Annotated in this window: 50 protein-coding genes and 1 pseudogene (2 of these 51 running past the window's edge); 17 read left to right on the forward strand and 34 right to left on the reverse strand. The window is 45.3% G+C overall.

What is annotated here, in order from left to right:
• Window positions 1–1,407 carry the 5' portion of a polysaccharide biosynthesis protein gene (locus HMPREF9243_RS10075; RefSeq protein WP_013669117.1) on the reverse strand. The gene continues 309 nt to the left of window position 1, outside the view, so the window shows 1,407 of its 1,716 coding nt (coding positions 1–1,407); the start codon lies at window positions 1,405–1,407; the stop codon falls past the left edge of the window.
• A 252-nt stretch (window positions 1,408–1,659) separates the two neighbouring features.
• Here HMPREF9243_RS10075 and HMPREF9243_RS09405 point away from each other — a divergent pair, with 252 nt between their 5' ends.
• Window positions 1,660–2,904, forward strand: coding sequence for a peptidoglycan bridge formation glycyltransferase FemA/FemB family protein (locus tag HMPREF9243_RS09405; RefSeq protein WP_013670024.1), 1,245 nt, complete (start codon window positions 1,660–1,662; stop codon window positions 2,902–2,904).
• 187 nt (window positions 2,905–3,091) lie between these two features.
• Here the strand turns inward: HMPREF9243_RS09405 and HMPREF9243_RS09410 are convergent, their stop codons facing one another.
• From HMPREF9243_RS09410 to rsmG, 7 genes are all read right to left on the reverse strand, one after another.
• On the reverse strand, window positions 3,092–3,826 hold the full coding sequence (locus tag HMPREF9243_RS09410) for an ABC transporter permease (protein WP_013668658.1): 735 nt from the start codon (window positions 3,824–3,826) through the stop codon (window positions 3,092–3,094).
• Complete coding sequence (locus HMPREF9243_RS09415) at window positions 3,823–4,575, reverse strand: ABC transporter permease (RefSeq protein ID WP_013669661.1); 753 nt, start codon at window positions 4,573–4,575, stop codon at window positions 3,823–3,825. The genes HMPREF9243_RS09410 and HMPREF9243_RS09415 overlap by 4 nt, the downstream gene beginning before the upstream one ends.
• Window position 4,576: 1 nt before the next feature.
• Window positions 4,577–5,485, reverse strand: coding sequence for an ABC transporter ATP-binding protein (locus tag HMPREF9243_RS09420; protein ID WP_013669663.1), 909 nt, complete (start codon window positions 5,483–5,485; stop codon window positions 4,577–4,579).
• 300 nt (window positions 5,486–5,785) lie between these two features.
• Window positions 5,786–7,006 carry a peptidase T gene (gene pepT, locus HMPREF9243_RS09425; protein WP_013668671.1) on the reverse strand — a complete coding sequence of 407 codons (1,221 nt, stop codon included), beginning with the start codon at window positions 7,004–7,006 and terminating at the stop codon, window positions 5,786–5,788.
• A 53-nt stretch (window positions 7,007–7,059) separates the two neighbouring features.
• Window positions 7,060–8,691 (reverse strand): peptide ABC transporter substrate-binding protein, encoded by a 1,632-nt coding sequence (locus HMPREF9243_RS09430; RefSeq protein WP_013669029.1) that lies wholly within the window; start codon window positions 8,689–8,691, stop codon window positions 7,060–7,062.
• A gap of 308 nt (window positions 8,692–8,999) precedes the next feature.
• Window positions 9,000–11,780, reverse strand: coding sequence for a collagen binding domain-containing protein (locus tag HMPREF9243_RS09435; RefSeq protein ID WP_013669805.1), 2,781 nt, complete (start codon window positions 11,778–11,780; stop codon window positions 9,000–9,002).
• A 341-nt stretch (window positions 11,781–12,121) separates the two neighbouring features.
• Window positions 12,122–12,841, reverse strand: a complete 720-nt coding sequence (gene rsmG, locus HMPREF9243_RS09440) for a 16S rRNA (guanine(527)-N(7))-methyltransferase RsmG (RefSeq protein ID WP_013670093.1) — start codon at window positions 12,839–12,841, stop codon at window positions 12,122–12,124.
• Between the two features lie 197 nt (window positions 12,842–13,038).
• Between rsmG and HMPREF9243_RS09445 the strand changes: the two genes are divergently transcribed.
• The 4 genes from HMPREF9243_RS09445 (at window position 13,039) to lrgB (ending at window position 16,895) form a co-directional block, all read left to right on the forward strand.
• Entirely contained in the window at window positions 13,039–14,820 is a 1,782-nt protein-coding gene (locus tag HMPREF9243_RS09445; RefSeq protein ID WP_013668523.1) for a sensor histidine kinase, read from the forward strand.
• Window positions 14,821–14,822: 2 nt separating this feature from the next.
• The gene (locus HMPREF9243_RS09450) at window positions 14,823–15,554 is read left to right on the forward strand and encodes a LytTR family DNA-binding domain-containing protein (RefSeq protein WP_013670080.1); all 732 of its coding nucleotides are present in this window, start codon (window positions 14,823–14,825) and stop codon (window positions 15,552–15,554) included.
• A gap of 155 nt (window positions 15,555–15,709) precedes the next feature.
• The gene (gene lrgA / locus HMPREF9243_RS09455) at window positions 15,710–16,159 is read left to right on the forward strand and encodes an antiholin-like murein hydrolase modulator LrgA (protein ID WP_013669073.1); all 450 of its coding nucleotides are present in this window, start codon (window positions 15,710–15,712) and stop codon (window positions 16,157–16,159) included.
• A 52-nt stretch (window positions 16,160–16,211) separates the two neighbouring features.
• A complete protein-coding gene (gene lrgB / locus HMPREF9243_RS09460; RefSeq protein WP_013669843.1) occupies window positions 16,212–16,895 on the forward strand; it encodes an antiholin-like protein LrgB in 684 nt (227 codons plus the stop codon).
• An 82-nt stretch (window positions 16,896–16,977) separates the two neighbouring features.
• Here lrgB and HMPREF9243_RS09465 read toward each other — a convergent pair whose 3' ends face one another.
• From HMPREF9243_RS09465 to HMPREF9243_RS10925, 5 genes are all read right to left on the reverse strand, one after another.
• Entirely contained in the window at window positions 16,978–18,132 is a 1,155-nt protein-coding gene (locus HMPREF9243_RS09465) for an MFS transporter (RefSeq protein ID WP_041706312.1), read from the reverse strand.
• Window positions 18,133–18,252: 120 nt separating this feature from the next.
• A complete protein-coding gene (locus tag HMPREF9243_RS10080) occupies window positions 18,253–19,263 on the reverse strand; it encodes a transglutaminase domain-containing protein (RefSeq protein ID WP_049776783.1) in 1,011 nt (336 codons plus the stop codon).
• A 38-nt stretch (window positions 19,264–19,301) separates the two neighbouring features.
• A complete protein-coding gene (locus HMPREF9243_RS09475) occupies window positions 19,302–19,508 on the reverse strand; it encodes a PspC domain-containing protein (protein ID WP_013669191.1) in 207 nt (68 codons plus the stop codon).
• Between the two features lie 324 nt (window positions 19,509–19,832).
• Complete coding sequence (locus HMPREF9243_RS10920; RefSeq protein WP_269208285.1) at window positions 19,833–20,339, reverse strand: magnesium transporter CorA family protein; 507 nt, start codon at window positions 20,337–20,339, stop codon at window positions 19,833–19,835.
• Window positions 20,340–20,362: 23 nt separating this feature from the next.
• The gene (locus tag HMPREF9243_RS10925; RefSeq protein ID WP_269208276.1) at window positions 20,363–20,749 is read right to left on the reverse strand and encodes a CorA family divalent cation transporter; all 387 of its coding nucleotides are present in this window, start codon (window positions 20,747–20,749) and stop codon (window positions 20,363–20,365) included.
• 253 nt (window positions 20,750–21,002) lie between these two features.
• On the opposite strand from HMPREF9243_RS10925, the gene HMPREF9243_RS09485 reads away from it, so the two are divergent.
• The 5 genes from HMPREF9243_RS09485 (at window position 21,003) to HMPREF9243_RS10425 (ending at window position 27,278) form a co-directional block, all read left to right on the forward strand.
• Window positions 21,003–22,514: an ABC transporter substrate-binding protein gene (locus tag HMPREF9243_RS09485; RefSeq protein ID WP_013669630.1), complete on the forward strand. Its 1,512-nt coding sequence runs from the start codon at window positions 21,003–21,005 to the stop codon at window positions 22,512–22,514.
• 44 nt (window positions 22,515–22,558) lie between these two features.
• Window positions 22,559–23,482, forward strand: coding sequence for an ABC transporter permease (locus HMPREF9243_RS09490; RefSeq protein WP_013668720.1), 924 nt, complete (start codon window positions 22,559–22,561; stop codon window positions 23,480–23,482).
• Window positions 23,472–24,251, forward strand: a complete 780-nt coding sequence (locus HMPREF9243_RS09495) for an ABC transporter permease (RefSeq protein ID WP_013669950.1) — start codon at window positions 23,472–23,474, stop codon at window positions 24,249–24,251. The genes HMPREF9243_RS09490 and HMPREF9243_RS09495 overlap by 11 nt, the downstream gene beginning before the upstream one ends.
• A gap of 7 nt (window positions 24,252–24,258) precedes the next feature.
• Entirely contained in the window at window positions 24,259–25,767 is a 1,509-nt protein-coding gene (locus HMPREF9243_RS09500; RefSeq protein WP_013669094.1) for an ABC transporter ATP-binding protein, read from the forward strand.
• A gap of 84 nt (window positions 25,768–25,851) precedes the next feature.
• Window positions 25,852–27,278, forward strand: a protein-coding gene (locus HMPREF9243_RS10425) for an IS3 family transposase (protein WP_101560582.1) whose coding sequence is annotated in 2 segments (ribosomal slippage) — window positions 25,852–26,362 and window positions 26,362–27,278 — 1,428 coding nt in all. Because the reading frame shifts where the segments join, the coding sequence is not laid out codon by codon here.
• 313 nt (window positions 27,279–27,591) lie between these two features.
• Here the strand turns inward: HMPREF9243_RS10425 and mnmG are convergent.
• The 7 genes from mnmG to HMPREF9243_RS09545 all read right to left on the reverse strand — a co-directional run bounded on the left by mnmG (window position 27,592) and on the right by HMPREF9243_RS09545 (window position 35,360).
• Window positions 27,592–29,526 carry a tRNA uridine-5-carboxymethylaminomethyl(34) synthesis enzyme MnmG gene (gene mnmG / locus HMPREF9243_RS09515; RefSeq protein ID WP_013668878.1) on the reverse strand — a complete coding sequence of 645 codons (1,935 nt, stop codon included), beginning with the start codon at window positions 29,524–29,526 and terminating at the stop codon, window positions 27,592–27,594.
• Window positions 29,527–29,753: 227 nt separating this feature from the next.
• A complete protein-coding gene (locus HMPREF9243_RS09520; RefSeq protein WP_013669580.1) occupies window positions 29,754–30,740 on the reverse strand; it encodes a helix-turn-helix domain-containing protein in 987 nt (328 codons plus the stop codon).
• Between the two features lie 423 nt (window positions 30,741–31,163).
• Entirely contained in the window at window positions 31,164–32,564 is a 1,401-nt protein-coding gene (gene mnmE / locus HMPREF9243_RS09525) for a tRNA uridine-5-carboxymethylaminomethyl(34) synthesis GTPase MnmE (protein WP_013669006.1), read from the reverse strand.
• A gap of 187 nt (window positions 32,565–32,751) precedes the next feature.
• A complete protein-coding gene (locus tag HMPREF9243_RS09530) occupies window positions 32,752–33,495 on the reverse strand; it encodes an energy-coupling factor ABC transporter ATP-binding protein (RefSeq protein ID WP_111872432.1) in 744 nt (247 codons plus the stop codon).
• Between the two features lie 78 nt (window positions 33,496–33,573).
• Window positions 33,574–34,251, reverse strand: coding sequence for a cobalt ECF transporter T component CbiQ (gene cbiQ, locus HMPREF9243_RS09535; protein ID WP_041706316.1), 678 nt, complete (start codon window positions 34,249–34,251; stop codon window positions 33,574–33,576).
• Window positions 34,252–34,340: 89 nt separating this feature from the next.
• Window positions 34,341–34,628 (reverse strand): energy-coupling factor ABC transporter substrate-binding protein, encoded by a 288-nt coding sequence (locus HMPREF9243_RS09540; protein ID WP_013669736.1) that lies wholly within the window; start codon window positions 34,626–34,628, stop codon window positions 34,341–34,343.
• A complete protein-coding gene (locus HMPREF9243_RS09545) occupies window positions 34,629–35,360 on the reverse strand; it encodes an energy-coupling factor ABC transporter permease (protein ID WP_013669558.1) in 732 nt (243 codons plus the stop codon).
• Between the two features lie 434 nt (window positions 35,361–35,794).
• Between HMPREF9243_RS09545 and HMPREF9243_RS09550 the strand changes: the two genes are divergently transcribed.
• Complete coding sequence (locus tag HMPREF9243_RS09550) at window positions 35,795–37,117, forward strand: HlyC/CorC family transporter (RefSeq protein WP_013668483.1); 1,323 nt, start codon at window positions 35,795–35,797, stop codon at window positions 37,115–37,117.
• A gap of 307 nt (window positions 37,118–37,424) precedes the next feature.
• On the opposite strand, the gene HMPREF9243_RS09555 is transcribed toward HMPREF9243_RS09550, so the two are convergent.
• Together HMPREF9243_RS09555 and HMPREF9243_RS09560 are read right to left on the reverse strand one after the other, a co-directional pair.
• Entirely contained in the window at window positions 37,425–38,795 is a 1,371-nt protein-coding gene (locus HMPREF9243_RS09555; RefSeq protein ID WP_013669627.1) for an FAD-dependent oxidoreductase, read from the reverse strand.
• Between the two features lie 237 nt (window positions 38,796–39,032).
• Window positions 39,033–40,826: a heavy metal translocating P-type ATPase gene (locus HMPREF9243_RS09560; protein ID WP_013669118.1), complete on the reverse strand. Its 1,794-nt coding sequence runs from the start codon at window positions 40,824–40,826 to the stop codon at window positions 39,033–39,035.
• 219 nt (window positions 40,827–41,045) lie between these two features.
• On the opposite strand from HMPREF9243_RS09560, the gene HMPREF9243_RS09565 reads away from it, so the two are divergent.
• The 3 genes from HMPREF9243_RS09565 to HMPREF9243_RS09575 all read left to right on the forward strand — a co-directional run bounded on the left by HMPREF9243_RS09565 (window position 41,046) and on the right by HMPREF9243_RS09575 (window position 43,611).
• Window positions 41,046–42,260: an AI-2E family transporter gene (locus HMPREF9243_RS09565; RefSeq protein WP_013669442.1), complete on the forward strand. Its 1,215-nt coding sequence runs from the start codon at window positions 41,046–41,048 to the stop codon at window positions 42,258–42,260.
• Window positions 42,261–42,418: 158 nt separating this feature from the next.
• Window positions 42,419–42,742, forward strand: coding sequence for a putative heavy metal-binding protein (locus HMPREF9243_RS09570; RefSeq protein ID WP_013670123.1), 324 nt, complete (start codon window positions 42,419–42,421; stop codon window positions 42,740–42,742).
• A gap of 194 nt (window positions 42,743–42,936) precedes the next feature.
• A complete protein-coding gene (locus HMPREF9243_RS09575) occupies window positions 42,937–43,611 on the forward strand; it encodes a PepSY domain-containing protein (RefSeq protein WP_013669124.1) in 675 nt (224 codons plus the stop codon).
• Between the two features lie 84 nt (window positions 43,612–43,695).
• Here the strand turns inward: HMPREF9243_RS09575 and HMPREF9243_RS09580 are convergent, their stop codons facing one another.
• From HMPREF9243_RS09580 to HMPREF9243_RS09600, 6 genes are all read right to left on the reverse strand, one after another.
• Window positions 43,696–46,023 carry a sigma 54-interacting transcriptional regulator gene (locus HMPREF9243_RS09580; RefSeq protein ID WP_395994322.1) on the reverse strand — a complete coding sequence of 776 codons (2,328 nt, stop codon included), beginning with the start codon at window positions 46,021–46,023 and terminating at the stop codon, window positions 43,696–43,698.
• A complete protein-coding gene (locus HMPREF9243_RS10085) occupies window positions 45,978–46,262 on the reverse strand; it encodes a helix-turn-helix domain-containing protein (RefSeq protein ID WP_049776785.1) in 285 nt (94 codons plus the stop codon). The genes HMPREF9243_RS09580 and HMPREF9243_RS10085 overlap by 46 nt, the downstream gene beginning before the upstream one ends.
• A gap of 94 nt (window positions 46,263–46,356) precedes the next feature.
• Window positions 46,357–47,205, reverse strand: coding sequence for a PTS system mannose/fructose/sorbose family transporter subunit IID (locus HMPREF9243_RS09585; RefSeq protein ID WP_013669410.1), 849 nt, complete (start codon window positions 47,203–47,205; stop codon window positions 46,357–46,359).
• On the reverse strand, window positions 47,202–48,020 hold the full coding sequence (locus HMPREF9243_RS09590; protein ID WP_013668493.1) for a PTS sugar transporter subunit IIC: 819 nt from the start codon (window positions 48,018–48,020) through the stop codon (window positions 47,202–47,204). The genes HMPREF9243_RS09585 and HMPREF9243_RS09590 overlap by 4 nt, the downstream gene beginning before the upstream one ends.
• Before the next feature lie 22 nt (window positions 48,021–48,042).
• Window positions 48,043–48,537, reverse strand: a complete 495-nt coding sequence (locus tag HMPREF9243_RS09595; RefSeq protein WP_013669426.1) for a PTS sugar transporter subunit IIB — start codon at window positions 48,535–48,537, stop codon at window positions 48,043–48,045.
• A 24-nt stretch (window positions 48,538–48,561) separates the two neighbouring features.
• Window positions 48,562–48,981 carry a PTS sugar transporter subunit IIA gene (locus HMPREF9243_RS09600; protein ID WP_013668881.1) on the reverse strand — a complete coding sequence of 140 codons (420 nt, stop codon included), beginning with the start codon at window positions 48,979–48,981 and terminating at the stop codon, window positions 48,562–48,564.
• 130 nt (window positions 48,982–49,111) lie between these two features.
• Here HMPREF9243_RS09600 and rpoN point away from each other — a divergent pair, with 130 nt between their 5' ends.
• Window positions 49,112–50,443 (forward strand): RNA polymerase factor sigma-54, encoded by a 1,332-nt coding sequence (gene rpoN, locus HMPREF9243_RS09605; RefSeq protein WP_013668961.1) that lies wholly within the window; start codon window positions 49,112–49,114, stop codon window positions 50,441–50,443.
• 128 nt (window positions 50,444–50,571) lie between these two features.
• Here rpoN and HMPREF9243_RS09610 read toward each other — a convergent pair whose 3' ends face one another.
• The 6 genes from HMPREF9243_RS09610 to rpmH all read right to left on the reverse strand — a co-directional run bounded on the left by HMPREF9243_RS09610 (window position 50,572) and on the right by rpmH (window position 55,596).
• Window positions 50,572–51,786, reverse strand: a complete 1,215-nt coding sequence (locus tag HMPREF9243_RS09610; protein ID WP_013669925.1) for an acyl-CoA dehydrogenase family protein — start codon at window positions 51,784–51,786, stop codon at window positions 50,572–50,574.
• A 100-nt stretch (window positions 51,787–51,886) separates the two neighbouring features.
• Window positions 51,887–52,804 (reverse strand): 3-hydroxyacyl-CoA dehydrogenase family protein, encoded by a 918-nt coding sequence (locus HMPREF9243_RS09615; protein ID WP_013669218.1) that lies wholly within the window; start codon window positions 52,802–52,804, stop codon window positions 51,887–51,889.
• A gap of 353 nt (window positions 52,805–53,157) precedes the next feature.
• Window positions 53,158–54,165, reverse strand: coding sequence for an RNA-binding cell elongation regulator Jag/EloR (jag, locus tag HMPREF9243_RS09620; RefSeq protein ID WP_013669971.1), 1,008 nt, complete (start codon window positions 54,163–54,165; stop codon window positions 53,158–53,160).
• A gap of 15 nt (window positions 54,166–54,180) precedes the next feature.
• A complete protein-coding gene (gene yidC, locus HMPREF9243_RS09625; RefSeq protein WP_315861759.1) occupies window positions 54,181–54,972 on the reverse strand; it encodes a membrane protein insertase YidC in 792 nt (263 codons plus the stop codon).
• Between the two features lie 51 nt (window positions 54,973–55,023).
• Window positions 55,024–55,410, reverse strand: coding sequence for a ribonuclease P protein component (rnpA, locus tag HMPREF9243_RS09630; RefSeq protein WP_013669902.1), 387 nt, complete (start codon window positions 55,408–55,410; stop codon window positions 55,024–55,026).
• A 51-nt stretch (window positions 55,411–55,461) separates the two neighbouring features.
• Entirely contained in the window at window positions 55,462–55,596 is a 135-nt protein-coding gene (gene rpmH / locus HMPREF9243_RS10430; protein ID WP_013669588.1) for a 50S ribosomal protein L34, read from the reverse strand.
• A 368-nt stretch (window positions 55,597–55,964) separates the two neighbouring features.
• On the opposite strand from rpmH, the pseudogene lpdA reads away from it, so the two are divergent.
• Both lpdA and HMPREF9243_RS09640 read left to right on the forward strand, forming a co-directional pair.
• Window positions 55,965–57,379: pseudogene (gene lpdA / locus HMPREF9243_RS09635) on the forward strand (dihydrolipoyl dehydrogenase).
• Between the two features lie 110 nt (window positions 57,380–57,489).
• A protein-coding gene (locus tag HMPREF9243_RS09640; RefSeq protein ID WP_013670122.1) for a thiamine pyrophosphate-dependent dehydrogenase E1 component subunit alpha crosses the window boundary here: on the forward strand, window positions 57,490–57,671 show its 5' end (the start). The gene runs 805 nt beyond the window's last position; 182 of the gene's 987 nt are visible here — the first part of the coding sequence; its start codon is at window positions 57,490–57,492; its stop codon lies beyond the right edge, outside the window.

Here is a 57,671-nt window from a genome sequence, read left to right on the forward strand (position 1 = left end):
GACGAAGGCCAAGATGGAGGCATACATAGCCCCCTCACTACCAAAGACCGCCAGGAGCGGAAATTGAACGATCAACTTCATCGCTACCCCAAAGACAATCCCAATCATGGCCCGTTTTTGGTCATCCATGGCTTGGAGAACCATCACTAAAACCGAGAAGAGTCCCATGGGAATCGCCATCACTGAAGAGACCTGTAAGTACCATTCACCTAGGGGGTCATAAATCCCATAGAGGAGTTGGTAAACCGGACCAGCAACCAGGGCCATCCCCAAGGAAGCCGGTAACATAACTAGACTGAAAAGATTCAAGGTATGTAAGATCACTTCCCGAGTTTTGGTGAAGCTGGCCTTGACCTTTTGTGTCAACTTGGCCCGGCGGTAGTGGGTCAATTCCCGAATATAGGTATCGGTCACCACTGGAACCGAAGTCGAAGCAATGGCGGTCGCAAAGGAGAGGATGATTTGAATCACCCGCCGCGCATTAGCGTTGAAGACCCCATATTGGTAGACTAGTTGATCATGGGGTAAGTCACTCACCTGCTGCATCATCGGCATATAGGTATTCATATCGATCAAATTGATGGCTTCAACAATTGACCCGGTGATGACAAAGGGAATGGCCACCCGGACAATCTCGAATAAGAGGCTTTTGGTAGACACCGTATTGGTATCCACATAACCTTCTGGCATCTGGTACTGGTCCTTATCACGGATATAATAGAAAACCAAAGTGATAATGGCTACCACCGCACCGATAAAGGCCGCAAAGGTGGAGTGTCCAACCGCTGCCGCCACCGAGCCATCTAAGAGTTGGCGGATCACATAAACCGCCACCAGCATATAGGCTACCCGGGCGATCTGCTCGGTCACCTGGGAGATGGCACTCTGCTTCATCTCCAGATAGGCTTGAAAGCCCCCTCTAAGAATAGATAAGAGGGGGATCACGGCCAAGGCCGGCACCAAAGAGCGGATGACTAAGACCACATCCTCTTCGCTAGCCGCAGGTAAATTCTGCGACAGGGCCGGCGCTGCCAGGTAAAGGAGGAGGGCACAGACTAGACCGGTGATGGTCATTAGAATGGTCCCACTCTTAAAGAGCCGGCGACTGGTCCCATATTCTCCCCGGGCCATGTAATTGGTCATCTGCTTAGAAATGGCGGCCGGCACGCCAGCAATGGCCACCGATAAGAAAATCAAATAATAATTGTAACCAATACTATACAAGGCATTGGCCTGGGTTCCCGTATGGGGGTCTCCAATCCAACGCATCCAAGGAATAATATAGAGGACCCCGATGATCCGTGAGACCATACTGGATATGGACATCCAGGCCGATCCTTCATTCAATTTGGCTTTTGCGCGTGCTTCCTGGTCGATGGTTTCCAGGTCTTTTTCATTTTTTGGCATCATTACTCTCCCAGAATTGTTTGACATGTTTTTTATACATCATAATCCTACTTATTGTACTCAAATTTAGCCATCAATTCAATACAACTTCCCTTGGCTCTGTCAGTCAGCCCCTTAAGCTCCATCGCTCTAGGGCAAAAATTGCCTGAGCTTTAGGCAGTTTTTTGCTATAATGGGAGCTGTTAGACAAGATTTCGCTTATGTTTAGTAAAATAAATATAAAAGCAATTACACAATTAGCAAAGGACTATTATGATTTTTAAAGAAATTTCAGCCGATCAACTTGAACACTTTCAACAAAAGCAGCCCGACCGTCACTTCTTTACCCAGGGCGCTGACTACCAACGCCTGGCCGAAAGCAACCAGACCACTTCCAAAATCCTGGCGGTCGTCGAAGGCGAGTCCCTACTGGCTTATGCCACCTTCATCTACTACCCCTACAAAAAGTTTTTCTACAAGGTGACCACCCAATTCGGTCCCATTATGGATTACACTAACCAAGACCTGGTCGATTTCTACTTCCACCACTTAAAAAATTACTTTAAGAAGAATTGGCGGGTCCTCTGTGTCCGGGTCAACCCCTTCCTCAATGAACGCTACTTCTCCGATGTCGACTTTATCGAGGATAATCCCCAAGCAAATGAGGTAGATAAGATCCTTCAGGCGGAAGGCTATATTAAAACTGACCATGACCTCTTCGATGATCCCACCCTGGCCACTCGTTGCGTCTTTTCCAAGGATTTGACCGGACTCACTAAGGATAATCTCCTGAAGCATGTCTCGCAAATTGCCCGCTACACCATCAACCGCACTATCAAGGAAGGCGTGCAAGTGCGGCCACTAAATATTTACGATGAAGCGGACTGTAAAATCCTCGATGCCATCAACCAAGAGACCTCAGAGCGGATTGGTTTTGAACTTAGAGACGCTAAATACTTCAAAAATCTCAAAAACATCCTCAAAGACGACCTCATCCTCGCCCTGGCCTATATTGATTGTGACTACTTCCTGAGCCAAACCAAAGAGACCATCGCCAAGCTCAAAGAAGAACGTCAGGACCTGGAAGACAAACTCGCCCTGGGTAAGGTCAACCCTAAAAAGACCAAGAATAAAATCCGCGAGCTCAATGAAAATATCGGTATTTGGGAAAAGAAAATTGAAAAGATCCAAAAGTTGAAGGAAGAAGAAGGCAATATCGTCAACCTGGCCTGCGCCAGCTTTATCCAATCGGCTGAGGACTTTATTTACTTCTCCAGTGGCGCCTTCAGCAAGTTTACCCGCTTTGAAGGGCCCTACGCCATCCTCTACCGTATGCTCCTAGAGGCCATTGACAAGGACTTTAGCTACTTTAATTTCTATGGGACCAGTAGCGACTTTTCTGAAGAGGGACCTGATTACGGCGTCCTCCAATTCAAGCGTAACTTCAAGGGGAATATTGAATGGTTCATGGCCAACTACGAATTAAGAAATGCCCTAGGGAAAATTGTTTCTTGGTAAGACTGACCGCTAGCTATAGTAAAAATAAGACGCTGGTGAAGCTACACATGCTCCACCAGCGCCTTTTTCTTGTGGACATTATTGACTAAAGCTTCTTTTTACTCGCTCAAAACCTTCCCTTAGAGCGGTCTAATACTTGTTGAGCTTTCATCTTATATCTATCTAAAGCCCATCAAAGGATCTACCCTTATTTTGTTTTAGCTAATTCTTGACAAGATAATTGGTAGAATAGGCCCGTAACCCCCACATTGACTAAAAGGAATAAAACCAGTTCAGCCAAGCTAAAGTCTTCAAGCGATCGACTGCGTAAGGCCACCATGACTTGAGAGTAAGGATAGAACGGCACCAAGTTTTCATTGATGAAGAGCAAGACAAAGCCACCCATAGCACCTAGGGCAGAAAGGCCCACTGACTGGCTAAAATTTCTGCTTTTAGAAAAGAGATAACTCTGAATAGAAAGAATGCTTGCCGAGGCCAACACTGACAGGGCAAGCCACTTTAAATTGACCAAGACATCCAGCGATAAAGCCAGGTCTGCAGCCAACACGCCTCCAAGATAAACTAAGAAAAGCATGACCTGGACGAGAACGACGATTCCAAGAACTGCTATCAGTTTACTAAAAAGCAGCTTCCAAATCGATACGGCATTGGCTCGAAGCATTTCGATATTTTTTCTTTCAAATTCTTGATTTAAGCTCATCGCCATAAATATAGCCAACATGGGCGCCGATAAAACCTGGCTGTAATAAAAAGTCAGCTGGCCCCACATGACTTGATATTGGGTACCTTCAGTAAAAACGGACTGGTTGGCAAAATAGATCCCCAAACCAATAAAGCTGGCTATGGCCAGAAAGACCAAGCCGATACAGAATAATTGGACTTTTCTCAATTTATACCATTCTTGTGCTAGATAGTCTCTCATGCTAAGGTCCTCTTTCTGGCAATCATAGCCCGGACGACAATCGCTATGATAGCTAGGTAAAGCAAATAAAGCAGTAAGCGTAATCCCAGACACCCATCCAAAACATAGTTGTAAGAACTACCATCAATCAGGTTAAATTTATAGGGGGCTAAGTAGCCTGCCCCTAAAAAAGGCAGGATAAAACTCCAAAGCGCTGAGGTTTTTGAGGCTAAAACCAGTCCAAAAAAGCCACCCATAAAACCTAAGGATAACAAAAGCCCTTGTTTTTCGATCACCAGCGCCAGGAATAAATAAAGAGTGATCAAGCTGAAACTGGCCAGAAATTGTCCAGTCACTTGCAGGAGACTGATTGATAGAGGAACATAGGCCCCATGGCTATAGGCATATAGAGTCACAAGCCCGGTTTGGACGATTGCAATCAGCAGGAAAAATAAGGCCGTGAGGAGCAATTTACTATCAAAAATCTTCAGTGTGCTTCTGCCATTGGCATTTTGCAGTTTAAAGGTCTGCCCCATTCTTTCATTGTTAACAATTCGACTGGTAAAAATACTAATGGCTATGGGGAGTAAGAGGCTGTTAACGGTTTGATTGTTAAACAAGACCCCTACCGCATCTAGTTGGCGGCTGGAAAACTCACTACCTAAACTAACTAGATTCCATAGCAAGGCTATTAGCATCAGGATGACTGCGATCGAAAATGACCGGGTTCGGCGACTCTTTAAAAGTTCGATTTGTAAAGCTTTCACCATCCTATACCTCCTTGGTTAACTGTAGAAAAATATCTTCCAAACTTTCCTGTTTGGACTCGATTCTAAAAAGCGGGAAACCCGTCTCAACCAAGGCTTTAGCGACCATGGCGACTTTGTCATCAGTCGTTGTCTTTATTTTCAAGAGATGGTCCGCCACTTCGAAGTCATTGGGCCCATAGTATTGACTTAACAAGCGCTCTAAGGCCTGGCATTCAAATTCTCCGCGAAACTCAATCCAATGATTGGCCTTGATTTGGTCAATTTCGCCTTCATAGACCAGTCGCCCCTGGTTAATGATGCCCACCCGATCAGCCATCTGTTCAATTTCCGATAAAATATGACTGGAAATAAAGACGGTCAAGCCCTGAGTTTTGGCTAGATTAATAATCAATTCTCTGACCTCGTGGATACCGCTAGGATCTAAGCCGTTGGTCGGTTCGTCAAGAAGTAAGATTTTGGGTTGCTTAACTAAGGCAAAGGCAAGGGCTAAGCGCTGTTTCATTCCTAAAGAATAGTCTTTGGCCAGTTTTTTCTGATTCTTCTCTTCAGCTAAACCGACTAATTCAAGGGTTTTCCAAATATTCCGCTTATCGAAACCTAGCATTTTTTGAAAGACTAGGAGATTTTCATATCCGGTTAAATTGGGATAGTAGGAAGGCTCTTCAATCATTGAGCCGATGTCATTTAAATAATCCCTATTTTCTAAAATGGATTGACCGCCGACTTCAATCTGACCCGATGAGGGTGGGATTAAGGATAGAATCATCTTCATGGTGGTGGTTTTTCCGGCCCCGTTAGGTCCCAAGAAACCATAGATTTCTCCTTTTCTCACGGTAAGACGATCCAAGTCAACCGAATGGTGGCCATTAAAGTCCTTCTTCAAATTTTTAAGTTCAATGATATTGGTCATGTCATGCCTCTTCCTATCAGTAAAACTTTTTGCAATATACTTTTTAGATCATATCTAATTATAGGTTGAAGCAAGTGGACCAGCCTTTACCTAAACTTACAAATCAAAGGGGTAAGCTTACAGTTTTGTAAGCTTAATTGATGTTTATTAACTCAAGGCCTGACTACGCTTAGCTGTGCTTATATCTAACCCCATGGCCCCAGAGAAGAGCCTTTCTTTAACTTCAAGGCAAAGAAAAAATGCCATACCATCACTGATATGACATTGTTTATCGACATGATTTTGATTTCAGTCATTGTCTTAGCCTTTAATAATGGCCACGATGACATCCTGGAGGGCTTGGAGGCCTTGGGCACTGACGAATTCGTATTGGCCGTGGAGGTTTTCCCCACCGGTAAAAATATTCGCGGTCGGGAGACCTTTGAAGTTAAAGACACAGCCATCCATGCCCCCGCGGAAGGGTTGGATATCTGGCTCAATCCCACAATCCCGGTAGGCTTTCAGGGCCCGCTCCATGACATAGGGGTGGTGGTCGAGGACTTCTTTAATATTCTTGTACTGGTCAGAAATTTCATAGCGGATCCGCGGCCGTTTGTACTGACTATTGATCTTATCCACCACTTGGGCAAAGATTTCCTTACGTTCTTGGAACTTGGCCTCGTCGTGGTCACGGATAATGAAGACTTGGTGAACTTGGCCTAAGTCCCCGTTTTGTTGAGTTAGCATAAAGTAACCCTCATAGCCATCAGTCTTTTCCGGCACTTGGTCTTTGGGTAAGTCATTGACAATTTGCGCCCCCAAGTGCAAGGGGTTGATGGCATTGCCCTTAGAAGACCCGGGATGGACACTCTTACCTTCAATCCAAACTTCCACCTGGGCCGCATTGAAGGTCTCTCCTTCAATCTTTCCGACCCGGCCAGAATCAGGAGTATAGGCAAAGTCAGCCCCAAAACCTTCCACGTCAAAGCGGTAGGCCCCTAGGAGACCGATCTCTTCATCGACCACAAAGGCAATCCTCACCTTCCCATGTTCAATTTCTGGGTGGGCCAGGAGGTATTCCATGGCCCCAATAATTCCCACCATGCCGGCCTTGTCATCGGCACCGAGCAGGGTGGTCCCATCACTAGTGATCAGAGTTTGACCGACATAGTCTTTGAGGAAGGGAAATTCCGCCACTTCCATGACAATCCCCTCAGCTTCATTTAATACCAGGTCCTGGCCGTCATAGTCTTCATGGACTTGGGGTTGGATATTCTCCGCATTAAAGTCAGCCGTGTCGACATGGGCAACAAAGCCAATCACGGGTAAATCCGCTTCTGTCGTTGCCGGCAGGGTAGCCGTCACACAGGCCCGCTGGCGGTCAAAGTCGACCTGGCTCAGGCCCAATTCTTCCATTTCTCCAGCAATGACTTCTAAGAAATCCAGCTGGCTTTGGGTGCTGGGGAAGGTCTCACTATACATATCAGACCGGGTATTGACCTTAGCATAACGGATAAAACGATCGGTTAAACTTTCAGCCATGGTATCAATCCTTTCTCTGGCTTAATGACTAGGAATCGAGCGGTCCAGTGGAACTAGTTAGCATCCACCAATTCTGCTTGACGGAAATCATACTTGGCCCCTACTGAGTGGTAAACGAAGCCCTTCAGGTTTGGATTACGTAAGTGACCTTCATAAGGATGGTAAAGCACTAAGAAGCCATAATCATCAACCATGGTATTTTGTGCTTCAATCATATCTTGCCAGCGTTGGTCCACATCGGTCGCATGGTCACCTTCCGCTAGGTCAAGGAGTTCATTAACTTTAGGATTATTGTAATCCCCAAAATTGGCTGTGGTCTTCGTATTTAAGATATCTAAGAGGTTGATAGCATCAGGTAAAATCGCTGCCCAACCCGATAAGAAGAGGTCAAAATTCTTCTTGCCTGCTTCTGCTAGGGCGGTTTGTTTTGGCATGGTGCGGATATCTACCGTAACTCCCTCGAGTTCATTTTGCCATTGGCCTTGTAAGTATTGGGCCACTAGCTTCATTTGCGGATCATCATAAGCTAAGATTTCAAAATGGAATTGGTCTTGACCTAATTCTTTCTTAGCTTCTTCCAAAGCCTGCTTGGCGGATTCAACATCATAGCGTAAGGCTTTGTCAACATTACCGGCATCATCAGCGAAGTCGTTACCGGTATTTGGATGTTTGACAAAGTCATGAGGGACAAAGTTTTCCGCTGGCACGGCACCATCGGCCAAGACTCCATTGGCTAATTGGTCGCGGTCTATCACCAAAGATAAGGCCTTTCTCAAGTTCTTATTCTTAAATTCAGGCCTCTTGGTGTAATTCATGTGGACCATATTGGTGGCCGCTTGGGGCTCAACCACAAAGTTATCGGACCCCTGTAATTGCTTGGCAGCTTCTCCGGTAATTAGAACGTCATCCACCTCGCCGTTTTCAAAGAGACTAAGGGCAGTTGGTACTTCTTTAATCACTTGGAAGTCTACCTTCTGTGGCTTGACATTATCCTTGTCCCAATAGTTCTCATTCTTGACTAATTGCCAGGTTTGATTGCTACCGTCCCAGTTTTCCACAGTGAAGGGCCCGTTATAGAGCATCTTGTCACTGGAAGTCCCGTAGGCTTCCCCGTGTTCTTCCACAAAGGCTTGGTTTTGAGGGTAGAAAGGCGCGAAAGCCACTACACTGAGGAAATAAGAAACAGGGTGATTCAATTTGACTTCAAACGTCTTATCATCGATGGCTTTGACCCCTAATTCTTCTACCGGTACTTGGCCCTTAGCTGCCGCTTCACCATTCACAATGTTAGCGAACATATAAGCGTAACGGGCCGCCTTGTCTGGGTTGACTGCGGTTTGCCAGGCGTAGACAAAGTCATGGGCGGTCACCGCTTCCCCATTGGACCACTTGGCATCCCGCAAGTGGAAGGTATAGGTCTTACCATCTTCAGAAACATCGGTCTTTTCTGCTATGGCAGGCTGGGGTTGGTTATCGGCATCCAAACGATAAAGGCCTTCCACCGTATTCCCCAAGACAGAAAAGCTTTCAATATCACCAACAATGAGGGTGTCTAAGGTCGATAATTCGGTCTTTACCCCCATTTTAATCGGGCGTTCTTCCTTAGAAGCCCCTCCCGAACAGCCTACTAAGACTAGGCTTACGACTAAGGCCAGCAATAACTGCTGGAGCTTTCTCCATTTCATGTAATTCCTCCTCAGATTAAAATTTTTCAAAATTATTCCTATTATAACAAATTGTCAAACTATTTAATCACTATAAATCCGATTTCTATTAATCGATTTTCTTGATCGCAGTTAAGTATTTAAAAAAAATGATAAGGCCTCCCTTTATCAGTCTACTCTGGTTTTTAAAAACAGAGAAAAAGTGCCTATGGCCCGTGTCAATAACACAAGCCTAAGCACTTTTAGGAGTGATTCTATGAAATACCAAGACCTATCTTGGCGATTATTCTTTTCTTACCATTTTTTAAAATTTAAGCCATGACTAAGCCTTAGCGCCGGGATTTATTATGCTTTCCTAGCCAAGCAAAGAGACAACCAACAAAGACTGCTCCGATTCCCAAAGCCAGCCAATCCTTAGTCTTATTGTCAAAGCCAGTAGGCGGTAATTCCGCTTTTTTATGAACTTGTTTTTGAGGGGCTAGGGATTTTTCAGTTGGCGTGGATGGATTTACGCCAGGCCGGGATACTTTCGCTGGAGATTCTGGTCTCTTAGGTTGGTCCGGCGGCGTTACAGGTGGCGTCTCCGGCTTCTTGGGTTCATCCGGCGGCGTCACGGGTGGCGTCTCCGGCTTCTTGGGTTTATCCGGCGGCGTCACAGGTGGCGTTTCCGGCTTCTTGGGTTTATCCGGCGGCGTCACAGGTGGCGTCTCCGGCTTCTTGGGTTCATCTGGTGGGGTCACGGGTGGCGTCTCCGGCTTCTTGGGTTCATCCGGTGGGGTCACAGGTGGCGTCTCCGGCTTCTTGGGTTTATCTGGTGGGGTTTGGGGTTCCTCTGGAGGATAGGCTTGGTTAAGAATTTGGAAGCCATCCTTCATCGCCCCTTGGTAGGTCACCTTGAACCACTTGCCAGCGACTTGGATCGCACCCTGGTCTCCGCCAACCTCTTGAATACTGTAGTCGTAATTTTTGGGATTTTCTATCGATTCATAAACTGGTAAATTCTTAAATGAACCGCTCCAGTGATTTTCTTTCGACAGCGCCAAGGTCTTGCCGGTGGCTTGACCGTCGCGGTAGAGTTCGACTTCAATCTTAGCAGCTGGCGCGGTTACGGCCTCCCCTTGGGCGTTTAACCAAGTCTTCGTCACTTTGATCTCTCGGCTTGGTGGCGTCATTAGGGTCCAGGAGGGGCTTTCTACATTAATAATTTCAACACCTTGACTGACATCGTTAGCATCCTTTTGCTTGATTTCCGTGCGATAACCATCTAAGGCTGCCTCTTCCACCCTATAATCAATGCGACTGCCGTCTGACTTGAATTTAGCCAGATTATCAAAGCTATGCTTCCAGTCGTTTTCTTGTGAAAGTTTGACTTCTTGAATCTTTTTACCATCTGCTATTAAGAAAACGCTGACCTCTTTTAAGGCCTTGCCCTTCCAAAGCTTGGTGACTGGGATAGCGATTTTTTCTTCCACTTTTTGATTGCTAATGGATTTAATGGCCAACTTGTTATTCTTGTCGAAGTCTTCCGCCCCAATGGTTATGGGACTTGGATCCAATTGATAACCCGCCGGTGCTTGGCTTTCCGTCAGGGTGTAGTCATCTCTTAGCAGGTTCTTAATTACTATTTCCCCCGCTTGATTGGTTTCGTACTCACCAATAAGGGCTCCAGTACGGTTGCGAATCAGCTTAAATTTAGCGCCTGCTAAAGCTTTATTTGAGTCGGTCTTATCTAACTTACGAATCTTAAGCTGATAAAGATAGCCTTGGGCCTTCCCACCAGCAGAAAGATAGCGATAACGACTGAGGCCTTCTTCATTTGAAATCCCATCACCGGTCAGTCGCACGTAATTGTTAATGACTTCGCCATCAAGGGCTTGGTAGCCAATGCGAGCCCGGTAGGTAATCATTAATCCTTCTTCAGCGCTTAAGTGTCCAAAGTGAATCTTGAAATTTTGACCATTTTCTCCCCAAATAATGTCCACTTGCGAAGTCACATTGACACCATGGTCAAAATCAAAATCACTCTTCTTATCGTTCCAGCGCCACTTGCCCTTATAGACACGCAAAGTGTCCTTGAGGTAGTCAACTTTTTCACTTTTCAGAGCATCTGAAATAAGCCCATTATAAATGTCTTGTCCCTTGCGATTGACAGAGATACGGTACTGGATGATATTATCCCCTTGCCAGCTTTTCCAGGAATCTTTTTGTAAGGGATAATAGTGGGGTTTTATAGCCCCTTGCCAGCGGATTTTTCCCGCCAAGATCAGCTGATTCCCGACTTGAAAATTCAAAGGAATCTTTCTGGCTTTCTTCTCCTTGACATGGTCCACCCGGGTGGAGAAAAATAAAGTACCCTGGATGCCGGAATGCTTTTCGACATAGTCCGTGTAGGATAGGGTAATGGTTTTGTATTGAGGATTAACCGAAGCTCTAGCAACGACTGCTCCAGTAGAATCCTTGACCCCAAAACGACTAGGGGTTTCTTTAAAGACCAGGCCTTGAGGCAGCTGGATCGTGGTGATATCACCAGATTTAATGGTGTTATCCGGTAGCTCAAAGTCCATATTGACCTTAACCGTCATCCATTGGCGGACGCTATCCAAGTTCTGACCATTGCCCTTAGTTACTCTTACCCTTTTAATGATATTGTCATGGTGCTTAGACAGGCTTCTTTCTGCCACATCCACAGCCTGGTCCAGCAAGTCTTCTCCTGACTTTTCAGCCCTGACTTCTGGGTCAGCTGGCTCTTCCACCGGCTTTGAAGCTTGGTCTTTATCCCCACTAGCCTGGGTGGCCTTAGGAGAATGGCTTTCTGCTCCAGTCGCTTTGATTGAACTTGTATTTTCCTTTAGAGTCGCTGGCTTTTGGTCGCCTCCTTCTTTCTTTTGACCAGCAACTTGACTCGTCGTGTCCTTCTCGCTAATTGAATTTACTTCTTTGTGAGTTTCAGGACTTGGAGTGACCTTGTCCTGACTATTTACCTCATTTATTGCCATAACTTCCTGATTAGCAATGGGAGGTCCCAGCTCCTTAGCCTCTACTCGGGTCGGCATGAAACTGAAAATTAACATTGCTATTGCCAATAATAAAGCAGTAAATCCCTTCTTCATTTTTCAACCCTCCTTAATCCATTTTTAAAGCAATCAAAAGGTCTTAAGCAAAAAGATAAGGGTTAATAAAACCAGGATATTACTAACCATTCTTGCCCAAGCTTTCCCGCTTTTGACTTAGGAAAAGGCATCATGATTCCAATCATTTCTGTTTTTTCACATTTATTTTAGCACGTTAACTAAATAAAAACTATTTAAAATTGAAAACGTTTTAAATAAGTTTATTTATTATTAATTATTGTTCGTAAACACAAAAAATCTGCTAAGACTTAAGTCATTCAATAAGTCTTAGCAGGTAGATAAGAAAGCTTCTATTAAAATTTGCTCTGGACACTTTTCTTCTATTGGATGGGTTTCTTATTGGGCAAACCGGCCTTACGGGGGTATTTATTAGGAGTTTCTTTACGCTTTTCAATGACTAGGAGATGGCGTTCGCCGGCTTGACCAGGGAGTTCTAAGGCCAAGTCTTGGCTAAACTTGCCCCCTAAAGTCGCAATGGCCTTCTTAGCATCAGCGATTTCTTCATCCGCCTTGGCTGCCTTCATGGCCACAAAAAGTCCGCCTTTTTTCACTAGGGGCAGGCAATACTCGCTTAAAACGCTCAAACGTGCGACTGCCCGGGCGGTGGCTAGGTCAAATTGCCCGCGGAAGGCCTTATTTTGACCAAAATCTTCCGCCCGGTCATGGTAGGCTGAAACGCCTGCTAGTCCCAGTTCTTCCGTCACAGTTTCAATAAATTTGATCCGCTTGTTCAAGCTGTCAACAATGCTGACCTGTAATTGAGGGAAGGCAATCTTGAGCGGGATGCTAGGAAAACCTGCTCCCGATCCCACGTCAACCAGCTTTTTACCCGTCAAATCGGTCTCCAAGCTAAAGGCCAGGGTCAGGGAATCATAAAAGTGTTTCAAATACACTTCATCGCGGTCGGTAATGGCGGTGAGGTTAATCTTTTCATTCCAGGAAACTAGCAGTTGGTAGTAGCTCTCAAATTGTTGCATTTGTAAATCGGTCAGGTCAATCCCCTGCTCAACCAGGGCTGCCTTAAATTCTTCTGGGTTCATGTCAAATCCTCCTTTGACTTTATCCCATTCATTATAGCATAGGCAAGCTCGGTCTAGAAATCATCGCCAACGAGTCATTTTTGTTCTTCAAACTAAGATAACTTACCCTCCTAAAAGAAAAAACTTGCGCTCAGCCTCTCCTCATCTGCTAAGCTATATGAGTAAAGTAAAATTGCACGTGGAAAGGAGCCCTTAACATGGGACTGACTTATCTGGGTGAACTTTTTATCCTAATGATGGAAAGGGTCGGTTTGATTGTTCTCTTAGCCGTCCTCTTAGTTCACTTCTCGTATTTCAAGAAATTACTGGTACAAAGAAATTCGCCCAAGCGGATGTTGTCTTTGATTATTTTGTTTGGCTTTTTTGCCATTCTCTCCAACTTAGTCGGGATTCAAATTACTTCAGAAGGCCTCAAGTATTCGGGCTTACTAACCCAGATCTCCCCCAATACCTCTATTGCCAACACCCGGTCCCTAGCCATTGGCGTGTCAGGATTTGTCGGTGGCCCCTGGGTGGGGAGTGCGGTTGGTCTGATCGCTGGGGTTCATCGTTTCTTCCAAGGGAATGGGTCCAACGCCTTTTATATGCTGTCTTCGCCCCTGATTGGTTTTCTGGCCGGTTACGCGGGCAAGAAATCTTCCTCCAGTAATGCCTACGCCCCCTTTATCAAGCCCATCAAAGGGTCCCTGGTGGCAGTGGGCTTAGAATGCATTCAACTCCTCTTTATCGGGATCTTCTCCCGGGAAGGTTGGCCCCTGGTCCAATTAATCGCCCTACCCATGATTCTCTTAAATAGTGTCGGAACCTTTATCTTCCTCTCAACCATTGTTAATACCCTGATCCAGGAAGAACAGGCCCGGGCTGTCCAAACCCACGACGTCCTCGCCCTGACCATGCAGACCCTCCCCTACTTGCGGTCGGGTCTGGAAGGACTCAAAGGCGAAAAAGCCCAAGAACTGGCGACCATGATCAAGGCCTCCACCAAGGTTTCAGCCGTCTCTTTGACCAACCAAAGTAAGATCTTAGCCCATGTCGGGGCCGGGATCGACCATCACTTTCCCAGCCACGATGTGATTACTGAACTCTCCCGGGAGGTTATTGAGTCGGGGCAGATGCGGATTGCCCACAGTAAGAGCGAAATTGGCTGTACCCACCCTGATTGTCCCCTAGAAGCGGCCATTGTGGTGCCCTTGAAGTCTAACCAGCAAGTCCTCGGTTCCATGAAGCTCTACTTCACTAACCCCAGCCAGCTCTCCTATGTGGAAGAACAACTCGCCCGGGGCCTAGGGGCAATTTTTTCCATGCAGCTGGAACTTGGGGAAGCCCAACTACAAAGTAAGTTGCTCCAAGATGCTGAGATTAAGTCCTTACAAGCCCAAGTCAACCCCCACTTTTTCTTTAATACCATTAATACAATCCTGGCGGTTATGCGCTTTGACCATGACCGGGCTCGGCAGTTACTGCTCCAATTGACCACTTATTTCCGCCACAACTTGCAAGCCAGCCGGCAAACCAAGATCCCAGCGGAAAAGGAATTGGAACACCTCTATGCCTACCTGTCCTTGAATGACGCCCGTTTCCCTGACCGCTACCACATTGAACTCGACATGCCCGAGGCCCTTAACCAATACCTCCTGCCGCCCCTCTGTATCCAAGTCCTGGTGGAAAATGCTATCCGCCACGCCTTTCCCGATAAGAAGGACAATAACACTGTGGTGATTGAGATCAAGAAGCTGGACGACCAGCTGGAAATTGTAGTTGCAGATAATGGTGTAGGAATTGAGGAAGGCCAACTCCAACGCCTGGGTAAGGAAAGTGTTGAATCCAAGGAAGGAACTGGGACAGCTTTAGAAAACCTAGCAAGGCGGATTGAGAACCTTTATGGCGACAAGGGCAGCTTTCAAGCCGCCAACCGCCCAACTGGTGGCGCTCGCTTTACCCTGACATTTCCCTTAGAATTAGCTAACAAGGAGGACTAAAGATGAAAGTTTTGATTGTTGATGACGAACAAATGGCGCGCCAAGAGCTGGCTTACTTGGTCAAGGAACACGACCAGGTTAGCCAGGTGAAAACCGCCGACAGCATTGACCAAGCCATCACCATGATGTTGGATGAGAAACCTGATATTCTCTTTCTAGACATCCACCTCGAGGGCGAAACCGGCTTTGACCTGGCAAAGAAACTCAAGGCCGTCCACAACCCACCCTATCTCATCTTTGCCACCGCCTATGACCAATACGCCCTAGAGGCCTTTGAAGCCAATGCCAATGACTATATCTTAAAACCCTTTGAAGAGTCTAAGATCCATGCGGCAATCGACAAATACTACCAAAGCCTGGAGCGGGCCAGTGGCCAAGTCGACCAAGACCAAGAAAGTAAGCGCCATGAGGCTATCCCTATCCAAAGTAATGACCGGGTCTACCTCCTTCGTCCAGAAGAAATCTTCCTGGTTTCGGTCCAAGGTCACACCCTCAGTATCGAAAGCTATGACAAGACCTATGAAATGGCGGGGAGTTTGAGTGCCATTGAGAAGAAATTACCCAAGGACCTCTTTTTAAGAACCCACCGCTCCTACCTAATTAATATCGACCAGATCCAAGAAATCCAACCCTGGTTCAACCAGACCTACCAAGTCACCTTGAGAAACGGCAGTAAGGTGCCTGTTTCTAGGTCCTATCTCAAAGATTTCAAAGACCGCCTGCCCATCGAATAAATGAGGCCCTGTATTTAATGTCCAGGGCCATGTAAGTTATGTTCCAATCCTAGCATCTTATGAATAAAACCGCTTCCATCCTTGTTATTAGGCTAAACTATGATTGTCAGATAAATGAAGAGTTAAAAAATAACAAACAAAGGGAGCGATTCATAATGGAAAAGAAACAAACAGAAAAACAAGAGGTTAAACAAGCGAACTTTCTAACTCAAGCGGGGATCTTCGCAGTGATTATGCTGATTTCAGGCTATCTCTCTAAACTATCCCCCATCCCCATGCCAGCTTCAGTGATTGGTCTAATCTTACTTTTCGCCAGTCTCTGCTTAGGCATTGTCAAACTGGAACAAGTGGAAAGCTTATCACAAAAATTGATTTCGATTCTTTCCTTCCTCTTCGTCCCCTCCGGAATTTCCTTAATGAATTCTCTTGGGATCATGGCCACATCCGGCGTACAAATTGTTTTCTTGGTCATCTTCTGGACCATCATGGCTATGGTATTCATCGGTTACATCGGTGAAGGCATTGAATGGGTACGTAAGAAAGTATCCAGCTCACAAGAAAGCAGCGAAAGTTCTTACTCATACAGTAACAATGTCAGCCACTAGGGCGCAGTTGTTCGATCAGTAAGCAGTCAAGAGAAGAAGGAGCGTTCATCACATGTCAGCTTATTTAGGAATTGTTATTTCATTTGTTGCCTTTGGGATTGGGACTTGGTTATACAACCGTTTTAACCATTTCTTCCTCTTCACCCCACTCTTTGTCGCTATGATTTTAGGAATCGGTTTCTTAGTCGTCACCGGAATTCCTTATGAAGCTTATCAACCCGGTGGAAAGGTGATCATGTTCTTCCTTGAACCAGCCACCATCGCCTTTGCCATCCCACTCTATAAGCAAAGAAAACTACTCGTTAAATATTGGAAACAAATCGCTATCATGCTTGTCGGCGGCATGGCCCTTTCCTTGGTATCTCTGGGTATCATGGCTAAGTTAATCCATATGGATAACTCTATTATTGCCGCCCTCTTACCTCAACCAGCCACCACCGCTATCGCCCTACCGATCGCAGAATCCTTAGGCGGTATCTCCTCCATCACTGCAGCAGCCGTGATCTTTAACGCCGTGATCGTTTCTGCAGTCGGTAAAGGCCTACTCGAATGGCTCCATATCGAAGATCCTGTTGCCCGTGGTCTCGCCTTAGGGACAGCCGGACACACCATCGGAGCAGCCGTTGGTTTAGAAATGGGTGAAACCGAAGGCGCGATGGCTTCCGTTGCCATGGTCGTAGTCAGTGTCTTGACCGTCTTCGTTGTCCCCATGATCGCACCACTCTTTGGTATCTAATCCCTACTTTAAAATACGCACCCTTCAAAAAATCACTCTAGAATGTGCTCTAGAGTGATTTTTTCATGTCTACAATGAGTCGTTATTCATAATATTGTCTAAAGACCGTCACCACCAGGGCAGCTCCCAAGAAGAGGATCATAGCCACAAGCAGGTTAGCACCTAGACCTAAACCTTGGTAGAAGGAAGCCCCCATGACACTGGCCCCCATAATGGAGAGGTCAAAGACCGTGGTTTGAATCGACATGGCCACGTCATGGCCCTTGTCCACTTGGCGAATCACCGAATTCTGTAAGAGCGAGGAAATCGGGCCAAAGCTCATCCCCCAAAGCACCATCGCCCCTAAGCCTAAAAGCGGATGGCCAGAAAGAGCCAGGAAGACAAACATGGCAAGCGCTCCCGCTAAGAGGGCCCCTTGCATTAAATGCTTCAAGTGACTGTCAATAAAGCGGGCGACAATCCAAACCGCTAGGAGGGCACCGACCCCAAAGAAGATTTGAGAACTTTGCAGGGCTAGCCCCAAGCGTTCACTAATCAATTGAATATAGACATAGACACTATATTCAGCCATCACCATCAAGAAGACTACTAAGATAGCTACTCGGAAACCCGGTTTCTTCAAGACATCAGTCGGTTTGACCCGGCTGTCACTTGCTTGTCCCGGAATCGAGGGAAGAAGCCGCCAAGCCAATAAGCCTAAGACAAGAAAGGCTAGTGCAGTAGCTAAAAAGGCGATCCGCCAGCCAGCGATTTGACCTAAACGCGTCCACAGGGGCAATCCAAGCGAAATCCCAATCGGTGACCCCGCCAGAGCAATGGTCCCGGCCTTACCGCGGTTTTCACTGGACACCATGTCCATAGCATAAGGGCCCAACATGGACCAAAATGTCCCGGCACTGGCCCCACCGATCAAACGTCCCATAAAGGCCAAGGGGAAGTTAGGGGCCAAGAAAACCAGGAAGTTCGACAAGGCAAAGCCGCAGGTTAACACGAGTAAGAGGGGCCGGCGGTTGAACTTGGTCACCACCTGGGTCATCGGAATCGCTAAGAGCCCAGCGGGTAAGGCATAGCCTCCCACCAAGTAAGACACCGTCCCATAATCAACTCCCAGGTCATCCCCCATTTGCACTAAGAGGCCGGAAGGTAATAATTCCGAAATAATAGCTAATAAAACTAGGCCCAGCATCACCATCAAGGGCAGCCAGGGCAAGCCTTGCTGTTCTGTATCTGTTTTCATCAATTCACAACCTTTCTCAATCTTTTCCAATAAAAAATCCTGCCGCCCGCATGCAGGATCTTAACAAAAAAGTAGGGCAAGAGCGTGCAAGAAAAGCCCTCTCTCGTCCCTAATAATCGCCTAACGTATCTTATCGTCAGCAAAGTGGGTGTCAGACAAGTCCACTAAGAAGTAATCGTAACGTTTAAACTCGGCTTGGGGATTATTGAGGTCCACGGGATCATCCCAAGTCGTATCGACCCCCAGCCACTGACCATTGACTTGGACCAAGTTCCAGGCGTGGTCGATGGGCTGGTTCTTATCGGCGTATTGATAGGCAATGCCGGTCCGGGCCAGTGACTTGACCCCACTCTCTTCACACATAATCTGGAAGAGACCAGCATAAGCCTGGCAAACCCCAGTGCCTTGGGAGAGGATGCAGGCCGGGGAATAAATCGAGACGCCTTGGACATCATTGCCCTCACCTAGGTGGTAGTGGGCCTTGTCAATAATGGCATCATGGATGAGACGAACCTTTTCATGGTCGCTCTTGCCCTGGATCTGACTGGCAAAGTTGCGGGCATAGTCACGGATAGCCTGGTCAGCAGCGGCGTCATGGTGGAAGCGGAAGGTCAATAAGACCTTCAACTTACTGGGACTGGCCTGGTAGGAATAGGCATTGGCATAGTCCAGGACAATCCCGTAATAAGTCCCATACAAGTCTTGGCGCAAACGCTCAAAGATGGCTGAGCCACTGGCTTGGGGAGCGGTCACGTCAACCACAAATTGATAGGTCCCCTGCTCTAATTGCCTTTGGACAATTGGCAGGAGGTCGGCATAATTAGCTTCCTTAACCTGGCCAGCCAGGGGGGCCTCTTTAAATTGCTGGATGACTTCCTGCTTAGACGGCGCTTGAGGCCGGCCCTTCTGCTGAGAAGTCTTCCCTGGCTGGTCCTTACTAGGAGCTGCCTGACTCTCTTCTTGAGAAGCCGATTCGACCGGCTTAGTTTCACTTTCTTCTATGACTTGATTAGTCACTTCTTCTTGATCAACCAGCTGGTCTTCTACCCAGTTGAGGGCTTGGTTATGGTCACAGCCCCACAAAAAAAGCAGCATGCTGAAAAACAGTCCGAAAACTTGTCTCTTTTTCATACATACCACCCCATTATAACTTAGTAAAACTGTAAGGCTTATTCTTGTGAGTCAGGCTCTTCAGGAATGATCAAGGCCATCAATAAGTACAGCCAAAAACCGACTGACCCTCCTAAGAAAAGGGCAACGAAGATGATGCGGAAGATAACGGGATCCACATTGAAATACTCTCCCAAACCACCACATACCCCTAAAAAGGTACGATCATACTTTTTACGATATAAACGTTTTCCATTAAAATCCATCCTTCTAGCTCCTTTCACTGGCTATTCCTGCCTTTTAGATACCTTTATTATACCCTAAACGTCAGCAATTCTCATGTCTAAACGCCAGTTGAGCCTAGCTTTTAAACTTTTTAATGAGTAAGCACTCAATTAAGGAGCTTTCCCTATTCTACCGTAAAAAGGCTTCAGATTCACGGTGCTTTTCCTTCCAGTGGTTCAGAGCTCTTTTGACTTTTGTCACACTCTCTTTCTCCCTTTAGCTCCAGTTGCTATAGCTGTTCGAAGCGTCAGCGAGTTACAGATATAGTATGCGTAGCGTTTCACTTTTTATCGTCAGCTCGCACTCTAATGCTTATCAAAGAACCGTTTTAAGATTCGGGACAGGATCCACCAGCCTAAGGCGGAGATGATTAGGGCGAAGACCCAGGAAAAGCGGCTTTGGACAAAGGGCAGATCCATATTCATCCCGTAAAAACCGGTCACAATGGTGGGCACGGTTAAAAGGATGGAGAGGACGGTCAAGATCCGCATGGTCTCATTCAAGTTATTGTTCAAGACGTTGTTATAGGTGTCGGAGAGGCGGTCGAGAATTTGCCAGGACAGCTCCGTCATTTCCACGAGCTGCTTGGCTTCAATGACGGCGTCGTCCAGCTCCTCAATATCAATCCCATCCAAGCGTTTAAAGAGCGAGGGTGAGCGGAATTGTTCCAAGAGAATTTCATTTTGCCGGGCCCCGGTACGGAAATAGGCAATCCCCGTTTCTAAGTCTGACAGGTTGAAGAGGTTCTTGCGAGTGGTTCGGGTCCGTAATTCCTTGGTTAAGAGGTTGCGCTCCCGGTCCATCTCCTCCACCAAAGGGAAGTATTCCTTAACAATTAAAAAAGACTAGAGAAAAGAAACTTATAGAGCCCTTCATCCGAGTGGCGGTGGATATAATGCTTCATCAACTGAATAACATAATCATTATCCTCATGGGCAAAGGTTAAGAGGACATTGTTCCGAATGATGAGGGTCATCGGCAGGGTTTCATAATGATAGTTAACCTTCTTCTTATTAGCAATATTAAAAATAATCAGCAAGGTATCGGTATCATCATCGTACTCCAAGCGGGCCCGTTCATTCTTGTCGCTGGCATAGGCCAACATTTCTTCACTGATCCCGTAAGTATTCCCAATCTCGAGGAGGTCGTCTAAATCATCCACCGGTAAATTAATCCAGGTAAAGCGTTCGTCTGCTGGTCCATATTCCTTCACTTTAGCCATATTCTCACTTCTTTCCGCACTTTTTATATTCACTGCCTTACTATTGTAGCATTGACCCCAGTCGAAAGCTTCTATTATCGCTAATTCAAGAATCTTTCATTCTTTTTAAAGTGCTTTCATATTCCCTTGTTTTCTCCCGCTACATATAGTAAAATCGAAAAGGGAATTCCCTATATTTAGTTGGCTTACGTCTTGACAATGGAGATCATTAGGGAAAATAGCCCTCCATAACAATTATAGAAAGGGATAAGATATGAAGCGCCAATTTTTTAGATGCATAATCCTTTGTTCCAGTTTTCTGACCCTCTTCCTTAGCGGTTGCCAAGGCAGCTCGTCTGAGCAAAGTCAGGGTCAAAATAATACCGACACCTACCACGTCGGCCAAAGCCTAGTCGCCGGGGACCTCGATCCCTTGAATTCGAGTTGGTCCCTAGCCAGTCACGGAGTAGCTGAATATGTCTACCAACAAGATCCAGACGGTAATCTATTCTCCCGTTATATTGACCAGTTAGACCATGTGGATGCGAATACCTGGCAAGCTAGCAGTAAAAACGAAGCCAAGTTCGCTGATGGGAGCCTGGTGGATGCCCCAGCCCTGGCTGAATGCCTTAACGAAATCCAAGAAAAGAACCCCTTGTCCAATGCTACAGCCGGTAAGATCACTTTTACCGCTGACGATGATAGCCATCTCACCATCAAAACCGAACGCCCTACCCAAGTCATGGACTCAGTCTTAGGGGAATGGACCAATGTGGTTTATAAGCGCGACGGCGACCAAGTCATTTACTCTGGTCCTTACCAAGTGAAAAACCTGCAGTCCGAAGAAAAAGTGGAAATGGAACCCAACCCCCATTACCCAGACAGCGACCAAAGAAAAAATGTAACCATCACGGCATTTAACGATGAAGCGGCCATGAAGTCAGCTTTCCAATCCGAAGAGATGGATTTAATCGCTCCCATTTCTCCTAATTTAAAGGAACAATTAGACAAATCTGGTCACAAGACCCAGTCCTATGACGCTGGTTACCAATATTTCGCCTTGGTCAACATCCAAAAGCCACTCCTCCAAGAGGCTAAAATGCGCCAAGCCCTTGATTTAGCCCTCAACCGCGATGACTACCTCAAGGCCCTCAAAGGCGGACGGCTACCAAGCGGACTATTTGCGGACATCTATTCCTTCAATGCAGATGTCCCTCTCGAACAAGACACCGCTAAGGCAGAGGCCCTATTGGATGAATTAGGTTGGAAGAAAAATGACCAAGGCCAACGGGAAAAAGATGGCCAAGCCTTAGAACTTAAGGTGGCCACCCTTTCCTTCCGTGAAGACCTGGTAACCATTGGACAAATGTTGACTTCTCAACTCGAGCCTTTAGGTATCCAAGTCAAGGTAGAAGCTTTAGATAATGCGGAAGACATTAAGACCGGGTCGCCTTACGACCTCTTAATCTACAGCCAACACACCGCCCCTTCTGGAGAACCGAGTTACTTCCTCAATCAATTCTTTAGAAGCGACGGGTCCAACAACCGCTTCGATTATAGCAACCCAGAAGTGGACCAAGAACTCGACCAACTTGGTCAAGAATCCGACCCCGCTAAACGCGATGCGATTGCTCAATCCATCCAAGAAAAAATTATTAACGACCGTCCTATCCTTCGCCTAGTCGATCCTGAATGGCATGCTGGCATTGGTGCCGATCTCGGCGATTACCAGCTCTATTGCGGGGACTATTATATCGTTAATCCAAGTTTAGGGGTCAATAAGTAAGCAGACAATTACCAAGACGTAAGCCTTCAATAGAGGAGGACAGTATGAAATTAAAAACGCTCTATCAAGCACTCGGCTTCCTCTTTATCATGAGTCTCTTTGCCTTCTTCATCTCCCGACTTATTCCAGGCGACCCAGCAAGCTTGTACTTAGAATCTAAGCAGCTGGCCCAAAGCCCGGAAAATATCGCCTTAATCAATGAAGAATTTGGCTTAGACCGTTCACTCATGGTTCAGTATTTCCAGTGGATTAGTCACTTTATTCAAGGCGACTGGGGGACTTCCTTCTACTCCAGCCAGCCCATCCGTCAAGAAATCTTTAACCGCCTGCCGGCCTCCTTAATGGTCGGCTTAGGCGGGGTTTTATTAGCGATGCTAGGAAGCTTCTACTTAGGCTTCCTAGCATCGCTTCCTGGTTATGGCTTCTGGGATAAAGTAAGCCGAGCACTATCCCTAATCTCCCAGGCCATTCCCAGCTTTATTTTAATTATTATTTTTATCCAAATCACTAGTGTCCGCCTGCGCTGGTTTAAGTTCTATACTGAGGAGAGCCCCTTGGCCATTGTCTTTGCCGTCATAGTGGTCGCTTTCTACCAAATCGGGCCACTCTCACGCATTGTCTGCCGCCATTTCGAAGCCACTCAAAAGGAAAGCTATCTTAAAGCCCTCCTATTGCGGGGACTGCCTTTAAAGCAGGCCTTGGGTAAATACGCTTGGCAAGATGCCCTCTACGGACTCTTAGCCAGTTCGCTGGCACAAATGTCTTGGGTCATTGGCGGGACCGCTATTGTCGAATACTCCTTTGGCATTGCCGGCATCTCCAATTACCTGGTCACCAGTATGCAAAGGCGGGACTACTTAGTCATCCAAGCCTATATTATGGTGGTAGGCATTTGGATGCTTATCATCCGTTTAATCTTTCGCTGGTTGATGAATCGATTAAGAAAGGAGACTTCCTATGTCGCTTAAGCAGAAAATTGTCAGTGCCGTCCTGCTCCTAGCCATAGGACTATTCTTAGTCATCCCCTCACCCGATTATTTTCAAACCGATATGACCAATGTCCTAGCCCCCGTCTCTACCGACCACTGGCTAGGAACGGACCATCTCGGCCGCGATGTCTTAGCCCTCATGCAGGCAGGCACCATCCGTACCCTCATCGTTGTTGTAGTGGGCGGCTCCTTATCTTTAGTTTTAGGATCGACTCTAGGTATCCTGGCTGGTTACTACGGTGGCAGCTTAAAGAAGGCCATTCTCCTCGTCGCCCAATCACTTTTGATTTTACCCAGCTTTATCATGGCCCTAATCATTACTGCCCTCATCGGCCTCAGCCCACTCAGCGCCGGCCTTGTTCTTGGCATCGGAGCCATGGGAAATTATATCTTCCAAGTCGCTGCCCTGAGTGAAGAGTTAAAGGCCAGTGAATTTATCCTTAGTCTCAGAAAACTCGGTCTCTCTGATTTTCGCCTGATTAAGGACCATCTCGGTAAAAACTTACAGCCTTATATTCTTACCAATTTAGCTAACCGCCTGAGTGGCATGGTCTTATCCTACGCGGGACTTGCCTTTATCGGACTAGGCACGGACCTGGTCCAACCTGACTGGGGCACCTTACTCTACGACTACCGTCTCTATGTCTTTGAACGACCACTACTGGTATTAGCACCAACCTTAGCCATCTTTATTTTAGCGGTCCTCTTTCAAGCCCTCTTTGACCGTCAAGCCCTCTTGGAAAGGTGAGTAGATCATGAAACAAAGTCCACTATTAACCATCAACCAACTAAGTGTCGCTATCCAGGGCCAAAGCTATGTCAAGGACCTCTCCCTAAAAATCTACCCCGGACAACGCTTAGGCCTAGTGGGGCCTTCCGGTGCCGGTAAAAGCCTCACTGCCAAGGCAATCATGCACTTTATTCACCAAGGTGACCTTGAGATCCGTGGGGAAATTATTTATCAAGGGCTAGGGAACTTACTCGACTTACCCACAAAGGAAGCCCAAAAAATCCTGCCCCAAGAAATTGCCGTCATCCAGCAAGAGGCCTTGGATAGTCTCAATCCTCACTATACCATTGCCGCTCAGTTAGAGCTAATCATGGAGCAATTTCAAGCCGAAGTGCCCAAAGCAGACTATCCTAAAGTATTTCAACAGGTGCTAGAACAAGTGAATTTAAGCCAGACCGACCAGGTTTTAGCCGCCAAACCTGCCCAACTTTCTGGGGGAATGAAACAACGAGTGGTCATCGCCATGGCTCTCTTACAAAAGCCTAAATTAATCTTAGCCGACGAACCTACCACCGCCCTAGACCAGGCTAACCAAGTCAGCTTTGTTCGCTTGATCAAGGCCCTCAGTGAAAAGGAAGAAATCGCTGTCCTTTTTATCAGTCATAACTTAGAACTGGTCAGCCAACTCTGCTCGGATATTGTCATTATTGACCAGGGAAGAACGATTGAAAGTAATACCACCAAGGCTCTCTTTAACCACCCTAAAGCACCGACCACCAAGCGGCTGGTGCAAAGTGCGGACTACCGCAAGCAAGCCAGCCAAAATTTCCAAAGCCAGCTGCCTCAAGCTGCTCAACCGCTCTTACGGACTGAGCATTTAAGCCTGACTTATCCCGGGGCCCACAACCCGGTCCTCCAAGACGTCAATCTTGAACTCTATCCGGGAGAATTTGTCGGTTTAGTCGGCCCCTCAGGTTCGGGAAAATCTAGCCTAGCTAAATTAGTCACTGGGCTCTATCCGCCCAGCCAAGGTACAATCTACTTGAATGGTAAGGCCCTCGCCCCAGAGCAGCTCAGTGATTTTCAAGCCATTCAGATGATCTTTCAAAATCCCTACCAAGCCTTTGACCCCACTTATAAAATGCTTGTGAACCTTAGGGAACTGGAGAAGATTCCTTGGGTCAAAGCCCGTTATGCCTCACAAGCAGCTTTCTACGAGCGGATCAACCACCTGGCCCAGCACCTACATATCAGCGAGGACCTTATGGATAAATACCCCCGCCAACTCTCCGGCGGTCAGAGTCAACGTTTCGCCATTCTGCGCATTCTCTTGACCCAATGTCCTGTTATTGTGGCTGATGAAATCTTTTCCGCCTTAGATTATGACATTGCCTTAGAATTGGTTCAATTACTGAAAGACTTACGAGACAAGCAAAGTTTTACCTTACTCTTTATCTCCCACGACCTGGCCATGGTAAAAATCCTCTGCCAGCGTATTTATCAGATTGAAGACGGCAAAGTCATTGCCCAATAAAAAATACTCCTCCCAGGCGCTTAAAGTCCGCTGTAGTGACCCCCAAAAGTTGGACTAAGAATTCAACTTTTGGGGGTTATTTTTATGTCTAAATATTCATTAGAATTTAAACTGAATTTAGTAGGAGACTATATTGCGAAAAAAGGAAGTTATCGAACCTTAGCTAATAAAGCAGGAATAGATCCTTCTATTTTACGAAGGTGGGTTAATAACTATTATGAATTTGGTGTAGATGGTTTAAAGAAAAGGCGGACTCAACAGGTTTATACTGTTGAATTCAAATTAAATGCGATAGAATTGTATGAAAGTACGGAAATGAGTTATCGCGAATTGGCCAATTCATTAAACATGAATAATCCAAGTCTAATCGCTAATTGGCGAAGAGCTTATCATGAAAGAGGACTTGATGGCCTTTCCGCGAGGAAAGGAAGGCCACCTAAAGTGTCTAAAAAGAAATCACAAATCAATCAAATAAAGGATAGCAGCGAAACCAATCAGTTAAGTGAAGCAAAAATAAAGGAACTTGAACAACGGATTACGGATTTAGAAATTGAGAACAAATTTTTAAAAGGATTGAGGAGACGTGTGGCTCAAAGAGTCAAGCGAGAAAAGAAGAAATAGTGACCGAAATCACACGTCTCCATGATGAAAAATATGCTTTAAAAGATATTCTTAGCGTTTTAAAGTTTCCTAAATCGACCTACTTTTATTGGAAAAATAAAGATGAGGAAATTGATAAGGATGCCGATTTAAAAGAGGAAATGAAAGACATCAGAGAAACCCATAAGGATTATGGTTATCGAAGAATGCGAGCTGAACTGCTTTCCCGTGGTTATAAGGTCAGTAAAAACAAAGTTCAACGCCTAATGAAAATTATGGGGATACAGGTCACTAGCTATACTAGAAAGACAAGAAAATATAATTCCTACAAAGGAACGATTGGAGAGATAGCGCCAAATCGTATCAACCGGCGGTTTGATTCGACCATTCCTTATCAAAAAATAACAACAGACACAACAGAATTTAAATACTACTATGCCGATGATTCTGGGAATTATCAAACTGGAAAACTCTATTTAGATCCTTACATGGATCTATTTAATCGAGAAATTATTTCTTTTAAGATAACACATCAGCCTAATGGACAAAGCATGTTGGAGGGGCTACAAGCTGCCATTGAAGCAAGTAAATTATGTCCATACAGAAGAACCTTTCATTCTGATCAGGGCTGGGCCTATCAAATGAAAAGTTACACCCGGCTCTTGAAGGATCACCGAATTTTTCAAAGTATGTCTCGTAAAGGAAATTGCTTAGATAATTCGCCAATGGAGAATTTCTTTAGTCTACTAAAACAAGAAGTCTACTATGGTCGGACTTATCATTCCTTTGAAGAATTAGCACAAGCGATTGAAGATTTTATAATCTATTACAATGGTGAAAGAATCAAAGAAAAATTAGATTTTAGGAGTCCTATAGAATTTCGTCTTCATCACGCTTCTTTCGCCGCTTAATGATTACACATAAACTTTAAACTTATCAAGAGCCGCTACGCTCTTCCTCTTGACAAGTTTAAATTTCTGAGTAAATGTGTCGGCAAGAAATAAGCAAGAACTGTAAGCAACAAAAAAGAGCTGGCCAAAGGCCAACTCACTATATATAAAGTCCAACTTATTGGGGTCACCATACGCCTTGGGAGGAGTATTTTTATGTCCTTTTAGAAAATTTCAGTGTCTCTTAATCTCTTTTTGCGCTTGTCGCACTCTCTTTAAACCTGCTCCAGTCACAGGACGAACGTCCACTTCGCTAAAGGTCGACGCATTCTTTTCAAGAATTCTTTCTCCCTTTAGTTCCAGTGGTTTCGTCCTTTTTTGTGACTGTCGCACTCTCTAGGTAGACGGCTAGGATAGAGACGTCAGCGGGATTGACTCCAGATACTCGACTGGCTTGGGCCAGGGTCCTGGGTTCAATGGTTGATAAGCGGTCCTTTGCTTCAGTAGCAAGGCCTTCGATTTGACTGTAGTCAATATCTTCAGGTATCAACTTACCTTCCATTTTACGTAGGCGCTTGACTTGTTTTTGCGCCTTTTCAATATAACCAGCATACTTAATGGCAACAGCCACTTCTTCATAGACTTTATGGCCCAGGTCTTTATCGCCAGGGGCAAATTTTAAGATATCGTCAATCGAAAGTTCTGGTCGACGTAAGAGTTCAGAGGCCAAAATCCCGTCTTTCAAGCGGGAAGATCCTTTCGATTCGAGATAGGCTTGGAGGTCATCGCTTGGTTTCAAGCGTGTATGTTCCAAGCGGTCCAATTCCTCATTGACCGCAGCTTGGTGGGCCTTAAAGGCTTGGTAGCGGTCTTCAGTGACCAGGCCGATTTCATAGCCTTTCTCCGTCAGGCGCCAGTCAGCATTGTCGTGGCGGAGCAGGAGCCGGTATTCAGCCCGAGAAGTCAGTAGACGGTAAGGCTCGGTCGTCCCCTTGGTGACCAAGTCATCCACTAAGACACCAATGTAAGCTTCATCCCGACCGAGGATAAAGGCTTCCTTGCCTTGGATTTTTAACACGGCATTGATGCCCGCATAGAGTCCTTGACCGGCAGCTTCTTCATAACCCGAGGTCCCATTGGTCTGACCTGCGGTATAGAGGTTTTCAATGGCCTTGGTTTCAAAGGTAGCCTTCAATTGACTAGGCCGGACCACATCATACTCAATGGCATAACCATCACGGATGATTTGGGCCTTTTCCATCCCGGTAATGGAATGAACCATTTCGATTTGGACATCCTCTGGTAGGGAGGTAGACAAGCCTTGCAGGTAGATTTCCTCATTATCCCGGCCTTCTGGTTCCAAGAAAAGTTGATGCTTAGGCTTATCAGCGAAGCGGACAATCTTGTCTTCAATAGAAGGACAGTAGCGCGCCCCGACTCCTTCTACAATCCCAGTAAACATAGGCGCCCGGTCCAAATTAGCCCGAATCAATTCATGGGTTTTGGCATTGGTAAAGGTGAGATGGCAGGGCACTTGTTCAGAAACGGGAATATAATTCTCGTCAGGAGTCATAAAGGAAAAATGGTTAGGTTCTGCGCTACCGGGTTGGATTTCCATCTTAGAGAAGTCGACGGTCTTCTTATCCACCCGAGGCGGGGTTCCTGTCTTAAAGCGGGTAATATCGAAACCATATTTTTCGGCTAAATTTTTGGTTAAATTGAGAGCGGGTTGGGAGTTATTAGGCCCGGCGGAATACTTTAATTCACCGATAATAATTTCGCCCCGAGCACTGGTCCCCATAGTCAAAATGGTAGCTTTAGACCGGTAGAGAGCCCCGGTTTGAGTAATGACACCCCGGCAGACCCCATCTTCTACCACCAGGTCATCAACAATTCCTTGGCGGAGGGTCAAGCCTTCCTGTCTTTCCACCGTCCGGCGCATTTCCCGGGCATAAGCTTCCTTATCGGCTTGGGCCCGCAAAGCGCGAACAGCCGGCCCCTTCCCGGTATTGAGCATCCGCATTTGGATATAGGTCTTATCAATATTCTTACCCATTTCGCCACCCAAGGCGTCAATCTCTCTCACCACGACCCCCTTGGCGGGTCCACCAATCGAGGGGTTACATGGCATAAAGGCCACCATATTAATATCAATAGTGACCAGTAAGGTTTCCATTCCCATCCGGGCACTGGCTAGGGCCGCTTCACAACCTGCATGTCCAGCACCAACCACAATGACATCAAAGCTTCCCGCTTCAAAAGTCTTCATTCATCCTCTTCCTTCCTAAATCAAGTCGTTCTTGCTTCTCTTATGCTAGTGGTATCCATTTCCTTTAACCAGGCAGTCGTCACTCGATAAGCACTAAAAAAGTGTCCACTCCGCCCCTTAAATCGAGACGGAAAGACACTTTGACTGTCTAGCTATTTAATTTCCTGACAGATTATAACAGGAAAAGCAAGGTTTGTAAAATAGGGAAATTAGGAATTAAGGCTTATTTAATCTTTCAAAACTACTTTCAGCAGATTTTCTAGGACTGCACTGAGGAGTCCCGCGACTGGGAAGATGATCCAGGACCGACCCCAGTCATGGGTCCAAAAACTATAGCCCAGGTAGATGGCCAGGACCAAGGGCCAGTAAATTTCCATATAACGATCAATTTGATCGTCCAGCTCCCGGTCGCCACGTTCGCCTAGCAAGTCTTCATCTTGTAAGAGGTAGCGGAAAGTGTTTCTGCGGCTGATTACCTTGACGAGTTGATAGACGCCCAAAGCAACAAGGACAAGGGTCAAAGTGAAGCCCAGAGCCAGAGAGGTATTTTCTTCACTAATCGACCCCCATAGGAGCGGGATCCCCGACAAGATACAAAAGGAGATCCCTAAAACTAAGCCCCGCTGGTAGGAGGCTTGGTAGCGTTTGAGCCCTTCACTGGCCAAGCCACTGACCCCATAAGCTGGGGTAAATTGTCCCTCACAAATGAATTGGTAGGCTTTTAAGTCTTGGCTATTCTTTACAAACAGGGCGACGGCAATGGCTACAATAGCCAAGGTCAAGGAGATCCCGAGAATCGATATTTGACCCTGGACATGAAACCAACCCTGGCCTTCACTTAATATCCCCAAAACCGTGATCGGGACCCCAGCTAGGATACAGAGGAAAGCACCCAAAGCTAACCTATGGGCCCCTTTCAAGCGAGCAGCGATAAAAGCATTGGCTTCTTCAATCGATAGTTTGGGGAGGCCAGCCTCTAAGGGACCCTCATCACCCGCACTATAGTCTACTTGGTCTAATTCATCTTTAATCAGATAATCGGTGGTCACTCCAAAAATTCGGGCAAGGTCTAATATTTTCTCTAAATCGGGAATAGCTTCGGCCCGCTCCCATTTAGAAATCGATTGCCGGGAAACATTTAATTGTTGGGCCAGTTCTTCTTGGGACCAGCCTGCCTGTTTCCTCAAATGTAAAATCTTGTCGGCTAAAATCATGCCAACCACTTCCTTTCAATGAAAGTTCATTATTTTTTTATTGAAAGCGGTCGACGCCTACCCCTTTCTTTGTCTTAATTATAGGTGATTTATCTAAGGGCAGCTAGCACCAGTCCAGATCATTGGCGCAACTGGGGGTTGCAAAGCTGTCAAATCAAGCTTTTGAACTTGGATGAGAGTGAAAATGTTAAATGAAAAATTTTCTCTTTTGAATGTACTTATTCAAAAGCATGACGGCAGTTGGAGATAGCTTCAGCCATTAAAAAAGCCCCTTTTTTAAATACGAATTCTCTAATCAAAACGTGTTCCAAGCGCAGAGCAAGCGTCCTCTTCACAAAAAGGCGACGAATTCTCTACGCAAATTCTTTCGCCTTTTTGCTCCAGAGGTCTTGGTCTTTGGTGCGCTTGTCACACTCTCATAGACTATTTCCCTAAACAGAATTGACTAAAGAGTTTAGTAATCAATTCATCAGGGGCATTTTCTCCGGTAATTTCGCCGAGAAATTCAAAGGCCCGGTTAAAGTCGATTTGGATTAAATCAACGGGCGTGCCCAGACTAATGGCTTCCTTGGCTTCAGCAATGGCTTGGCTGGCTTTTTGGAGGAGGTCAATGTGGCGGGTGTTGGATACATAAGTAGCATCCCGGTCGCCGGTTTGGCCCGAGAAGAAGAGCTGAGAAATTCTTTCTTCCAAGTCATCCACCCCTTGGTCTTGAGTAATCGAGGTTTTGATGATCTCTTCCTTATCAGCATAGTCGGCCAGGTCGTCAAGGCTTAAAGCCGGGTCGAGATCAGTCTTATTCAAGAGAATAATCCGATTGGAGTCCTTAGTCATGGTTAAGAGTTCCCGGTCCATCGCCTGTAAGGGTTCACTTTGGTTGAGGATTAAGAGCACCAGGTCAGCTTCTTCCATGGCCTTACGACTCCGTTCTACCCCAATCTTTTCGACGACATCTTCGGTATCGCGAATCCCAGCCGTATCGACTAATTTCAGTGGCACGCCCCGTAAGTTGACATATTCTTCAATCGTATCGCGGGTAGTCCCTTCAATATCGGTCACAATGGCCTTGTCTTCACGTAAGAGATGGTTCAAGAGGCTGGATTTCCCCACATTGGGCCGGCCAATAATAGCCGTTTCAATCCCATCACGAAGAATCTTGCCTTGCTTAGCCGTCGTGAGTAACCTTTGTAATTCGGCTTGGATAGTATCAGCGGTTTGGTCTAAAAGTTCCAGAGTCATCTCTTCTTCTTCGTATTCCGGATAGTCAATGTTGACCTCCACTTGGACCATGGCGTCCGAAATCCGATTCCGTAGAGTAGAGATTTTAGTGGATAATTTCCCATCTAATTGTTTCATGGCTTGGTCCATGGACCGGTCCGTTTTCGACCGGATCATGTCTTGGACCGCTTCGGCTTGGGTCAAGTCAATTCGGCCATTGAGAAAGGCCCGCTTGGTAAATTCCCCCGGCTCCGCCATCCGCGCCCCTTCCCTCAGAACCAATTGCAAGATTCGGTCAGTGGCCACCATACCCCCGTGGCAGTTAATTTCGACAATGTCTTCGCGGGTATAGGTCTTAGGCGCGCGCAAAACAGTGACCATGACCTCATCCAATTCTTGTTCGCTTTGCGGATCAACAATGTGGCCATAATGAATAGTATGGGAATCCTGGTTGGCCAGTTGCTTGGTCCCCATTTGGTAGACGGTATCGGCAATGGCTAGAGCTTGGTCGCCTGACAAGCGCACAATCCCAATCGCGCCTTCCCCCGGTGCCGTTGAAATCGCAGCAATGGTATCAGCAATGGTATCAAAACCTTCAGTAAACATAAAATTACCCCTCTTCACAAGTCCTTAAACTCAATAAAAAAGTGCCTTTTCTGCCCAGTTTATCCTGCAGAAACGACACTTTGACTGTCTTAATGATTTATTTTCTTAGTAACTACACCAGCATTATAAGGGCTAGGGGCCTAAATGTAAACTGTTAGCATCCAATTTCTGAGTCCAATAACCAGCTTTACTCGTCGAGGAGTCGGACTTGCCAGGGGAGTTCTAGGCCAATACTTTCCATAAAGGCCTGGGACTTAAAGACCGCCTCACTATCCCCTTGGGCCACAATGCCCTTATCAGCGATGGCCAAATATTGGTCACAGAGCTGGTAGAGAAAGGCCATGTCATGGCTTGAGATCAAGAAACGATGGCCCTGTTTGACCAAGTCTTGGATGATTTTAGTCAGGTCTTTCACCCCAGCCGGGTCTAGCCCCACAGTGGGTTCATCCAAGAGGATCATAGCGGGCTGGATCACTAAAATTCCCGCCAAAGCCACCCGCTTCTTTTGCCCATAGGAAAGAGTTTGAATCGGGCGGCTAGCCAAGTGATCGATCGCCAGGGCCTTGAGGGCACTCGCCACCCGGTCTTTTATTTCAGCCGGGTCGCGCTTTAAATTATGGAGGGCAAAGGCCACATCGTCTTGAACCGTGGGGTAAAAGAGCTGTTGGTTGGGGTCTTGAAAGACCATATTGACCGCTTGGCGAAGTTGGTAGAGGGCCTTCTTCTTATAGGAGAGGGGTTGGCCTTGGAAGAGCACCATCCCTTTCTCCACCGGAATCAGACCAGTTAAAATCCGCATCAGGGTGGTCTTTCCGGTCCCATTGGCCCCCATCAGACCGATCACCTGGCCCTTGGAAAAATCATAAGAAATATCTTCAAATACGGTATGCCCTTGGTAGGCAAAAGATAGGTGTTTGACACTTAACATCATTTCATCCTCACTTATTATTTTGTAAGCCTACAAATCCTTATACCCTAGCCATTTCTAGCCCCATTTTTGTACATTAAACTAATCCAGGTAAAATTCATCCTGGTAGAGTTTCAAATCTAAGGTGTCAGTCATTTCCGTAAAGCGATACAATGACCGCTCGAAAACTACCTTAGCCAGTAAGGCCAGGGAATGAATAGACACTCTAGGGTGGGAGTAGCCATAGCGCAAGTTTTGGGCCTGGTAGACCACCACCACATCGTCTAAGAGGACAAAGATAAAACGGTACATCAAGAGGACCAATTCAATCACCACATAAGGGATGTGGGCTTGCTTCATCAATTGTAAGATCTGCTTTAGTGGCGTAGTCAGGGTAAATAAAAAAGTCACCGTGATCGCTGTCAAAGCCCTAATAATTAGGGTCAAGGTATAGGAAAACTGACCACTTAACAGCCCCAGGTAATAATCTCCCAGTGATAAGGACCAGGAAAAAAGAGCGGGCTCTTGGCTAACAGACACCAACAAGGCCAGGCTAGAAAAGGCCAAAAACAGAACCGGACCAATATATAAATTCAGGTAGGTCCTTAGCCTAATAGGCACCAGATAGAGGGTAAGAGTCATGATCAGGAGGGTATAGACCACTTCTAAGCTATTCCACCCCGAAAAGGCCACTAGAATCCCCAAGAGCCAAAAAGCAAACTTAAACTTGCCGGACTTCTTAGCCCACTTGGATTGATAGGTATAACGATCAATCCCCATAACATCACACCTTTTCACTAATCATTTGCTTTTTAAAAGAAGCTGAGCACAGAACCTCAGCTTCTTTATTGAGAATACACTTAACTGGTTTATCTCTTACCTTGGTCTAGGCCTTTATTCTTGCCTAAATAGTATCCAACGATCCCACAAATAATCCCGGTCCCAATGCTTCCTTGTAAGGTAAAGAGTAAACTTTCAATTTCACCGGAAGCAGGTTCAAAGATGGGTTCAAACCAAGGAGTATAGGATTCGTCTAATTCCCCAATCAATTCTTCAGCCCCACCATCGGAACCTTCGTATTCACCATCAATGGTAAACAAGGGGATAAACATAATTAATAGGGCTAATAAGATGAGTAATAAATTTTTCTTTTTCATCTATTTCTTCACCTCTTTCAAGACGGTGTCGTTAATCATATTCACCATTACCACGGAAAGTAGCCCTTCAACAATAGCTAGAGGAATTTGGGTAATCATAAAGACGCCCATAAATTTCATAGCTGCTGCAAAGACCCCTAAGGCAGGATCAGGGTGAGCCAAAGCCAATTGGAAGGAGGTGGTCATATAGGTGGCCAAGTCAGCTAAGGCTGCACAGAGGAAAATATTGACACTACTTGGAAGGTTGATTTTTTCGCCTAAACGGTAAACGGCGTAACCAACAAATGGTCCTACAACCGCCATCGAGAAAGCATTGGCACCCAGTGTGGTTAAACCACCGTGAGCTAGGAAGAGGGCTTGGAATAAGAGACAGATAGTCCCTAAAACGCTAATCACCCCAGGTCCAAATAAATAGGTCCCCACACCGACACCCGTAGGATGGGAGGTTGACCCAGTCACGGATGGAATTTTCAAGGAAGATAGGATAAAGATAAAGGCACCACTGAGGGCTAATAAGACCTTATTTTTACTATCTTTTTTGACGCTTTCCTTAATTTGGTAAACCCCGTAGCAGAAGAAGGGAATGAAAATCGCAAACCAAATGATTACCCATTTCAGTGGCAAGTAACCCTCCATAATGTGCATGGCGTGGGCAGGTTCAGAAAAGGCCACTAATAAAAACAAGAAAGCCGCTAGAAATAACTTTAGGGCTTGACTTTTAGATAAATGCATTAAAAATTTCTCCTTTTTGATACACTAAAATGCCTAACAATAACAACCCCCATGGGAAAAAAGGTCAGAAATAAGCGGACTAGTCGCAAAAGCCTTGACCCCCAAGTCCTTGTGAAAGCTGCTGGTCATCATCCCAGCAATAGTCACTCATGAAACTAGTCCTGAACTTATTTTCTTTACTCAATGTGGCTCGGCGAAGTCACTGCCTTACCCAAGATCTTGTAGCTACGCGAAGATTATACCCCAGATCTAGTCGGCTTGCAATGTTTTTCACAAGATTAGAAGAATTCTAAAGACAAATAAACTTTATATTCTATTAAAATAAAGCAAGCTCCTAACCGGTTCAATTTTTAGAATTTTTCTAGGCTATCAATAGGACTAGCCCAGGCTTTGTGCTATGATAGTAGTAATAAAATTTAGGAGGAATTTCATCTATGGATGACAGTTTTCTTGTCAGCATAATCATCTTTTTAGTCTGTGTAATCTTATCGGCCTACTTTTCATCATCGGAAACGGCCTTCACCTCAGCGTCTTCGATTCGTTTACAGAATGAAGCCGAATTGGGTGACGACCGCGCTAAACAAGCCCTAGACTTACAAAATCAATTTGATTCCTTATTATCGACGATTTTAATCGGTAATAACTTCGTTAATATTGCCGCTTCTTCCATTGCGACAGTGATCTTTATGGAGTTGATTCCTGAATATGGCGCCACCATTGCCACGGTCTTTACCACAGTGACCCTCTTGCTCTTCTCAGAAATCACCCCCAAACTGATCGCCAAGATTGTTCCTGAACCCTTTGCCAAGTTCTCCACCCCCTACCTACGGGCTATCATGTGGCTCTTCAAACCCCTAGTCTGGTTAGTTAACCAATGGCAAAAAATGGTCCAACACTTCTTTCCCTTGGAGGCCCAAGAAGGTATTAGTGAAGAAGAATTGCTGTCCATGGTGGATGAAGCCCGGGTCGGCGGCAGCATTGAGCACGATGAACAACGCTTAGTCAAGGCCGCCATCCGCTTCGATGACCGGGAAGTCTCCGCCATCATTACCCCGCGGATCGATGTTGAAGCCATCGATGTTTCGGACAGTGACCAAGAAATTGAAGCCATCTTTGAAAACCAACCCTATTCCCGGCTCTTAGTCTATGAAGAAGACATCGACAATGTCCTCGGTGTCCTCCACGAACGCGACTTCAACCGCTATTTGCGGGAAAAATTCAAACATCCCGAGAAGAAGATTCTCTTAAACAGTCTCCTACTGGATACCTTCTCCATCCCACAAAATATGAAACTCGCCACCCTCTTGCGGCAAATGCAAGCCAAACAAATCCATATGGCCGTTGTCCGTGATGAACACGGGGGCATGATTGGGATCGTTACCATGGAAGATGTCTTAGAGGAATTAGTGGGGGAAATCTGGGACGAAGACGATGTGGTCACCCAAGATATCGAAGTTTTGGAAGAAGGCCAACACTATATCTTCAGCGGAGGCTGCGCGATTGAAAAGAGCCAACCCCTCCTCCAACTTCCCCTCAAGGAAGCCAACCTCTACCACACTATCAACGGCTTTGCCACCCATTATCTTGGTAAGCTACCTGAACTCGGCGACCATTTTGCCGTTGGCGCCTGGGTCTTTGAAGTGGTTGAAGAGGACAAGCAAAGAGTCGGCAAGTTAGATGCCCAACGCCTCCCCGAAGATGAGATCGTCGGCCAAGCCGCTCAGTATGAAGAAAGTGACCATGACAAAGAAGAATAATTAAGAGATTTGTTAGTTTCTTCCCAGTTTGTTCACAAGTTCTTCACAATTATGGCTTAATATAAAACCGTAGTAAATAGATACATTATTTCTATCTTTCTCCTCCCATTATAGAAAGAGTAGAAGAAAAGACGCCTGAGCGCGTCTTTTTTATTACCTAAAATCAAAAAGAGCTAGTTCGTTGCCCAAGACTCAAGATAACTTCTTTATCTAGTTAGCTACTGTCAAAATAAAGCCCGCCCAAGGACTGTTGATCAATCTCTGGGCGGGTCTTATTGAAGGAGTTTTTTAAATCATTTTACTGCAATTACATAAATAACATTTTATCGGATCCGTAGGTACGTCCTAAAGCTTGCATTGCTAAGACGTTAATTGGATGCCATGGGCCATCAAATTCTGGTTGGAAGAAGAAGTCTTGGGCTTCAAGTTCTTCTAAAGTCATCTTATGATCAATGACAACTGACATAATGTTACCTAATTCGCCAACACTGCCTTTTGACATGAATTGGGCACCAAGCACAACATGAGATTCTTTGTCAAAGTTGATTTGCATGTAGACGGTGTTATTGTCGTCATTTAATTCAGTAAAGAAAGTTGGGCGTAAGCGGGCGGTGACATACTTACTGTCCACTTCACCATCATACCAGTCAGCGTTGGAATCTTTGATCCCTGAAGTAGAGAATTCATAGTCGAATAAGTGTAGGCCAGAAGTCCCTGAGACTGGACGGATGGTTGCTTCTTCACCTAAAGCATTTTTAGCTGCGACAATACCTTGGCGACGAGCGGTAGAAGCTAAAGCATAGGAAACTTTCTTACCTGTTGGGCTAAATGGTACTAGGGTAGCATCCCCAGCAGCGTAAACGTCTTTTACTGAAGTTTCATGTTTTTCATTGACTTCAATAAATCCTTTTTGGTCCATATCAACTAAACCTTCTAACCATTTGGTATTAGGTTTAATACCGATAGAAACAATCACGGTGTCAGCTTCATATGTATTCTTGTCAGTAACGACTGCACTGACTTTACCATCCTTAGTTTCGAAGGATTGAACCCCTTCACCACCATGGAAAGTTAAACCGTGAGATTCAGCATTCTTGGTTAAGATATCAGTAAATTCTTCATCTAAGTAGGTGGGTAAGATGCGGTCTTGGAAGTCAATGACTGTGGTGTCAATTCCTGCTAGGGCGTAAGCTTCAGCTGCTTCAATCCCAATGTAACCACCACCGACAACAACGACTCTCTTAGCGTCTTCCATACGGTCATGAACTTTTTGTGCCCAGTCACGACCACGGAGATAAAAGACATTTTCAGCGTCAACGCCGTCAACAGGTAGAGGGGTTGGGATGGCACCAGGGGAGAGGATTAACTTGTCATAGTCATCGGTCCGTTCACCTTCTGGGGTTTTAACGGTAACCGTCTTAGCGTCGCCATCAAAGGAAACGACTTCGGTATTGACCATAATATTTATGCCTTGTTCCTTATATGAAGCCTCATTAGCGTAATGTAAGTCATCTAAAGATTCAGATTCGCCTTCTAAGTAGGATTGAATCCCACAGGATAGGAAGGAAGCGGTTGAACCTGCTTCATATAAATTAATTTCTGCATCTGGTTGCGCCTCAAGAATCGTTTGAGCGGCTTCATAACCAGCATGCGATGTACCAACAATAGCGTATTTCATTGATATACCTCCATTTATTTTTTCTTTCATTAATTGTCAAAAATTAATAAACTAAAATTCCATAAAATCATGAGACCATGGTTAACTTCGTTTATTTATTCATTCATTGATAGATTCAATCGATCTAGGCAAGTAGAGCAGGTGAATGAAAGATAAATGCGAAAATTAGCCACATCATTCCTTTCTCAATCTTTTTCTCCTCCAAGGCTTATCCTCCCTGATCCTTTATCACAATCCTTAAACCTGCATGCGGGCACGTAGAGCATAGAAGATAGCTATGAGGTCCATAACTTCTTGGAGAATGGCTCCGAGTAGGGCGGGGATGGCACCGGTGGAGGCAATTAACATTAGGATAATTGAGGTTACGATCCCAAAGATCACTGCTTGCTTGGCGACTTTCAGGGTATGCTTGGCAACTTTAACTGCTTGGGCCACCTTGGAGAGATCATCCTTCAAGATTACCGCATCTGCCGATTCACTGGCAGCGGTTGACCCGTGGGCGCCCATAGCAATCCCAATATCTGCTACAGTCAGGGCTGGGGCATCATTAACCCCGTCCCCCACCATCATCACTGGACGGAAGTCTTCCCTTAGGTCTTTGAGCAGGTTAATCTTATCTTCCGGCAGCAAGTTGGCATGGACTTCTTCAATCCCCGCGCTGTGAGCGATCCTTTGGGCAATATTTTCATCATCACCGGTCAGCATGATAATACGGTCCAGGTCCAAGCTTTCTAATTCATGGATGGTCGCTGGAGCTTCGGGACGGATTTGGTCGTTAAAGGTAATCCGACCCGCATAAGCACCGTCAATGGACACATAGACATTGGTCTTGCCGTCAGTGATCTTCTCAGCCCCGACAAAGTCAGCTTTACCCACCTTGACTTCCTTACTGTCCACTTGGCCTTTAACCCCAGCAGCAGTCACTTCTTCTAAGTGGTTAACCGGACTAAGGTCCAGACCCTGTTTTTGAGCGGCATCCACTAAGGACCGGGCCAAAACGTGGGTAGAGGATTGTTCGGCACTAGCTGCATAGTGGAGAATATGATCCACCTCAAATCTCCCTTGGACTTGGATATCATCAACAGCTAAAGAACCCTGGGTAATGGTTCCGGTTTTATCAAAGGCCGCCGTTTTGACTTGGTCGAGTTTTTCCAAGCTGGTTCCTGATTTCATGACAATCCCATTGCGGCTGGAATTACTCATCCCCCCGACAATAGCCACCGGAGCGGCGATAATTAAGGGACAAGGTGAAGCCACCACTAGGACTTCCGCAAAACGAACTGGGTCTTTTGAGACAAACCAGGCAATAAAGGCAATGACATAGGCAATAATGGTAAAAGGTACCGCATAACGGTCAGCTAAGCGGACAAAGGGAGCGGGCTCTTCCTTAGAATTCTCCACCAGGGCCACTAAACGTTGGTACTGGCTATCCTTAGCAGCCTTCTTCACTTCGAAAGTCAGACTGGCCTCCCCATTAATAGACCCTGACATCAGTTCGTCGCCCACGCCTTTCTCTACCGGCTTGGATTCACCGGTCAAGGACGATTCATCGACAAAGGTCTCCCCTTGGACAATGACTCCGTCCACAGGCACCAATTCATTGGGACGGACCCTGACTTGGTCGCCGACTTGAATCTCTTCCACCGGGACGGAATCTACCGAACTGTCGGTATTAATCCGGTGGGCAAATTGGGGGGAATGTTCCAGTAAGGCTTCCAGTTCTCGGCTGGCTTGTTGGGTAGCATAGGCTTCCAGGGATTCTCCCCCAGTCATCATCACTAAGATCATTAAACTGGCCCAGTGTTCCCCCACAGCTAGAGTGGCTAGGATAGCGGTAATGGCCAGGATATCTACCCCATAGTAGCCATCCTTTAGGGTTTCAATCATGTCCTTAGCCAAAATGAGGGCCATGATAATCCCCCAAATCGCAATCACCCAAAAAGCCATGGTCTCCCGCCCCATCAGAAATTGTAGGCAGAGGGCGATTGCTCCAGTGACCAAGGTCACGATGAACTGTTGAAAATCAGTCATTTTTTCTTCCTCCTTGTTAATCATCTTGCTTTTGTATGCTTAGTATACACTAGTTTAGAATTTTTCTAAAGTGATAAATCTTATTTTTACAAAATATTTCCAAAGGGCCAAAAAGAGTGCCGACTTTGCTTTTTTCTTAAGACTTCTAGCCAATAATTTGTTAAAGTAAACTTATGCCAAAAAATATTCAATCTTTAACCAATAAAGGAGGTTAACTTTGTGCATTTTAACCGCAAACAATGGTTATCATTGGGACTAGGCGTCATTGCCCTCTGCCTAATTGTCCTCAACTGGTCAACCATCGTCTCCTGGCTGGGCCAAGTCTGGTCGATTGCCTATCCGATCACTTTAGGGGCCATGATGGCCTATGTGGTCAATATTTTAATGTCACTTTATGAGAAGTATCTCTGGCCCCATGCCGATAAGGACTGGCTGGCCAAAATCCGCCGCCCCATCGCCATTGTCTTGGCCCTCTTAACGATTCTGGCCATTATCGCCCTCACCTTGGGCTTGATTATTCCCCAATTGGTGGCTGTAGTGACCAACTTCATGGAGATCCTCCCCCGCCTCTTCCAAAGTCTCGATCGACTCCTAGAGCGTTACGAGGACCTCTATCCGGAAATTGTCTCCTATATGGGGAACTTGGACCTCAACTGGCAAAACATGGTCCGGCGCACCGTCAGCTTTGCCCAAGGACTCACCTCGAGTTTAATTGGGTCAACCATTGGCGCTGTCACTTCAGTCGCCAGTTGGATCGTTACCATCTTTATTGCTATCATCATTACTTTCTATATTTTGATGTCCAAAGAAAGACTGGGTCAACAATTCCATCGGCTCACCAAGGCTTATTTAAAGGACAAGCGTTATAACCAAATCCACTATGTCCTCGCCATGGCCAATGATGCCTTCTATAATTTTATCGCTGGCGAAGTCGTCGAAGCTGCTATCCTGGGCTGTATGGTTGGCTTTGGCATGTGGATCTTTGGCTTCCCTTACGCCAGCATGATCGGGGTCCTCACCGGCGTGACGGCCATTATCCCACTCTTGGGGGCCTATATCTCTGGTGGTTTAGGTTTTCTTTTGATCCTCATGCATTCCCCGGTCCAGGCCCTGCTCTTTGTGGTCTTTATCGTAGTGGTCCAACAAATTGAAGGGAACTTGATCTATCCTAAAGTGGTCGGCAATTCCCTGGGACTGCCTGGCATGTGGGTCTTGATCGCAGTTACGGTCGGTGGCGGTTTAATGGGGGTCGCTGGCATGTTAATCGGGGTGCCGATTGCTTCTGCCGGCTACCGTCTCCTTAAATTTGACGTCAACTACCGTGAAGCCAAAGCCCAAGCTCCTGACGACCAAGAAATCAAAGCTCCTAGCCAACTGGCCCGCCAGCATGACTTCAGTATCCAAGCCTTAGCCAATGAAGAGGGCTTAAACTAACCGATCAGAGAAATTTAGCTCAACTTTGATAAGAAACCGTTCCCCTAGAATAAAAATGGGGACGGTTTTTTTGCGGTTTCCTATACTATGTCGACAAGCAAAGTGATAAAATAGTGATAGATATAAAACGCTTTCATTATTTACTAAGGAGGCTTATCATGATTATTACAACAACACCAAACATCCAAGGCAAGACCATCACTAGCTACCAGGGCATTGTCTTTGGCGAAGTGGTGACAGGGGTCAACCTGCTCAAAGATATGGGCGCTGGTTTTCGTAATGTCTTTGGCGGTCGGTCCAAGGGTTACGAAGGAGAACTGACCCAAGCGCGCGAAGAAGCCCTCCAAGAAATGGCTGACCGGGCCAAAGACCTGGGCGCTGATGCTGTGGTGGGCGTCAAGATGGACTATGAAACCCTAGGCGCTAATAATGGCATACTCATGGTCACCTGCAGTGGCACCGCAGTAAGCTTAAGTGATTAAGTCAGTCGACTGTAGCAGACAATCGATAAACCATTCCCTTCGAAACAGAGAGAAACTCTAAGTTTTTCTCTGTTTTTTATTAAGGAGACTTTAAGAATCTAGAAAATGAAGCGTTTACATTTGTAGTTTATCAATATTTCACCTAAGCTTAAAGTATGTCAATCATATAAAAGCATTTTGAGGAGGACGATTCAATGAATAAAAAATTGAAAATCTCATTAGTTAGTCTAGCCAGCATCTTTACCCTAGCTGCCTGTGGCCAAGCCAATGATGGGGGAGATAAAGCCAACACTGACCCAAATGAAAGTAGCCAAGAAGTTTCTCAAGAAACCAAGGGAGAAACGGCTTCTCAAGAAGAAAACCAAGACCAGCAAGAGTCTAAGGAAGACAATAAGGACCAAGCTGAATCCAATCAATCCAGCCAAGACCAAGAAGGCATTGAAAACAAAGAATATGCCGTCTCTATCGAAGATGCCGTGAATAAATTTAACGAAGAAACCGGCGCCCAAGACGTGAAGATCGAAGAAATTGAATTTGACTACGAAGAAGAATTCAGCAAACATACCTATCAAATCCAAGGCTACAACGCGGAAAATGAATGGGACATGCACATTGACCCAGATACTGGTGAAGTCTTGAAGGTAGAAGCTGAAAAAGAAGCCAATGACGAAACGAAACAACTCGAAGTCACCAGCTTAATCACACCAAAAGAAGCCATGGAAAAGGCCCTCGCTGAACACCCAGGCGAAAAAGTCAAGAACTGGGAACTCTCTGTCGATGACAACGGTGTCATCCACTACGAAGTCGACCTCACTAACGTCGATGACGTGGATGTTAACGCAAGCAGCGGAGAAATTATAAACAAGTAATCAATAAATAAAAAATAAGAGCCTGGGACTTTTGTCCCAGGCTCTTTTTACTTGGTCTTTGCTTTTAAATGATACCGAAAATAATTAACTGGAATAGCCTTTCTCTTTTTGACTTTCCTGGTAGCTGGTTAACATGGCATAGATGCTATAAATTTCCCAATCATTAACCTCAATACGGTAGAACTGCTTCAAAGGGTAGAGTATGGTATTGAGATAGTTATAGAAAGGTTTATCGTTTAAACGTAATTGGTGAATATCAACGGAAAGCTCATAATCCACTGGTTCTAAAATAATCCGTTCAATCATCAAAGCCAAATGCATAGTCAAGGTAAAGTTAATCTTAGGCGGGAGCTCAATTTGAAAACGGTCCTCAATCTTTTCAATCACCACGGTTACTTGGGTAATAATAACTTCCGGATTTAAGAATTCCAAACGTGATGACAAACCTTCCACAGAAAAGAACTTGAGAAAGTCCTTAAATAAGACTTGAAGGTCGGTTAGAGCCACAATATCTTTAAAATAAGTACTTAGATTGTCAAAATCATTTTCTAAGAGTTCCAATAAATTCACATTTTTGACCCGTCCTTGGCAATCCAAGGGCGTGGTGGTTAGGACAAAATAAGTGGCATCAAAGTAATTTTCATTGATATCCTGCTGGTGAATTAAATGAAGGAGCTCATTATAGTTCATCACGATGGTTTTAATATTAGGCTTCAAATACTTTTTCAAAATATCAGCCATTCCCTCAGCCAGTTCTTCTCCAGAAATACTGGAAATAATAATATTCTTTTGAATATCAAAACCTTCAAAGAACTGTACCTTAGGTGAAAATTTGCCCTCGGTTTCTTCAATAAAATCGGTCATTGAACGTTTTTGGATCAAGTAATTACCAATTTCTAGCGCCAAGGCAGTGCTTAGCTGGTTAATGACAAAAAGCTCCCCGCGAATTTCCGGTTTCAACCCCTTATAGAGGGTCGTCAGTGACCCCATATCCACCAACATAATGATCCCCGACAAAGTTTGATGGTCATCCATCCACTCCTTGACCCGAGCAATAACATCATGCACTGAAGCGGAAAAAGGCATATTAATGGCATCAAAAATATAATTGTCATTTAATTGGTTGGCCACCTTTTGGATGCTGGAAGCCGTCGAATCCCCATGGGCCACTAATAGGGCATGGTAGGCAAGATTTTCATTGACTGCATCCAAGAGCAAGAGGCTTAAATACCAGACCAAGTTCTTATAAGCCTTGGGATCAAGCCCTTTACAGAGTTCCCTGGCCAAGGAATAGCTTCTCGAATAACCGGCAAGGATTTGCTTTTTAATAGAACTAGGTAAAGTAATTTCTTGCAGGTAAGATTGATAGGAACTATAAAAACGAATAAAAGTTTCGACATGACCAGCGATAATATTTTTTCCTAAAATGTCTTGGCAGGACTTCACCAAGGTCTGATAGAGAATCACCGGTTCCAAATTAGACTGTTCGATATTATTTAAGTGGTCTTGGGTAAAACCTATAAAATCCGAGCGGACACTATAAATCGACTCTTGGTCAAAGACCTTCTGTAAGGGTTTAATAATCAATTGCTCAATATCTTCTTGGCGTTTAGACGTTCCTTCTTTGGCATCTATAGTTAAGACATGGTTAATATGATCTTGGTTTGAAATCAAGAGAAAATCCGAATTTTCCTGGTATTCAAAGGCTTGGGCACATAATAATTGAATATTATTATAGAGCGAGCCGATATTTCCGGGATATTTTTGATTCACGAGAAATTCAAAGTCGCCAATGTCAATTTTAATGGGTAAGTCCAAGCGCTTGGACTCCTTGCGAAAGAGGGTTTCCACTAACTTAATCCGCTCATCATAGGGTCTTTGATGAAAATCGGGAAGTTTAATGGTTAAGGGAATCCGCCGATAAAAAGTTGGCAAGAGAACTTTCTCAGGGTCCTCAGAAGTGGCTAGGACCAAACGCACCTTGGAATAAACTTCCTCATTTTCCTCACCCAGGGGGCGGAAATAGCCCTTATCTAGAAACTGAAAGAGCTTCTCTTGGTTCTCATAAGAGAGGCGGTGAACCTCGTCTAAAAACAAGAGACCCTGGTCAGCAGTCTTTAAGAGTCCATCCCGTTTACTGTCGGCCCCAGTAAAGGCCCCCTTCACATGACCAAACAAGAGTGAAGACATTAACTCCGGGTTATTGGCATAGTCCGCACAATTAAAGACGGTAAAACGTTGGGAACAAGACTTATTCAGGGCATGGAGTTGTTTATAAATCAATTGAGCCAAAAACGACTTGCCTACCCCAGAATTTCCATTTAATAAAATCGGCAAACCAATGGGTGGGTAATTGACAGCTGCTTTTATTTTTTTATTTCTTCCTTGACCGAACCCTGACTCCCAATAAATTGGGAAAAATAATCAACCTGCTCCTGGCTTTCTGCTAGATGCTGGTCTTGAACAGCTAAAGACCAATAAACAGGGCGCGAATCGGACTTGTCTACCTTGCCGAGTTTGGCTAAATTATTGAGATAATTACTGGTTAAGGACCGACTGCGACCAATCGCCTCACTCAAAGCTTTAGTACTTAAGGGCTGGGACTGCTGTAAAAGGATATTCATTAATTCTTTTTGGATGTCTTTTTTCACAATAACTACCTCGCTCTAAAAAAGGCTACGTGTAGTCGCAGCCTCTTATCTTGTGATTTTTATCACACTATCTATTAAAAGATAAAATTCAATATTATACAACCCCTAAAAGCCCCAGAACGACTGAAAGGAGAATAATTCCTAGCATAATCCAGTTAACATTGACCCGTTTATTCCGGATTAAATAAAAGGCTAATAAGGTTACAGCCATGGGGACTAAGCCTTTAAAGAGTTGGTCTAAGTATTCTTGAATCAAAATCGGGTCACCACCACCATTAACGGCAACCGATAGCGTGGTTTTAAATTTAACATGGGAAGCCGTCATCGACCCAACCATCATCAATCCAAGCATGGAAGAAGCTTTGGTAATGACTTTCATGGCTCCAGATTCATAAACCTTGCGGATAAAGTTGGTGCCGAGCGAGTAACCAATATCTAGCATATAGTAATGAATTAGGAAGGCTGGAATATTGTACAGTAGTAGGAAAATAATAGCTCCCAAAGGGGAACCCGTCGAAGCAATGGATATCCCAATCCCTGCGGCAATCACCCGTAAAATCCCCCAGAAGAAGGAGTCCCCAATCCCTGAGATTGGTCCCATCAAGGAGGTTTTTACCGCGGTAATGGAGTTAGGGTCAAAGTCATCGGACTCAGCATTGGATCTTTCCATAGCGGCAACGATCCCAGTAATCAGGTTATTCAAGTGCATAGTGGCATTGTACCAAGTGGTATGACGTACCAAGGCATCCGCCTTTTCTTTATCGGTTTTATAGAAACGGTTAATGGCAGGTAAGAGGGTATAAATCAAACCAATGGCGTGGTATTGGTAGGCCCCGGTCCGACTCATATTAATGGTCCAAGACCGCCAAAACATCGACCGCAACATCTTTTTATCTTCAATTTCTTCAGGGCTTTGCGCCTTTTTTTGACCTAATAATTTCATGAGAAAAAGTCATCCTCCTCTGCTTGATCGCTGCTTTCAAAATGATTGCTTGGTGACGTTGCTTGTCGTAAACTTCTTAATTCGTTCAGTTCTAAGTCACGTTGAGCGCTGACTAGACAGATCACAAATCCAAGAGCCGCAACAGCAACAGCTGGTAATTTCAAGTAGGCGGTTAGAATAAAACCGAGTAGGTAGAAGACAGCTAATTTATTATTCCATAAGAGTTTCATTAAGAGGGCAAAACCTACAGCAGGTAAGAGCCCACCAGCAGCCTTCAAACCATTCATTAAGGCTTCAGGGATATTATTCACTAATTGCTCAATCGGACCACTTCCGGCAAGAACCCCGATAAAGGTGATGGAAGCTAGGATAAAGAAGTAGACCACGAAACTAAAGTAATGCAGGAAGACGATGCCTTTTTGATTATTTTCTCTGGCAAATTTATCCAGGGCGGGAGCAAAGATGTTCATAAAGACGTTCTTCAAAAACATCACTACGAAAGCGGCTAACATACCAATAGGGATGGCTAAGGTAATGGCAGCTTGTTGTTCAACATTAGAAATAATAGCAAAGGTTACGGCCAGAGCAGTCGCGGTAACCGGTTCAGCGGAAATCACCCCACCGATATTGACGTTACCCATAAAGACGGCTTCTAAGGCAGCCCCGATTAAAATACCTGTTGTCATGTCTCCCATACATAAGCCCGTCACCAAACCAACCACTAAGGGCCGTTCGATCATGGATTGACCCGTCAAGTAAGTGACTGATGAACAGAAGAAGACAATGAAAAAGGCAATTATTGCATAAGTAAGCATAATTCAATTCCTTTCTAAATTTTTATAGACTTGCTAAGGCTTCAGCGAGATCTTTCTTGGTATTACTTGGTAAGACTTGGTGGAAACTATCTACTTTCAGTTGAGAAAGATCTTTAGCTGCTTGTAATTCGGATGGGTTCAATTGCACACTGGAAAAAGGAGCAACCTTTTCAGCAGGATCCGTTTGGTCAAAACGGCCGACATTGGCCACATTCACGGCTTCAATATTCTCAACGGCTTTGGCGATTTGATAGGCATCCGACACTTTATTGACAATCACGAATAATTTTCGATCAGCGGCTCTAGGATCTTGGCAAACTTTAATGGCGTCAGCGACTGAACGAATCAACAATTTAGAGCCTTCTGGCACAGCCATCTTCAAGGTCATTTGGGTAATTTCATCATTGGCTGCAGCATCATTAGCCACAATAATTAAAGGAGTATTCAATTCCTTGGTCCACACCACAGCAACTTGGCCATGGATTAAGCGGTCATCAACACGAATTTGGGTAATCATTGTAAAAATCTCCATTCTATTGGCTTAAGCAAAGAAGTCGTCATCGGACTCCTCAGCTTCTAACTGAACTAATTTAACAGCACTTTCTTCAATTGCGGTGTGTAAGCTGGCTTCACTCACGGCTTCAGGTGAAAGTAAGACACTCAGGATAACGCCTAGGTTAGCATTACTGATCACATAGACCTGCTTGGCCTTATCACTATGTAAACACTTGGAAACGACCCGTTGGTTAACCGAACCTCCAAAAATATCTGTAAAGATAATGCCTTGGTCTTCGGCCTCAATATCGGCTAAAAATTGGTCAATTTGACTGCTATAATCTTCATCCGTGACATAAGCATCAATCACTTGGACTTGGTCTTCTAGACCAGTAAGGATCTTGATTGACGATTTAAAACCCGATGCCAAGTGTCCGTGAGAAGCAATTAATATTTTCTTGGTCATCAACTGACCTCCTTTCTCAATCTCTTACTTTATATATAGCAATTTATATGCCAAAACTTTCCTGGTATAATAATAAACAAAGATTGCTATAGTGTTTATAATCACTTATTAGTGTTTAAGGAGTTCTTTTATGGCTATCAATTATCGCACCCAGCAAAAGATCAAAGAAAAATTATCCCCCTATGTCAAAACTCAATTGGTCCATGCCAGCCGACTCTTACAAAAGAACCAAGTCGACTTAATCAGCGAATTGAACAATTACTATGAAAGCAACCCTTTTATCGAGATTAGTGAAAATCAAGAAGTCCAAGCCTCCTTTACTCATGAGACGAGCGACTATTCTTTAGCAGATACTTTGGCTGATTCCAATGCTGTATCCTTGGATGAGTACCTGATTCAGCAAGTCAGTGGGATGTCTTTATCTGCCTATGAAAAACGGCAAATTACTTATTTAATTGGTCAAATGGACCAAGACGGCTACTACTGCAAGGAAGACCAGGCCACCCGCCAACTCTTTGCTTGGAGTCAAGCTGAATTAGAAACTTATTTAAGTATCCTGCAAAGCCTAGAACCCAAAGGCATCGGCACCCGTAATTTACAAGAGTGTCTAGCTTTACAGGCCAAGGCCCTTCCTGACGGGCAATTAGTGGAGGCCTTAATCAATGATCACTTAGAAGACCTGGCCCAGGGAAACTTTGACAAAATCGCTCAGCAAGAAAGCATCCCTCTAGACCAGGTAGAAGCAGGCTTTATACAGATTCAAAGTCTGGAACCTCGGCCAGCTCGTAATTTTTCTCATGATATCCCTGCTTACACCCTGCCCGATATTATTGTGAAGGCAAAAAATGGGGAAGTAAGCTTTCAAGTTTCTAAGGACTACCTCCCCCAAATAAGCTTTAAGCAAGATTACTACCAAGCCATGACAGCCAAAAGCCCTGATGAGGAAACTCTTACCTATCTCAAAGAAAAAAAGCGAGAATTCGACTGGCTGGTCTTCTCACTCAAGAAAAGAGACCAACTGCTCCTAAAAATTAGCCAATACCTGGTCCAATACCAAACCGCCTACTTAAATCAGCAAGAAAAACAACTCCGCCCCCTGTCACAAAAAGAACTAGCTCAAACGCTAAATTACGACGAATCGACCATTTCCCGGGCCATTACGGACAAATACTTGCAATATAATCAGCGGATCTTGAGTTTCCACGACCTCCTAGCTAAAAAAGTTTCCGTCAATGGCGAAGCCCTAACCCGACAACAAGCAGAAAAATTCATTCGCCAAATCATTGATCAGGAATACCCCCACCATCCCCTCAGCGACCAAGCCATTAGTGATCATTTAGCCCTCCACAACTATTACCTCGCCCGCCGGACTGTGGCCAAGTACCGCCAAGCCATGGGCATTCCTGGGGCACGAAGGAGAAAACGACAAAAGCTCGCCCAGGAAAATAAAAATCAGACATAACAAGCTTATTAAGGTAATTTATCGACAAACAAAAAGTGCCTCCCTCACTCAACAGTGAAAGAGACACTTTTTTCGTCTTGTTATATTATTCGGCTAAGTTTTAGCCCAGCGCTTAATTATCGAAAACTTTAGATAAAGGCTTGTTGGCCAGTGTAGTAACGACCGATAATGAGGGAGTTAACCTCGTGGGTCCCTTCATAGGTGTACATTCCTTCAATATCTGCCATGAAGCGTGGGACATCGTATTCCAAGAGGATGCCGTTACCGCCACAAACTTCACGAGCTAGGGCCGCATTTTCACGAGCCCGGTAGCCGTTATGCATCTTAGCCATCGAAGAGTTCTCTTCTTTATAGATACCACGTTCTTGTTGTTGGGCTAATCTGACTGCAATCGCTAGGGTAGCTTGGGCGTTCATGGCCATGCGGGACAATTTTTCTTGGATCAATTGGAAACTGGCCACAGTCTTACCGAAGGCTTCCCGTTCCCGGGTGTACTTCAAGGCTGCTTCAAAGGCCCCGGCTGTCGCACCTGCCAGTAACCAAGCTACGTCAGACCGGGTGTTGCGAAGGATGTTCGCTGCGTCCTTCCAAGAGTTCACATTTTGCGCTCGTTGGGACTCAGGCACTTTAACGTCAGTATAAATAATTTCCGCATTAGGCATCATCCGGAAGAAGGCTTTGGGTTCGGTGTTGAAGGTTTCGACCCCCTCACTTTCCCGTTCCACAAAGAACATCTTCACTTGGCCATCGTCCACATCACGGGCAAAGAAAGCGTGCCACTTAGCTAGGGTCCCGCCACCGATCCATTTCTTATGACCATTCAGAATCCAGGTGTCGCCTTCCCGTTTAGCGGTCGCTGCCATCCCACCAGCAATATCAGACCCGTGTTCAGGTTCGGTCATGGCTAAGACACCCTTACCTTCCCAGCTGAGGACGCCTGGCATAAGTTTTTCCTGTTGTTCCTTGCTGCCCCCAATTTTGACACATTCGTGGAACAAGCCCCCATTAGAGGTATAGAAGGTCCCAATCACCGGGTCCGTTTTGGCTAGGGTATAAGCCCGGAAGCCCCGGAAGAGTTGGCTGATGGTCCCATCTTCACGCCCTTCTAATAATTTAGGGTTTTGAATAAGGTCAATATCAATAATTTTTTGCATTTCTTCCAGTGGGAAAGTTGCCTTGTCCCAGTGTTCATCGAGGACGGGATAGATATCCTCTTTCAGAACTTTTTCGACCTCTTTTAGGACTTTTCTTTCCCCATCGGTTAAATCTTCGGCATAGTTATAAAGGTCGGAATAAAACATTTTTTCAACTGCATCAATGTCTGCTCTAGACTCTTTAACCATAATCGTTCTCCTTGTCCTTTGATTCGCTCACATGCCCTCTAAGCGGCTGGGAGATATTAATTTTCCCAAGACTAGCGCTTTTGGGCCTTTGGTCATCTCACTATTTTCTTTGTAATTTTTCTTGGTTTTTAGCTTGTTCAGAAGGTAATTGCTTGCCATCTTCATCGTAGTCGTAGAAGCCCTTGCCGGCTTTCTTACCAAAGCGTCCAGCCCGCATCATATTCTTCATGGTTACTGGTGGGGTCCAGCGGGGGTCCCCATACTCTTGTTCGAAGTATTCCATGACATAGTAACCAATATCAACACCGGCATAGTCTTGAAGTTCAAGCGAGCCCATGGGGTGGTTTAAGCCATAGCGCATGGCCTTGTCAATGTCTTCTGGGGTGGCAATGCCTTCTTCTAAGACCTTGATGGCTTCAATCATTTGCGGGATCATGATCCGGTTAACGATGAAACCTGGGGAGTCTTTATGCACGGTCACGGTTTCTTTACCGATACTTTCAGCGACTTCTCTCACCACAGCAACTGTTTCATCACTGCTTTCATAGCCATAGATAATTTCTACTAACTTCATCACTTGTGGTGGGTTGAAGAAGTGCATCCCCGCGAAACGACTCGGGTCTTCTAAGGCACTGGCAATTTCAGTAATGGATAAAGAAGAAGTATTGGTCGCTAGGACAATGTCATCACGGACAATGCCTTCCACTTCTTTAAAGACTTCTTGTTTGAGCTCCATCTTTTCTAGAACGGCTTCAACCACGAAGTCCACATCTTTGAAGTCCTTGAGGTCGGTGGTTCCAATGATGCGGCTAAGAACTTCTTCCTTGCCCGCTTCATCTAATTTCCCCCGTTTCACACTTCCATCGAGGAATTTACTAATCCGATCTATCCCCCCTTGGACAAACTTGTCTTCAATATCTCTTAAGATCACCTGATAACCATTGGAAGCAAACACGTTGGCAATCCCTGCCCCCATTGAGCCGGCTCCAATCACTCCAATTGTTTTGATCTCTGACATAGAAACAACACTTCCTTTCTTTGGATTTATTATCTTCACAAGTATTGTAGCAAAAATGTAAGCGCTTTATTAGTTATATGCTTGTGCAGTTATTATTTATCTAGCCATTAAAAGCACTATAATTAAGCCAAGATGGTCAGGTAAAGTGATTTCACAAGCCCTCTCTTAGCCTTGATAAAAAATAAACATAAAGAAAAAGCCAAAAAATAAATATCTTATTTTTTGACTCATCGCTCCTCTGAAAGGCGTATTTATACAATTTTTGTACTAAACGAATGCTTACTAGCATTATTTATTAAAGAACCAAAAAAACTCCAGCGCCATCAGACACTGGAGTTCTTCTTACCATATTACTAGTCCTTATAGGATACGACCATATAACGATGGGGATCACGGCCTTGGGACTGAGTTTTAATATGACTGTATTTGGATAGGCAGCGGTGAATAATCTTCCGTTCACGCGCTGGTAAGGGACTCAAGGTGACGTCTTCACGTTCCACGGTCACTTGATCAGCGGTTCTTTCCGCCAATTTTTCCAAGGTTTGTTCGCGACGTTCCCGGTAGTCGCCCACATTCACTTCAACAGCTACACGTTTACGGACATGGGAATGGGTGAGAATCTGAGCCAGGGTTTCTAAGGAATTGATAATCTTACCATGCTTACCAATCACTAAGCCCGGTTTATCGGTATTAATATGGAAGATAATCAAATCATCCATATCTTCAACATCAATGGTCACATCCACCAGGTAGGCTTCCATGACATCGATGAGATAATGGGCCACATCTTCAACACCCCAGTCGAAAGGATAAGAAGAGTCTTCTGCTTCTTCTTCCTCATCTTCTTCATAGTCTGCGTCTTGGGACTGACTGTCAGTTGTTGAGTAGTCAGTTGCTACTGATTCGCTGGCTGGCTCACTTTGACTCGCCACTGGCTCTAATTCAGCGCTGTCACTTACATCAGATGGGCTAGCGCTTTGGCTATCGAGTGTATGCGCTACTTGGCTGTCACTGCTTAATTCACTAGTCGCTTGGCTGGCAGCACTTTGGCTATCATCGAGCGCTTCAACCACAGTCGCTTCTTCGACCACTTCAGTAGTGGCCGGCGCTGTATCAGCTACTGGATCAGTGACTGTTTCTGCTTCAACAGCGACTTCAGCCACAATCTCATCAACACTGGGTTCACCATCAGCTAGGCTGACTTGAATAATGGCCGGTTGGCTACCAAAACCAAAGAACCCTTTTTTAGGCTCTTGGAGGACTTTGACATCTTCCATCGAGATGTCACTGACTTGGAGCCCTTCTTTAGCTGCTGCAATGGCCTCTTCAACACTAGCACCTTGATAAGTTTCTAATTTCATATTCCATGCTCCTTATTACTTACGCTTTTTACCTCGTGGATTACGACGGGCTTTCTCTAAGCGCCGTTCCAAATCCTTTTCTTTAGCCTCTTCTTCATGGCGTGCCCTTTGTTTTTGATAAGGGTTATTGATCAATAGGGTTTGCCCAATAGTAAAGACATTGGCTGTTGCCATGTATAAGGCCAAAGCACTCGGTAAGTTCATCATAACAAAGAAAATAAAGACAGGCATAACGTATTGCATGGCTGTCATTGACCCAGACTTAATCCCCGAAGCGATCTGACTCAGGTGGGTAGAATACCAAATCGATACCGCAGCAATAATCGGTAAGATGAAATAAGGGTCTGGCTTACCCAATTCCATCCATAAGAAATGCCCGTTGGTTAAGGCTTCGGTCCGACTAATGGCTTGATAGAGAGCCGTCAGAATCGGGAGTTGGATTAACAGGGGTAAGCAGCCAGCAAACTGGTTGGTATCATACTTTTCTTGTAGTTTAGCGGTTTCTTCTTGGAGTTTTTGTTGGGTCTCGGCATCACGGGAAGCATACTTCTCTTGCAGGGCCCGAAGTTCAGGCTGCATCTTTTGCATCTTCTCCGTGTTCTTCATCTGTAAGCTGTAGAGCGGGGTTAAGAGGAGGCGGGCCAGGATAGTGAAGACAATAATCCCCATCCCGTAACTATTTCCAAAGACTCCTGATAACCAAATAATGATTTGTGATAGGTTGTAAAGCACATAACGATCCCAAAAGCCCGTGGAATCAGCTGTAATCGGCTCCATACCACCGGCTCTGGCACACCCACTAAGCACCAGGATTCCTACTAAGAGCAATCCCAGAGCTAGCAGGTGTTTTTATTTTGTTTAACTTTCACTTTCTGCCCTCTCTTTTCTTTCTACTGGCCTAGACGGGTCAGTGTGGAAGAGACCCTGTAAGCGCATCACGTGGATCAAGCTGGCTTTGACCTGTGCCTGGGTCATGTCCTTAGTTGGCTTACGGGCAATGATGATAAAATCGACATTGCTTTTAATATAGGGTTTTAATTCGGTCAGTGCCTGGCGGATTAACCGTTTCACCCGGTTGCGGGTCACCGCATTGCCGATCTTTTTCCCCACAGAGAGTCCAACCCGAAAATGTTTTTGCTCTTTTTCGATGGAGTAGACTACAAATTGCCGGTTCGCCTTGCTGTCTCCCTGGTGGAAAACCAAGCTAAAATCTTTTTCTGACTTGACCCGGTAGCTTTTACGCATTGTATTCCCTCCTCGACACTAAATAAAAAAAGACCACAGCGCTTTGTGGTCTTATGCTGAAAGTCGTTTTCTGCCTTTTTGACGACGACGCGCTAAAACGTGACGACCATTTTTTGTACTCATACGGTTGCGGAAGCCATGTTTCTTTTGACGACGACGTTTATTTGGTTGATAAGTTCTCTTCATGAATGACACCTCCTATGATATGGGAATGGTTATATCTAATAACAATCTTTCACATTATACCGAACAACTGAAATAAGATCAATAGAAATCTAAAAAAAATTCACCAACTGACTAATCTTTTTCTAAAAAACACAGCCTCCCCAGCAGTCTTATAAACAGGCTTTTTAGTCGGCAAATAATTAATAGTTTCTTCTTATTAATTAAGTCCAACCTTTGCGAAATGACCTAAGGCTTAGTATAATAAAAGTGAAAAAGAAAGCGCTTACTTATTATAAATCCATATCTTTTCGCCTCTTTTTAACTTCAAGTGAATAAACTATAAATAAAGCTAATTATTCAAGTCAGGTGTATAGAAAGAAAGGTGACGGTTGATGATCAATACAGATTTAGTCGTACTTGGTGGCGGCCCCGCCGGCTATGTGGCCGCTATCCAGGCAGCCAAACTCGGCTTAGAGGTTTACTTAATCGAAGAGGACAAAGTGGGGGGAACCTGTTTGAATCGGGGTTGTATCCCTACCAAAGCCCTCTTACAAGCCGCCCATGTGAAAGACACGGTCGACCAGGCCCAAGCCTTTGGCATTGAAAGTGGGGGTCAGTCCCAGGTCAAGATGGAAAAAATCCAGTCCTATAAAAATGCCGTGGTCAAACAATTAGTGAGCGGGGTGGCAGGCTTGGTCAAGAAAAACAAGGTCCACCTCCTAAAGGGTCACGGAGCTGTTCTAGGCCCCTCGATCTTCTCTCCCAATTCGGGCGCCATTGCAGTAAGTCCAAATGATCCCAAGGAAGAAGAAAGTATTATCGTTCCAAAAAATGTCATCATAGCTACTGGGTCACGGAACAAAAACCTGCCCAATATTACTATTGATGAGGAATATATCCTCTCTTCCACCGGCCTCTTAGAGATTGCAGAAATTCCTAAGTCCATTGCCATTATTGGTGGCGGAGTCATTGGGGTAGAATTTGCCTCTTTCCTTGCCCGGATGGGAAGCCAGGTCACCATTATCGAATACCTAGACCGGCTCTTAGCCAATGAAGGCAAAAATATCTCCCAAGCCCTGGCCAAAAACTTTAAAAACAAGGCATCAAGCTGAAGCTCAGTTGTCAGGTCGACCAAGCCCAGGTCAAAGATGGCCAGGTTCTGGTCTCCATGAACCAGGGTCAGGACCAGGAAGTCTTTGACAAGGTCCTGGTGGCTGTTGGTCGCGAACCTAATATTGATAACATTGGCCTTCATAATACCTCCATTAAATACGATAAGAAGGGGATTAAGGTCAACCAGAACTTCCAAACCAAGGAAGGCCATATCTATGCCATTGGCGATGCTATTAATACACTCCAACTGGCCCATGTAGCTATGGCGGAAGCCAAGTGTGCCGTCGACCATATCGTCAACAATACCAGTGAACCGCTCAACTACACCATGTTACCACGCTGTGTCTATAGCTCTCCGGAAATTGCCAGCGTGGGGTATAACCAAGACAACCTGCCTGAAGCTGTTGAAGCCAAGGTCGGCCACTTCCCCCTAGCAGGCAACGGCAAAGCCCTGATCGAGCAGGCCAGTGACGGATTTATTGAAGTCATCCGCGACCAAGCCACGGACGACTTACTGGGGATCACCATTCTTGGCCCCCATGCCTCCGAAATGATCAGTGAAGGCAGCCTGGGACTCTACCTCAATGCGGCTAATGAAGAAATCGCTACCACCGTCCACCCTCACCCTAGCCTGTCCGAAGCCCTCCAAGAGGCCGCTTTAGATGCCATGGATATGGCCATTCATAAGTAAACTAGTCTCACAAAGGATCTAGTAGTGTCTAAAAATAATTTTGTCGTTTTAAGTAAATGAGGTTGAGCCTTCCAGCTCATCCTTCGATTAGAGAAAGTGAGTTGACTATCATGGAAAAATTAGCAAGTACTGGTCTAAGTAAAGAAGCCATTATCGAGGCTTATAAGCATGTGGTCCGGAGCCGTTTACTCGATGAGCGGATTTGGCAATTGACCCGGATTGGTAAGACCTCTTTTAATATTTCTGGTCAAGGACATGAAGTCGGCCTAGTGGCTATGGCTTTAGCCTTTGA

It is taken from the genome of Aerococcus sp. Group 1 (assembly GCF_000193205.1).
GTDB lineage: Bacteria > Bacillota > Bacilli > Lactobacillales > Aerococcaceae > Aerococcus > Aerococcus urinae_A.

Coding starts and splice junctions, on each gene's coding strand:
- HMPREF9243_RS09555 (WP_013669627.1), bottom strand. CDS start 38,795: ATGAAATACGCTATTGTTGGTACATCGCATGCTGGTTATGAAGCCGCT.
- HMPREF9243_RS10925 (WP_269208276.1), bottom strand. CDS start 20,749: ATGGCTAAAGTGAAGGAATATGGACCAGCAGACGAACGCTTTACCTGG.
- HMPREF9243_RS09490 (WP_013668720.1), top strand. CDS start 22,559: ATGAAATTAAAAACGCTCTATCAAGCACTCGGCTTCCTCTTTATCATG.
- HMPREF9243_RS09420 (WP_013669663.1), bottom strand. CDS start 5,485: ATGACCAATATCATTGAACTTAAAAATTTGAAGAAGGACTTTAATGGC.
- HMPREF9243_RS09410 (WP_013668658.1), bottom strand. CDS start 3,826: ATGAGAGACTATCTAGCACAAGAATGGTATAAATTGAGAAAAGTCCAA.
- HMPREF9243_RS09590 (WP_013668493.1), bottom strand. CDS start 48,020: ATGCTTACTTATGCAATAATTGCCTTTTTCATTGTCTTCTTCTGTTCA.
- HMPREF9243_RS09445 (WP_013668523.1), top strand. CDS start 13,039: ATGGGACTGACTTATCTGGGTGAACTTTTTATCCTAATGATGGAAAGG.
- HMPREF9243_RS09415 (WP_013669661.1), bottom strand. CDS start 4,575: ATGGTGAAAGCTTTACAAATCGAACTTTTAAAGAGTCGCCGAACCCGG.
- HMPREF9243_RS09405 (WP_013670024.1), top strand. CDS start 1,660: ATGATTTTTAAAGAAATTTCAGCCGATCAACTTGAACACTTTCAACAA.
- HMPREF9243_RS09600 (WP_013668881.1), bottom strand. CDS start 48,981: ATGACCAAGAAAATATTAATTGCTTCTCACGGACACTTGGCATCGGGT.
- HMPREF9243_RS09570 (WP_013670123.1), top strand. CDS start 42,419: ATGATTATTACAACAACACCAAACATCCAAGGCAAGACCATCACTAGC.
- HMPREF9243_RS09500 (WP_013669094.1), top strand. CDS start 24,259: ATGAAACAAAGTCCACTATTAACCATCAACCAACTAAGTGTCGCTATC.
- HMPREF9243_RS09540 (WP_013669736.1), bottom strand. CDS start 34,628: ATGAAAAAGAAAAATTTATTACTCATCTTATTAGCCCTATTAATTATG.
- HMPREF9243_RS09595 (WP_013669426.1), bottom strand. CDS start 48,537: ATGATTACCCAAATTCGTGTTGATGACCGCTTAATCCATGGCCAAGTT.
- HMPREF9243_RS09450 (WP_013670080.1), top strand. CDS start 14,823: ATGAAAGTTTTGATTGTTGATGACGAACAAATGGCGCGCCAAGAGCTG.
- HMPREF9243_RS10080 (WP_049776783.1), bottom strand. CDS start 19,263: ATGAAAAAGAGACAAGTTTTCGGACTGTTTTTCAGCATGCTGCTTTTT.
- HMPREF9243_RS09610 (WP_013669925.1), bottom strand. CDS start 51,786: ATGGTTAAAGAGTCTAGAGCAGACATTGATGCAGTTGAAAAAATGTTT.
- HMPREF9243_RS09430 (WP_013669029.1), bottom strand. CDS start 8,691: ATGAAATGGAGAAAGCTCCAGCAGTTATTGCTGGCCTTAGTCGTAAGC.
- rpoN (WP_013668961.1), top strand. CDS start 49,112: ATGGCTATCAATTATCGCACCCAGCAAAAGATCAAAGAAAAATTATCC.
- HMPREF9243_RS09530 (WP_111872432.1), bottom strand. CDS start 33,495: ATGATGTTAAGTGTCAAACACCTATCTTTTGCCTACCAAGGGCATACC.
- HMPREF9243_RS09495 (WP_013669950.1), top strand. CDS start 23,472: ATGTCGCTTAAGCAGAAAATTGTCAGTGCCGTCCTGCTCCTAGCCATA.
- cbiQ (WP_041706316.1), bottom strand. CDS start 34,251: ATGGGGATTGATCGTTATACCTATCAATCCAAGTGGGCTAAGAAGTCC.
- pepT (WP_013668671.1), bottom strand. CDS start 7,006: ATGGCTGAAAGTTTAACCGATCGTTTTATCCGTTATGCTAAGGTCAAT.
- HMPREF9243_RS09435 (WP_013669805.1), bottom strand. CDS start 11,780: ATGAAGAAGGGATTTACTGCTTTATTATTGGCAATAGCAATGTTAATT.
- HMPREF9243_RS09485 (WP_013669630.1), top strand. CDS start 21,003: ATGAAGCGCCAATTTTTTAGATGCATAATCCTTTGTTCCAGTTTTCTG.
- rnpA (WP_013669902.1), bottom strand. CDS start 55,410: ATGCGTAAAAGCTACCGGGTCAAGTCAGAAAAAGATTTTAGCTTGGTT.
- HMPREF9243_RS09475 (WP_013669191.1), bottom strand. CDS start 19,508: ATGGATTTTAATGGAAAACGTTTATATCGTAAAAAGTATGATCGTACC.
- jag (WP_013669971.1), bottom strand. CDS start 54,165: ATGAAATTAGAAACTTATCAAGGTGCTAGTGTTGAAGAGGCCATTGCA.
- lrgB (WP_013669843.1), top strand. CDS start 16,212: ATGTCAGCTTATTTAGGAATTGTTATTTCATTTGTTGCCTTTGGGATT.
- mnmG (WP_013668878.1), bottom strand. CDS start 29,526: ATGAAGACTTTTGAAGCGGGAAGCTTTGATGTCATTGTGGTTGGTGCT.
- mnmE (WP_013669006.1), bottom strand. CDS start 32,564: ATGTTTACTGAAGGTTTTGATACCATTGCTGATACCATTGCTGCGATT.
- HMPREF9243_RS09575 (WP_013669124.1), top strand. CDS start 42,937: ATGAATAAAAAATTGAAAATCTCATTAGTTAGTCTAGCCAGCATCTTT.
- lrgA (WP_013669073.1), top strand. CDS start 15,710: ATGGAAAAGAAACAAACAGAAAAACAAGAGGTTAAACAAGCGAACTTT.
- HMPREF9243_RS09545 (WP_013669558.1), bottom strand. CDS start 35,360: ATGCATTTATCTAAAAGTCAAGCCCTAAAGTTATTTCTAGCGGCTTTC.
- HMPREF9243_RS09560 (WP_013669118.1), bottom strand. CDS start 40,826: ATGACTGATTTTCAACAGTTCATCGTGACCTTGGTCACTGGAGCAATC.
- HMPREF9243_RS09585 (WP_013669410.1), bottom strand. CDS start 47,205: ATGAAATTATTAGGTCAAAAAAAGGCGCAAAGCCCTGAAGAAATTGAA.
- rpmH (WP_013669588.1), bottom strand. CDS start 55,596: ATGAAGAGAACTTATCAACCAAATAAACGTCGTCGTCAAAAGAAACAT.
- HMPREF9243_RS09465 (WP_041706312.1), bottom strand. CDS start 18,132: ATGAAAACAGATACAGAACAGCAAGGCTTGCCCTGGCTGCCCTTGATG.
- HMPREF9243_RS09615 (WP_013669218.1), bottom strand. CDS start 52,804: ATGTCAGAGATCAAAACAATTGGAGTGATTGGAGCCGGCTCAATGGGG.
- HMPREF9243_RS09520 (WP_013669580.1), bottom strand. CDS start 30,740: ATGATTTTAGCCGACAAGATTTTACATTTGAGGAAACAGGCAGGCTGG.
- rsmG (WP_013670093.1), bottom strand. CDS start 12,841: ATGAACCCAGAAGAATTTAAGGCAGCCCTGGTTGAGCAGGGGATTGAC.
- HMPREF9243_RS09550 (WP_013668483.1), top strand. CDS start 35,795: ATGGATGACAGTTTTCTTGTCAGCATAATCATCTTTTTAGTCTGTGTA.